Below are 56324 nucleotides of genomic sequence, written 5' to 3'. Positions count from 1 at the left end.
GAATTAGGAATAACACCTGAACAAATTAAAGAAGATGTTATTGATAAGTTAGGACGTTTTTTTGTTAATAAAGATAAACTTATCAAATATTCGACTGCGAACTTAGTAAGTGATTGGATTCATTTCGGTAAGTATCGTAATGATGATTTCTTTATAAGTATACTTATTCAATCTCTAGAAATGTATCGTACTGCTATGAATTGTAATAGCAATGTTTGTGTAGAAATTATAACAAGTCTCCTTAATGAACATGCAGAGTCAGATAATAGACTTTGGAGTTTTCTACTTACACAAAATGATAAGAATGAGTTCGATTTTCATGAATATGTGGAGACTGTGATTAACGACATAGGTCGCATTATTGAAGGGTTATCTAAAAGCGTTTTAATAGAATTTTTATGTATGAATAAATTAGTGAATGGAAAAGTAGTCGAAATTCAAAGTGTAATGAAACAGGACCTAGGAGTAATTAATAGTGAATTATTATTAGATGCAAGTTTTGTCGATATTTTTTCAATAAGAGGACTAAAATTATCTGATTGGAGGAATATAGCTTATCATCATAGCTATAGAATAAAAGGAGAAAATGTTTGGTGCGAGTATGGATCAAAACAAAATAGAAAGACAATAATTTTGGCAAAAGAAGAGCTGTGGGAAACTCTTCAAAGTGTTGTTAAAACATTAGATTTATTAAATTTAACCCACAAATTGTTTCTTTGCGATAATGAAGATTCTATATTACTAACAAATTGTGATTTTGAGTTAGTTGATAGTGAAATCAGACCGGAAATATGGTTTATTACACTTGCATCTAGCATATCAGCTCAAGGCTTTAAAATTATAGATTTTATTACAAATAAAGAATGTACAAAGTTAGTGCTTCGTGAATTAATTATTGAAAGCGACGCTGAAACTAGAGCCTTCCATTCTTCACAGTTCACATATAATTTATGGTATTATTCCCTCTCTGAAAAGCTTGAGGTTGAATATAGACTGCCTAACAATCAAGTGTATTTAATATCAAGTACCACAAGCGAAGTTTGTGAAAAAGTTGAGGACGAGGAAAAGGGCATCGAATATTTAGCTGAACATATCGAATTAAATTTTATTGAATATTGATTAGAATATACAAGATAGTAACTTCAGCTAACATAATATTCACGCTGCGGACATTCGTCCTTGGCCCGGCATTCGCCGGACACCCAACATTCGTTGGGTCGTGAATACAGTAACGTTATCGGACAGACTTAAGGCTGATTGAAAGTACATAAAGCGATAAAGTTAAAAATAGATATATATACTTATATTTTAGTAGGAATTGGAGATTAAAAAATGACTTCTGAAATCTCGTTTGGGATAGGATGTTTCAATTTTGGAATGAAAGCAGGAACTGCTACTACTGTAGGTGGATATTTTAATGAACTTCAAAAAACATTCGAAGCTATATCAAATATAAGTGAAATAAAAATTGAATTAGATGAAGAAGATTATGATTTTCCAAAAGAAATTAGTAGTTCTATTTATGACAATATGTCTTTAGGAGGAAGAATTAAACCTGATGTAAGAAATGTGAGAATTTCATTTGATATATTTATACCCAAAAGAATTCAAGAAGACTTAAAGCATAATCCTGAACTTTTTAAAACGGAAAAATTCAGGGTTGTAATTAATTATACTTATTATTTTCCAGTCGCAATCGTGCAACTTCTTGAGCCATATGGAGGAGATGTAGATCCTTCCAGTGCTGTTGTTCTAGTACGTGAATTTCTCAGAAAAGAATTTTCGAAAATAAAATCATTTATTGATTTTCAAGTTCTTGGACCAAGTCCATTTCATGGAGATTTTTTTATCAAGGAAAATAATCAGATAAAAGATAAGTTCCAAATTTCAATTTTAGAAACGAAATCTTATGATGAAATTAACATAATGTATAACGGATATACTAGTGTTGATGAGGCGTTTGAAGATATAGCGCTTGAAATCCTCGATGAGTTTGGATTCTTTTATGAATTGATGCATACAAATTTGTCATCAAGCAGGGAATGGAGTTCAATTGAAGAGAAGTTTGACATTCTAATAAGCTTAAAGCAAGAAAGGAGAAAAATTAAAAATTTATTTTTAATTAATAGAATTCTTAATGATCTCTTTATTAGTATTAGTTATTTTGAAAAAGACCAAATTTTTTATCAATCTTACATCCAAAAAAACAAAAGAAATATTATTCACTTTTCTTCATATATAGATAGAGAGATCAATGAACGAGTAAATTATCCTACCAGTCAAGTAACTGAACTCATTAAACTATATGAAAATCAAAAACTTAATGTGAATGTTGTGTCGGCAACAGTAATAGCAGCTATTTCTGGTGGGGTAATGGGCGCAGTTATTACTGCATTATTTACTTGATTTTAGACATGATAGCTAACTCAAAAAAGGCAAGTCCATCCCATAACATAATATTCACGCTGCGAACATTCGTCCTGGGTCCGGCATACGCCGGACACCCGACATGCGTCGGGTCGTGAATACAGGAACGTTAGGCGAAATTGCTTTAATAACTAAATAAAAAAGGATTGACACAAATGTATAATGAAATCTCCAGTGATGAGATACGATCTATTTGCAGACAACAGTTAGAAATGTTTGAATTTTGGTCTAAACGACTTATTCATGATAAGTTCAGTACTACATACGGTAGCGAATACATTACACATCGATTCTCAGATGACAATTATTTATTTAACAAATCAATTCGTGAAGGCGTAATTAAAAGATTTGAAAGTAAGCCTGGAAGATATTCAAGATTTGTAGATGCACTCTTAATCGATGATATAGTAACAATTTTGAGTAATCCCAAGTTCTATAAAGATTTATTTTATGAGCCTTTAAATGAAGCATATCCTGATGGAAATGTAGTAGTTCGAACATTCTTGGGTAGATTAATTCCAATTCGAAACAATCTTTCTCACGCTAATCCAATATCGATCAGAAGCGCTGAACAAGTAATTTGCTATACCAATGACTTTATTGATTCCTTGAAGAACTATTATGTAAGGGAGAATATTGCCATGCAATATAATGTACCATTAATCACAAGAGCAGTTGATTCTAAAGGAAATGAATTGTATAGATACAATCATAACGATCCTGGAAGCGGTATGCGATGGGATCTTACCAAAGACACTAGAAACTATTTAAGACCGGGTGATTCTTTTCAAGTAGAAGTTGAGGTAGATCCATCATTTGATATTAATGAATACTCTATTATATGGAAAATTAATCACATTGAAATGAAGAGATTTAAAAACAAAAATATTTTTAATCTAAGGATACTAGATGAGCATGTTAGTATTAATCTTCCAATTGAATGCGAAATAGTTTCAAATAAAAAATGGCATAAATATAACCATTATGATGATTGTTTAAACATATATTTGAGGGTTTTACCACCGTTATAGTAATTGACTTCCAAAGAAATTTTGATGGACTATAAGAGATGTCAGCAACATCGCCTAACAAAATATTCACACATCGGGCACACGCCCTTGACCCGCCAGGAGATTTTAGCAAGGAATCTGTTGCAACCGGACACATCCGACATTGGTCGGACTTCGTGAATACAGAAACGTTAGCTGAAAGTACAAATAGCAGATATTACTTGAAATAATTTATTCTTTATGGCAAGATTTATAAAATATAAGGTGATTTTATGAAGGATGGGCAATTAAATGAATGATCAGAATCAGGCAACAGCACCAACAGCACCAACAGCACCAACAGCACCAACAATTACATATCAATCTGCTGAACTATTGTTAACTGTTGTCCAAAAAGAATATGACTCTGAAGACGAACGTTCAAAAATACTTGATACAAGGGTAAATATTTTTTTGCCAGTCTCGGTTGCCCTCTTGGCATTTATTGCTTCATTTTTGAAATTGACAGATATAACAAAAAAGAAAGTAAATAATGTTATGGATGCTCTACCCCAGACATTGTTTATTGTATTTGCAATTTTATCGATTGTAATATTATTGATTGCTATTATTATTTTTATAAAAGTAATTTCAATACAAAAATACAAGAGACTTAACGTAGATGATATCACTGATGATATGCTAAGGTATGAGTCTGATAAAACTGCAGTAGGATTGGTTCGATTGTATAAAGAAAATACTAAATTCAATACTGAAATAAATAATAAAAAAGTACGATTATATCAACTGGGAATTTATTTAATTAGTGTATCAATAACATTGGCTGTTATTATGTATATATTTTATATAAATTTATAGGAGGGTAACATGGGAGATAATAAGTTGGATGACTTAATTCCAAAAGACGACAATTCAAATAGTGCTTCTTCTCAAGACGTACCTATGTTTAAACCGAGAACAAGCAATGAGGGTTCAAATCCTAATGTTGTGGAGAGAGAACACATCCCAAATTTTAAAAGTGAAATGAAATTTTATCAAATGACTGCCGAAATGGCGAACGAATTAATGAAAAAGAAGCCTAGAAATAAAAAGTAATAAATTCAGAGACCCTACGGGGTCTTTTCTAGTATTTCATGCAGGTGTACCTTCAGCTAACATCATATCCACGTTCGGGTCTGACGGCTCACGGTTCGCGAGAAGCGATCGGCAGGGAAGCGGAAACAGGCGGACACATCCGCACCGACTAACTACGCAAGCGCAGCCGGCTCCTGGCGGAGCCTTAAGTCGGTGGGGCGTCGTGGATACAGGAACGTTAGATGAAATTCTTGCAACCATCAGATATCTTCAAAATCATTTTTTAATTTATTAATAATATCGGAAGTGCTTGAAGAAATTCCTTTCTTAATGAGCCGGATGATGGTATCTTCTAAATTGTTTGAGTGTTCTATCCTGTTGATTAAATTGATTTTTTCTAGCAGATTTTGTGGAATCTTGATTGTTATTTTTGTTGAAGTATCTTGAGTTTGATTACTTTCAAAACCAATAGAATCAATTTCTGGCAAGGTTATTTTTCGGCCTTCGTTAGTCTGAATGAATGCTAGACGTGGGCTGTTCCCAGAATCCATTCTTATATTTCTTTCAAGTGTTTGAGCAAATGATGATACAGGGTCTTTAGCCGAACTTGATACTAATTTTCGATCGAGAATTAGCGTAGCTAATTCTTTTGAAGATAATGGTTGTTTAATTTCATCAAGCAAATTCTTTGCTGCTTCCTGTACGGTAATCATAATAATCACCCTCTTTTATAATATAATCTGATTATAAAACAAAAAAAACAATTAGTATAGATTTATTTTCAATGATTATTCTGTAGGTATTCTCTGAGAAGACTTGAACTTCATCTAACATAATATTCACGCTGCGGGCATACGCCCTTGGCCCGGCAATCGCCGGACACTCGACATGCGTCGAGTCGTGAATACAGGAACGTTATAAGAAATCCCCGCATAATTAATAATTGAAGGTGAATCTTAATGTCTGATTTCAGTACAATAATTAAAACGATTGATATGGCGGCAGTTCAAAAGAAATATAAAGAAATTGAAAAGCAAATTAACTTAATGGACATCAGCGACCAACATGAAATACATAGCTTATTGCATGAATCAACTATTGAATTAATTACTGAAAATAAGGACGAAATCAATATTGCTTCAAGTGTAAAGGAGCATATTATTTGGTTTCATTTTTACAACTTAACTTGGTCGGACGATATGCTAGATCAACTTATAAAAATTTATAAAGAGGAACGTTACCTAGCATTAGAAAGTAGAGTAATAGGTGCAATTAAATCAGATGAAATAGAATATATTCAAATTCAAAAACTAGAAAGCATATTTAGTTCCAAAGAGTTTCAAAGGCAAATTGAAAGATGGAAAGAGAGAAATGGTATAGCATAAGCTTCGAAGGCAGGGATATCTTATAACATCATATCCACGCTTCGGAGCCTTTCGGCTCCTCGGTCCGCCCGAAGGGGATTGGCAGGGGCGAGGAACTTGGCGGACACATCCCCACCGACTAAGGCTCCTAGTGAGCCTTAGTCGGTGGGGCGTCGTGGATACAGGAACGTTATACGACAGAATCAGCATATAAATTGTTTCAACTCTCTTATTTGTTATGACAAATTAAAATGGCGATATTAAATACTATTAGGTAGGTGTTTATATGATAGAGAATAAAGATTTTATATTCTATTATTTCATTGTTTACGATGAAGAAAAGGAAAGAGTATTTAAAGATTCAAAACATCTTCATAATCCTTTACTTGGGGACATAGTTGCTGCCTTAACTTATTGTTTACATTTACCTAGAGCTTTTTTTGATGTTATAGAGGCACCAGAGAAACTATTCCTTGAAGGCGGATTATATTTCCAACATGAGATTCACTTGATTCCTTCCAAATTGACTCAACAAGAAAAAGATAAAATGAGCAAAATACGACCAACACTTTACATTACAGAATCCTCCTGTTACGAATCTGCTTGTAAGATCCATCATGAATACTCATCTATTCTGGGTTGCGTAAGCATTGAAGATTTATGTGAAGATCTACTTTCTGTCCATTGGGAAATACTTAGTAGTGAAGTGATTAAGTATCTTAATAATGCAACTAAGCTTAATTTCATAACAAGACTTTTTGAAAAGAAACATATTTCTGCACTACCTAATCTCTATTTAACTAATCAACTATCTAGTTCAGAGAAGTTGATCGAAGTTCTAATTAATGAAGATTATTCGTTTGAAGCTAGGAGCTATATTTTGCGATATGAAAAAGCAAAATTAATGCTCTATTATGATTTGGGAAAAAATTTAGGTGGCTTGTCGGATAAACAACTTCATGAAGAGTTTCCTAAAATAGTTGCTAGTATTGGAGTTCCTTTGATAATAACTTTACCGGGAGGGCCTAACAAGCGTCAAAGTTATGGATCAATAGCAAGAGATATATCTGAGCAAGAAGAAGACATTATAAACTTTTTTGGAGTACAAAATGCAATTTCTGAACAAGGAGTATGGCTTAAAGCAAAGTCGATGACAGAACATAGTTTTAGGCTTTTATCTCTACTTGAGAAGCGTTTCCATGCTAGAAAACAAAACCATAGGTTTATTATAAGAGCTATGAAACGCTTTGGAAAAGATCTAATCGAGGCAGTGGGGACTGAGAAGATAAAAGAGTATATCGCCGATAGTTCTAAAGTAATTGCATTTACCGACTTTCCGATAGGACTAGCTATTCTTCCAGGATATAGTGATCCTCTTTGCTGTATGGTACCCATATCATACCGACCGTTAACTCCACTTTCTGTTACATTTCAGCGGAGTCTTGCTCGTATAAATGACTATTACATTGGAGCTGAAAATGGATTAAATGTAATGATAGTTGAATGTTTATCAAGGGAAGATAAAATTCGTCCTATAGCTGATTTAGGTTGGAATGTAGTTTGCCGTGAATTAGAAACAAATCCATTAATACAAGTACAGTATAGAGAATGTGAATCCATCAAACGATTAGATGAGGTTTTAGAAGAATCATCACACATAGATATTATGGTTATCTCTGCACATGGCACATATGATGCAAAAGGAGTTGCTGGCTTATCGATTGGAGATGAGTTTTGGTTGCCTAAAAATGGCCAAAAGGTGCCTCCTATTATAATTCTTAGTGCGTGCCATGTGGCTCCAAAAGGACAAGGTGAGTATACGATTAGTGATGCTCTTCTGCGAGAAGGTGCACTCGCAGTATTAGGAACCTTGATCCCAGTTAGTGTAAAACATAATGCAATACTGACGCAGAGATTTTTCCAATTTATATTTGAAATATTGGAAGGACGACATCAATGTTTTAACCTTGCCGATGCTTGGAAAAGAGTGATAGCAATGAATGCCATGACTGAGGTTGTATGTGCCTCTAAGGAACTAGAAGCATGGGCATTGAGGAGAAGAAAATCTGGAGGAACTGTATTTGATGAATATTTTTTGAGAATTCAGAAAAAACCAATATTCCCTGGTCATATTTATGATAATACTATAGAAATACTTAAAGATATTGCTTCAGAAGATGGAATGTCGGACTATATAGATCATCTTTTAAACTCACAAGGTTATGTTTCGGAATCTTTTTTCTATGTTTTCAGTGGGTTCGCTGAAGATTTTATAGAGTATACTGAAAAACTTTAACAACAAGAAATCTATTAGTTACTCAGAGAAGGGGATTCCATCGTATAACATAATATTCACGTTGCGGACATTCGTCCTTGGTCCGGCAGTCGCCGGACACCCGACATACGTCGGGTCGTGAATACAGGAACGTTAAGTGAAATAAGTGTAGAAATAAAAGAACTAAGGAGCTAATAATGAGTAATTTATTTTGGCCGATCTATAAGAAACTCGAAAGTGAATTCATGGAAATCAGTTACTATATTTCAATTGATAAAAGACAATTAAAAACATATTCGATTAAAATTGCTGATTTAATATTACGCACTGTTTCTGAGTGTGAGAATATCTCGAAAGAGCTTTGTAAGAAAGAGAAAGTTAAGTATAAAGATAAAAAAGGTAAGATAAGATCTCATGTGAATTTCCATGAATATATCAGCGAACTTGATCGGATTTATGATCTGAAATCTAAGCATGTATCTTGTATATTTGAGAATTTAAAGGAAAATACCTTTGATAGTAAACACATGCCTTTTAGAAGAGAAACGATTAAAATCAAAGGACAAGAGAAAGAAATTTGGAAGTGGTATCATTCATACAACTTGATTAAGCATGATAGAATCAAGTATTTCAAAGAAGCAAATATAGAGAATCTAATAAATGGATTAGCGGCTTTGTTTTTGTTGAATTTATATTACCAGGATAAGAACTTTCATATAGAAGATGAATACGATTATGAATTAATTATTTCAAAGATTGAAGGGTTTTCGAAAGTATTTCGAGTTGATTATGCATTAATTCCTTCTGACAAAGAACAACGAATTCAAAGAGATACTTTCTTTGATCCAATTTCTTTTTTCGAGATTGCTAAACCATATTCTACTTATATTATAGAGATTGATAAAGAATTTAAAACAGTACTAGACAAAGGAGCAGATTTAATAGATAAACTTGAGTCAAAAGTTATGTATTTTAAGGATGGTTCACTAACAAAAAAATATGAAGCATATGAATTAACAGATCATAAAACTAGATGTGCCCTTGTAGCATCGCTTAATAAAAAAGAATCGTAATGATTTGTTTGATATTTCAGAGATGACAATTACATCACTAACAAGGTATTCCTACTGCGGGCATTCGCCCTTGATCGCTAAGAAGGATATCAGAGAAGTGAAGTCAGGCGATACATTTAACCAGCTAATTCTGACGACCCGTTCCCTATGGTCGCTTAAGTTGCTTGAACGTCAGGAATGCCGAAAATTATTTGAAATCTACTAAAGGAGAAGATATGAAAAAAACTTATAATTTATATCTAGTCTTGTCGCTGTCGTTCATCTTAATTATTTTTATTTCGCTTTTTGTTGGTATAAGACCAGAAATTGTTTTTGGCTATTCAATAGCTACTCTGATTTTTGCAGTCATTGATTTTATAAGCGTACTGCAAGATGGTAAAAATAAGATAAACAAAATAAAGAAGGATGGGGCGAATGATGCTATAAACGATTATGTAAGTGTAATTGATTCAATGGTTGAAGATGCAATGGAAAGTATACAGGATGGAAAGCGAGAATTAGTTAACACTCGTAGAAAGTTTTACGGGAAGCTGGTAGATCAGCAACCTATTTTTAATTTGAAAAAGAGGAACGTAAAAAAAGCAATGAAGCCTGCTGAAAACATAAAGGAAATAAGTAAAGACATTCAAATATCAAGCGACTTTATTAATAATCTCACAAAGGATCTGAAGTCTCTTGATCCTTCAAGTGAAGGCAAAAGGGCAAATCGTTTAGAATGGATTTTTTCACTTGTTGGTTTATTGCTTGTGTTAGTTTCTCCATTCATACCTGAGAATGTGTATATTTCAATTCTTGGTGACCAATATAGCTCCGCAGGAACTTATCTTGTCTTATTAAGTTTATCGTTAATCTTTTTAACAAGTTTTTTTAGACATAAATATGCAGAACAAGTTTTAGAATTACAAAAAAAACAATACGCTGTTATGTTTAATCAATTTGAAAAAGTGAAATTTCAAATGGAATTTGGAATGAAGGATTTAAATGCAGCTTTTGAGGAATCGTCTGAAGAGTTTGGAGAAGTTTTAGAATTAATCGCTTCGAGTTTTGAAAAAGCCATAGAGGCAAAAGAGGGCAAGAAGTAGATTTCGCATAACATAATATTCACGCTACGGACATTCGTCCTTGGACCGGCATTCGCCGGACACCCGATATGCGTCGGGTCGTGAATACAGAATCGTTATTTGAAATGCCAAAATAAATATTAAGGAGAAATCTTATGTCTTTTAATTGGACTAATGCATATAATAGGTTACTCGAAATACTAGAGATAGGGAATCAGGAACATATTATAGCGGATCACAGTTTCTAAATGTTTGTAGGGAGTTTTCTTATGACCTTTTAAGTTATAAAGATTTTATTGAGGACAGACAAAGAAGTGGAAAGAGCACAACAAGGAGGGATTTCTATAAAGATATTCTTAATGATTTTGATGAAGTTACTAGAACGAAAGCATATAGACGTTTCATAGCACTTTTCAAAGAGATCGATCCAAGTAACCTTAAGGTAAAAGAGCTAGAGAACTTTATGGATGCTAATTTAGATTTACATATAATTGTTCCTAGCCCTACAGTGAATGTGGAGATGTGGAATTCAAAAAAACTTCAAGATTATCTTGAGAAAATTGATAAATCTGTAGAAGAAGAGAATTATAATTATGCAATTACACTTTGTTATACATGTCTTGAAGGCTTTTTTAAAGCTTTCGTTAGACTGAATATTACGAGTAAAACGAAAATAGATGAACTAAATCCACTAGCAAAAGAAGTGAAGGCATATATACTACAAAACTTAAAATCTAATAATGAAAATGTCCCAGAACAATTAATTAATTTAATAACAACGATAACAAATTCTCTATCTAATTATCGTAACCAGCACAGTGACTCTCACTTTGATTCTGATGCTGAGAAAAATTTAGCAAAATTTTCGAGAGATTTAGTTAACAGTGTTGTTAGATATATTTTAAGTTTTTGTAAGTAAAAAAAAGTAGTAGGCACATCAAATTCAATTATCAGAGCTGAACATCACCCTTCGGGGTTTTTTTTTGTTTCTGTTTGCTCTAGTCTAGGACCAGGGAGAAGTAATGTCTATTTGGAAACGAATAAATCAATGTAGCGATATTGTAAATTGTATATAAAGGCGATGGTCAAGGCGCTATATTAATATTCCAACAACCATCAAAAGCGTAAGTAATCTGGCGACGTTAAAAGGTGGCATTAGTCTAGTTTCTCACTGTTCAGTTTCTTCCACAAGCAAATACCCCACAGAAACCTCCAAAGCTTTTGCAATTACAACCACTTCATAGTCTTGAACCAGACGATACTGCCCCTCCAGACGCGAAAGACTGGTTTGACTGATGTCCAAACCCAATGTTTGCAATCTGGCGAGGAATTCTCGTTGTTTGATGCCCTTACTTTTACGAATAGCTACGACTCGGGAGCCGATGATGTTTTTGTCCCCGGGTGGTTCTTGTCTATGCTTCATTATGTACACCCCTCATTTCAACCAAATTGTATGAGAAATAATGGTTGTTTTAATGCGAATATCGAATTAAAATAAAATAAACCGATAATCGCATTAAAAATGACTGCTCATGTCTAGCATTAACAGAACTTGATGCAGTTTAGACCCATCAGAGAGGTGGATGTATGAGCCGGTTGCTTGACTTATTGGAAGAGGAACGGCGCAAGCTTAATCAGCTTGGGGTGGCATCCTTGAAGCAAGCGATTCCGTTGTGGGACAATCCTGAGGTTCAGGAACAGAGCCGAAAGGTGGATGAACTGGTGGCACGAATTAGCAAAATAAAGGCGAGACATGACCGAGTGGTCCGATGATGAGTGAGGTACATAATGTGTAGGGGAGGAGAAACAATGAATTTTCCATCGTGGTTGGAACAAGCGATTCAGGCGAGGTTAGATGAGGTATCTGCCCTAATCGAACATGATCCTGAACTGAGTCGTGTACGTGGGGAAACAGACGAAGCGTTCGAAGCTTTGTTTACAGGTGATGATGTCGAGAATACACCTGAATTTACCGAGTGGGAGAATCGTTACTTTGTCACCAAAGGAATAGAGAATGAGCGGTTGTACATGCAGGGGCTACGGGATGGTATCCAGCTGACAGTTTCCTTGCTTGGTCAGTCGATGCCGGAGGAGACCGATACGAAGGCTTAATCCACTAACGCGAACCCATAAGTCAGGGGAAGCGACCCCGATCTTCACTTAAAAACCCGAGCCGAAGCGTGAACAACTCGCTTCGGCTCGGGTTTTAATGCTCTACTTTTCCCAAATCCTATTCCTTACTTCCCACTTACCGATTTAAACCAATCATTCACTTCTTGGGTGATCTGATCTCCGCCATTGGATTTCCAGTTGGCGACGAATTGGTCAAAGGCATCAACCGGCAGTTGGCCATAGATGATTTTGTTGAAGGTTTCCATTTCGGACTGGCGGAGCAGGTTCCATTTGGATACCATGGTTGGTGTTGCAGCACCAGTAAAGTAGTTTTGTTTACGGATGTCGATCTGGGACATAACGACTTTACCTGCATACCAGTTTTCCGGTTTACGGAATTCGGCCATTTGTTTCTCGTAAGGTGTTTCAGGCTTCTCGCCGTTGGCCAGCTTCACGAGTGTTTTCATGTACAGATCCGGGATACGTGCTGGACCGGTCAGGAACGGGAATTCGTTGGAGAAGTCTTTGATCTTCTCTTTGTCACTGGTCGGTTGTCCGTCAATGATATCCCAGTCGTAACCTTTGGCGAAGCCGTATTCATACTCACTGCCCGCAGCCGGGTTAGCCAGGTTATCGAGCAGGTAGTTGTAGTACAGGAAGATGGCTTCTGGATGCTTCGCATCCTTGTTGATCATGATACTTGCGTTGACACCAGAGTTCTGCCACTTCGTACCAATCTTGCCGTCTGGGCCAGCCGGAACAGGGTAAGCTTTATATTTTGATCCAGGTACGTTCTTCAGCAGGTCAGGTGCAGGCCAGTCGGGTACCCAGTTTGCGCCAGGCAGAATGCCCGCTTTGCCAGCCGTCCAGCTTTCAGCGGATTTACCTTCGTCCCACAGGGCGGAGTCGGCGTGGATATAACCTTTGTTCATCCATTCAGCCAGCTTAGCAAGTGCTTGTTTCGCACCCGGGTTAATGGAGCCGTACTCCAGATTGCCGTTTGCGTCTTTGTTCCATTGCTCCTGGACTGTGCCGTATGCACCGAACAACCAGTCGAGCTGACCCATCCAGGTGTTAGTGTTATTTTTCAGCGAGATCGCCAGCGGGAATACTTTGTCTGGAGACAGACCGTCCGGGTTTTCGTTCTTGAATTTGTCCATGATGTTCTCAAGGTCTGCAATGGTTTTCGGAGCTTCCAGGTTCAGCTTCTCCATCCAGTCCTCGCGGAGCCAGAGCAGCGTATCGTCGTTATCGGTGTACTCCATGATCGGCATGTTGTATTTCTTGCCGTCCTTGGTGAACGGATACCACAGCTCAGGATGTGCTGCTGCGTGATCTTTCAGGGTCTGACTCGCGTACTTGTCGAACAACTCATCGATGGCGATGAATTGACCGGAGTCGATCAACTGATTGGTCAATACCGCATTGGTCGGTACGGACACGAAATCAGGCAGCTTCTCGCCAGAGGCGATGGCCAGTTGTAGCTTCTGTCTGTATTGATCGTCATTCGCCGGATACCAGGTATCTTTATGCTTCATACCCAGCGTTTCCAGCATCCAGCGATCGTGAACGTTATTTTCTTTGGTATCCCCTTGAACGTATTTCTTCGGCATCAATACCGAACTGAATTCGATGGGTGGGTCGTATTTTCCTTTGGCAAAAGCAGCTTCTGCTTCAGCTGAACCGACGGTCGCCGGTGTATCATCTTTGGTACCATTGTCACTGGCTGTATCGGCACTGCCGCACGCAGTGATCGTGATGAGCGCGATAACCATGAGCAGTGACCACCATGTTTTGAATTTGATCATTGTTCAATCCCCCTACGATGTATGATCTTTACAAGTGTAACTGTACCAATTTGGGCGGGAGGGCATCTATATGAGTTTGTTAGTTTCGATAGGACTCTATTATGTTATTTATGCTGGTCTCGGTACTCTTGCGGCGTTACGCCGAATTGACGCTTGAACACTTTGATAAAATAAGCCGGGTCCATATATCCAATCTCCATGCTAATTTCATATACTTTTTTGGTGGTCGTTACCAGCTTGTGACAGGCCCGATCCATGCGCAGGCGCGAGATATAATCACTGATGCCTTCACCCGTTTCAATCTTATAGATCTTGGACAAATGGGTCGGATGCAGATTGACATGGTCGGCGAGTACACGCAAGGAGACATCCAGATGCAGGTTTTTATCCGTAAAATCCTGAATCTTCTTCACATACTCGGAACGGATGTCCTTGATCTCGTTAGACGTGCCTTCCTTGAGTTTGCCAAGTACACTAAGCGCCCATTTGCGCAGTTTACTGATGGTGGAGAAAGCTTCCCCGCTCTGCAACCACTCGATATCGTCACCCATTAAATTAGCCAAAGTCAGCTTGTTCCGGTGTGCGAGATTGGTGAAGGAAGCCGTAATTAAAAAACCAGCCTCCATACAATGCTCCCATGATTCCGACCATTTCTCATCCAACTCCGCACAGACAGCCAGTATTTTTTCTTCTGCCGCATCCCATTGACCACTCTCTAACAGATGAATGAACGTGGGTGGGGTATACAGGACATCCAGCGGACCTTGTGCCGACGGAGTCTCTACGTCACTGACCCGCATGACGAACTCGCGCTCATCTCCCACAATTTGCCGGAAATAAGCGGAGGCTTGCCGAAAACGATCATATAGCTGATCGGGAAACGCGAACCACTCAGTGATGACGATAGAGAGGGAACCCTTCAGAAACTGCTTAACTTTGGACTGAAGTTGTACCGAAAGCTTCTCCAGTATGGTTTCTTTGCCAATGTCGGTGTTGTCCACTTTCAGTTGAAGCAAAAACACCAGATACCCATGCTCCTCCTTCACGCCCCACACTTCCATAAACTCTCCCATAATCTCTTCCGCCATATTGATGACCGCATATTCCAGCAAGGTTTGATCGTTGTTGTCATATTGCCCGAATTCTTCTTCCATACGTACAAGCATTAATGCGCAATCCCCGGCGTGGAAGGGCAAATCGTAATTCGCAAGTTTCCGTGCCCATTCGCTGGAGGCAATTCGATGTCCCTGCAAAGCCTCAAGGAGCAGTCGACCCCGCAAATGCGGTAGGTTCTCCCGCAGGGTAAACTGAGTTCGTTTTAGTGAGCTGACGAGTTCCCATTCGGTATTTAATTGATCAATAGCCTTCTGAACGGCACCCATTAACTCATCGTCCGTGGGTGGTTTCAGCAAGTAATCGACGGCCTCGAACTGGATGGCTTTTTTAGCGTAATCGAATTCAGAATGTCCGGATAAAAGAATACACTTTATTTTTTTGTCACGGACTCTGATCCGTTCGATCAGTTCAATGCCTGTCATTTCGGGCATCTGAATATCCGAGATTACAATATCTATAGGGTGCGTATCAATCAGCTGAAGTGCTTCGTGCGCCGAGTATGCTTTGTGCACCTGTTCGATCCCCAGCGTATGCCAGGGTTTGGTCATGGACAGGTTATCTACCCAGTGTGCTTCATCGTCTACGATGATCATTTGCATGTTTTATTGTCTCCTTAGTGGTTGAACGCAGACATCTGTACACTTGCCACTCCGATGACAGAACAACCTTCCGATCGCTGTTACCCCCAGATTTTTTGATTTACTTTTACAAAGGTAAAAATATGGGGATAAAGGCGACCACTTCGCTTCTTCAGGTTTTTTCTGTCCTCTGCGTTTTCGTGTACATGATCTTGTTCAAAATTAAATCGTCAATTTATTGTTTGTATTAACTTTAACTATTAGAAACATTCCCTCGCTCAGTATCCTCTTTGGGTATTTCCCAGACCATCTCGGTTCGGAATCCGCCTAGAGGGGATGGGCCGAATAGAAGGTAGGATTGATTGCCGAATAAGTGCATGATCCGCTGATTCGTGTTCCATAGGCCACAGCCCATTTCCTCCTGCAGCGGCTGCTGCATTTTCAGATTCAACGCTTCCAACTGATCCGGGCTCAAGCCGGGTCCATCGTCATCGATGTAAATTTTGCAGAACCCGTCTGAGATCTCACCCGTAATTCGAATTTCCCCGGATGAATATGACTTCGATACACCGTGAATGACGGAATTCTCCACAATCGGTTGCAGCATTAATCGTGGTACGGACTGGGCTAGCATATCCTCAGGGATGTCGATGTGGTATTCAATTCTGCCATTACGCAGCTTCTGGATGTCCAAATAGTTGACGAGCAGATTGATTTCTTCTTTTAGAGAAGATGTCTCCCGCTCCACTCGTGTCGTATAACGATAGTAGGCACTTAGATTATGCGCCATGGAGACGACGGCTTGCTCGTCCTTCATCTGGGCCATGTTGATGATATAACCAAGACAATTATACAGAAAATGAGGATTGATCTGGGCCTGTAACTGTTTCAGCGTAGCTTCCTTGGCCCTGATTTTTTCCTGGAACACATTCTCGATCAGGTCTTGAATCTGATGTGACATATCATTGAATCGATGGAACAAAAACGAGAATTCATTCTGATCCTTGCTATGCAGACGTACGGAATAATCTCCGCGCTGCACGCGGCGTAAGCCCTGGATCAGCTTTTTAATCGGATATTGAATGTTTCTATATAACAGAATCGAAGCGGAAATGCCCACCACAAACAGCAGAATCATAAAGAGATAGAATAAGTTCCGACTGAGCGAGATCGGTTGCAGAATCTGATAGAGGGGTACCACATCGACCAAATGCCAATCCAGATAGGAGGATTTCACCGAGCTAACCAGATACTTTTTCCCGTTCAGCTTGACGACATCTTGTGTGGTATCCTCGGTCGAGTGTTCATCCAAATAACGAATGAGTTCTTCGGACAGCTGCTTGTCTGCACTGCGGTTCAGAATGGGCGAATTTCCTTTGTGATAGAAGAATGGATCACCTTGCCCACCTTCCTTATACGTATCCAGCATGTTCTGAATATTTTCATAACTGAAACTGGCTTCAATCACCAGATTGCTTCCCGTCAACATGCCCGGCTGGGCCAAGGAATCCGTAAAGAACCAGTAAAAGGATTTCATATCCTCTTTGGACTCAGCACCATCACCGTATGTCCATTGTCCGCTCATATTTCTTTTCAGGTAATCCTCATCATACCCGGTTGTTCTATTATAGTTGGCAATGACATCTTGATTCTGTTGTGAATGCACAGCGTATCGAGTAGGCCATATATCGGTAACACCAGATTGAAGCATCAGCTTTTCCTGAATGACATATCGGGTCTGCATCTTGTCATAACGATCATTCCATATGTTCAAGCCATTAAATGCTCTGACATTGGGATCTCTTGAGAGAATAAGACTGAAGTCCATCATCTGATTAATACGGGAATCGATCTGACTGGATAAAAACGTGAGCTGCTTCGTATTGGAGACCTGTAGCTCTTTGCTTACAACATCATAAGTGACGTTGTTCGAGTAGGTATACATGATAATAATGGGGATGAACAGGACCACAATTAAACAGTTTATTTTGGCAAACAGACTAAACCGGGATCTGGACGTTCTTCCAAATGATATAAAGCGCTTCCATGTATTCATAAAGTGTCTCCTTCAAATTCGTGTGTAAACAACCTCTTCAGATGATATTCCTAACAAAACACTATCAAGCCTAACAATGTTATATAGTCAGACCTGAGAAATGCCTGATACTATTTATATCAGAGATCCCCATTACACACAAAAACTTTTTTTTGGGAACAGGAGCGCGCTATGGAGGCTAATATGGAAGCTAACCGGGTACCTCAGGCGGACATTGGGAGTAAGCCGAATCGAAAAACAAAAAAACGCTATAAACAACCATGGATTCTGCACTTGATGGTGTTGCCGGCGGCCATTATGGTCTTTATTTTTTCATACATTCCGATGTCCGGGATTTTGATGGCATTTCAAGACTATAAACCTGCACTGGGTTTTTTCGATTCCGAATGGGTCGGACTGAAGCATTTCAGATATATGTGGGAAAATGATTATTTCCTGCAAATTACGTGGAATACGCTGTTTTTTGCCTGTTCCAAGATCGTTATGAACCTCATTATTCCGTTTGTCTTCGCCTTATTGCTCAACGAGGTACGGAAGATGGCGCTGAAAAGAACGATTCAAACACTCGTATATTTGCCGCACTTTTTGTCTTGGGTTACGTTATCAGGTATTCTGATCGACATTCTGGCCCAGACGGGTATTGTCAATCAGTTCCTTGTCTCGGTATTCGGCATTAAGCCAATATTCTTCCTGGGGGATGGCAGCTGGTTCCGATTCACGATTATTGCGAGTGATGTCTGGAAAGAGTTTGGATTCAACATAATTATCTTCCTCGCGGCATTGTCCGGTATTAACCCGTCACTCTACGAGGCGGCTGAAGTGGATGGGGCGGGACGCTGGAAGCAAACGATGTATATTACCATCCCGGCACTTATTCCGATTGGGATCGTCATTGCAACCCTGGCACTGGGTAATGTGCTCAACGCCAACTTTGACCAGATCTTTAACTTATATAGTCCATTGATTTACCAGCAAGGGGATATTATTGATACGTTTGTGTATAGAGAAGGTCTGCTAAGTGGGCAGTTCAGTTTCGCTACCGCTGTGAATCTGTTCAAATCGGTCATTAGTTTGATCCTGATTGTGATCTCCTACCGACTGGCTTACCGATTCGCCGGATACCGAATTTTCTAGAAAGGATGACGAACTCATGTATCATAAAACGATGCCTTACCGCATATTCAGCATAATCAACAATGTGTTACTGACCATCCTTTCACTGCTCTGCTTGCTGCCATTGTATCACTTACTCATGGTATCGCTTAGCTCAACTGCACCTGCTAATGCTGGACTCGTTACGTTCTGGCCGATTGGTTTTACACTGGAGGCATATGCCAAAACGTTTGCTAATAGCAATTTCCTTTCCTCCCTGTGGGTGTCCGTAGAGCGGACGGTGCTGGGAACGGGGCTTGCATTAATCGTCAATACGATTGCAGCCTATGCGCTTTCCAAAGAGACGCGGGTGTTCCGTGCACGTAACATCTATCTGTGGTATTTTGTCATCACGATGCTGTTCAGCGGTGGTCTCATTCCGGGGTATATCCTGATTCTGAAGCTGGGACTGATGAATACATTGCTGGCCTTGATCCTGCCGGGATTGGTTGCGGTGTTCAACATTATCCTGCTGCTGAATTTCTTCCGTACCGTTCCCAAGGATCTGGAGGAAGCTGCATTTATTGATGGGGCAGGGCATTTGCAGACGTTTATCAAAATCTATCTGCCCGTCTCCGTACCCGTCATTGCAACCGTTTCTCTCTTCATGATGGTCGGACATTGGAACTCGTACTTTGACGGGATCATCTACATCCGTGATGCGGAAAAGCTGCCACTGGCGACATTCATGCAGACGATCATCGTGCAGGCCGACATGTCGAAGCTTGATCCGGAAGCTGTTGCAAATCTGTCCCAGCGGACCATTCGGGCTTCACAGATCTTCATCAGTGCGCTGCCGATTCTGCTCGTGTATCCGTTCCTGCAACGTTATTTTGTAACCGGGATCGTGGTTGGAGCTGTGAAGGAGTAGCTGCGTGTGGCGAATTGAATAGGTTGTGAAAAGGGAGTTGCTGAACTGGTGGAAGGCCAGGGAGGTGGCTTCTTTTTTTGATGAAAAAAGAACAATAAATGGGTGTTTTTACCCATCCCCTCAGAATGGTGGAATAAGAAACCTTCAAAACTCCATGCTCATATCCTACAATGCAAAACGAGCGCTTTTCTCTTATTCAAGAAAAGCGCTCGTTGATTGAAGACTTGATTTAACGCCTACCGCTGAAACGTTTGATCGCTTCCTCAGTCACCGGCTCGAAGAGGTTAACGAGGTTGCCGTCGGGATCACGGAACAGCACAGAACGGTTCCCCCACGGCATCGTGGTTGGTTCCTGTACCCAATCAGCGACAAACGGCTTCAAGCGCGCGTATTCGGCTTCGACATCGTCGACGCGGAACTCGATGATGACAGTATGATTGTTGGCTGCCACTACGGAACCAGCGCCGAATAGTTGGGCTGTCTGGGAGTGGCCGATTGCCAGGGTGCATGATGGCACAACGAGTTCGGCAAAAACGGGTGCGGGGCGCTCAGCAGTAACACCCATGACTTTCTCATAGAACTCGACGAGACGATCCACGTCGTCGGTAATGATGCGTACAGAAGCGAAATTCACAAAATATCATCCTTCCCATAATAAATAATACAATACATCATTTTGGACCAGAACCAGCGAAGCTTCCGTAAGGGGCAAAGTAGCTGTAGTAAATAGCCAAGCATCAAACAGCCCATTAGAAGGCCTAATTTGCGGGTTGACCGATGTTCGCTAGTTCTACCCCGTGTTGGTCCAATGACCATCCTTCCACGCCTAGTTGCGGCTCACTTGATCCATAGAATGTCCCCAGCCGATGCAAGACATACTTCGCATTTATCTCTCGCTCCTTTACGTTTACTTACTCCGATTATATTAAAACGCTACTGACAACAGTATGTCAGTAGCGTTTTAATATCTTTTTGGCTGGGAATCTGCAACCGCTTATTCATCGTGTACTCTTACGAAGGCAATATTGAGGGACGGATTACATCGACGAACAAGAAAGGGTACTGCATGTTCTGTCATCGCCATCAGGAGCTCGGATTCTTCAACGTGAAGACCAAGAGCTATTCGCCGGATAACTTTTCTTCCATTGGCCAGTATGTATGCATGGATAACAATGCTTGTAACCATAGCATCATCGATATCACCATGCTGGAGAAGTTTCTTCTCTCGACAGTAAAATAATGCAATGTACACGAAAGGGTCGCTCTTCGGAGCGACCTTTTTGCCGTGTTAAAGCATAGTTGTTCTCTTACTGTAAACGCGAGAGGTAATTCAGTCCCAATTGATGCGCCTGCTTCAGCAGATTTTCATAATGCTCAGGCTTGGCATCCAACGTCTCATATAAAAATTCAACGCTCGACCGGGACACGCCGCAGTAATCGGCAATACCCACATTGAGCAGATTCGTGATTGATTCATCATAGTTACGCTTTTGCATCTGTTCTTCCGTCACGCCCGCAAGAGCAAGCCACAAGATCTGCTGATGATGAAGCTTGTTCGAGCCGTAGGCAAAACCGTTGTTCATGACACGATCCACATACCCTTTCAGCATGGCTGGCAGATGCCACCACCAGAGAGGAAACACAAAAGCCACAGCATCGTGCTTCTTCAATCGCTCCATCTCCGTTTCAATCTCAGGCGAGAACACCTGATGCTCCTGAGTATAGTCCGGTTCATCCATGTCTCGGAGAATCGGGTCGAACCCAATCCCATGCAAATCCAATATCTCATAACCGTGACCAGCCTCGGCAAGACCTTGTACAAAACGATCGGCAACCTGGAAGGTCAGGGAATCTTTTCGCGGGTGGGATACTACAACTAGTACGTTCATAACTGAATGTCACTACCTTTCTCCATTGCTGTCTTGTAGCCATGAATCGATGGCTGATGCTATTATAAACAGGTATGAAATAATCTGGAAGTACGCACTTTGATGTTCTATAGGAAGAATGAAGTGCCATAGGAACATCAACGTACCCTGAATGGATGCCTCAAAATGGGCTTAAATAACGGATAAAGAGAAGAAAGAAAGTAAGAGTATAAGTTAGAGGAAAGAGGTATGAAGGTAATGTTTTTATATTAGCCATAACTTGATTAAGGAGGGATGAACGTTGACGGAACATGGAAAAACGGGTGCTCCCAAAAAATATAAGGTCGGTGTAGAGGCAGCCTTGGAAGTGATGGGCGGCAAGTGGAAGCCTTTGATTATTTATCATTTGTTTACAGGTCGCAAACGGACCTCGGAACTGCGGCGGCTGATCCCTGACATTACGCAGAAGATGCTGACCACGCAGCTCAGAGGTCTCGAAAAGGACGAGATTGTACAGCGAAAAGTGTATTCCGAGGTTCCCCCGAAGGTGGAATATGAGTTGACTGAATACGGATGGGGACTCAAGCCCGCTCTGGATCACCTTTGTTATTGGGGGGAAGAGCATCTGGACAAGGTTTACGGGGATCGGTCGAAGGTTCTGGAGGACTTTGATTCCTTCGAAACTTGAAGAGAGAGGGAGTGGGACGGTGGATGGTGTTAAGATCACTAAACAAGTAATCCCTATCCGTTGTGAAGGTGTCGCTGTAATTCTGTTGAAAAAGAATCTGGATCAATACCATGTGCTGATGCTCAAGCGGGCGAGTCGTATGCTTCATAATGAGTGGTGTTATATTGGTGGCGGGATAGAAAAGGGCGAGAAAGCATGGGAAGCGGCATTAAGAGAAATTTACGAGGAAACAGGCATTACGGAGGTGTGTCTGTACTCTGCCAACCAATTTGAACAGTATTATTCGCCCATGGAGGATTATATCTATACCGCTCCTGTATTCGTAGGCTATGTCGATGAAAGCCAGCCTGTCCAGTTGAATCATGAACATAGTGATTACCAATGGATGACGTTTGACGAAGCGAAAGAAAATGCGGCATTGCCCGGGATCGATCATATTTTGGATTTTGTTGAAAAGCATTTTGCCAAGAAGGCTCCTTCTAAATGGCTGCGGATTAACGCGAATAATAAATAGGAGGTGTAACTCATTACATATTCAACAACTTATCCAAGAGCAGTATTGAATTTAATATGTATGCTGCTCCTTGAATTTATTTTATTCAGAGATGTTGTTCTCGACGAAAATGGTATTCTTAAGTACTCCCTGATATGTATATTGACCTTTATTCTCGGTTATATCATTTTCCTGATCCGGCGTTTGTTTTTTACCAAACCCAGCATTACGCTGAAAAGCGATCATGTGATCTCTACGAAACATCGGAAATACGATGCATCCCAGATTGAGTGCATTTATATAAATTACAAACGGATTGGTATTAAACTCCATGGAAAACGGTTAGTGCCGATGGATTTATGCTTTTATTTTCAAAAAAATCAGGAGACCGCTGGATTACAGGATATCCATGAATGGGCCGAGCGGAACCAAAAAGAAGTGAAATATAAATTTTTTCAAACCTTGGCGTAGACAAGTTCGTTTATTTCATATGAGATAGCTGAGACCGTTATGTTCTGAGGATGATGAGGGCGTAATCACTTTTTCCAAATTAAAATCTGGAAGTTCTGGAGGTTTACAGGTTGAAAACAGTAGAAGAATTCTTAACAGGCGATGGTTATCAAAATGTCGTGGCTGAACTTGTTCAGCTTAAACCTCAGGTCAAATTTGTTGAACATGCCAGCTATGAAGCGGCGTTATTAATGAATTCCTTTAAAGAACGGAAGTATGTTCTGGAAGGCTTTGGCGTCTCGGCTCCAACAGAAGATGAATGTGTTCAGTGGATGATGGAGCAGTTCGCCGAGGACAAGGAGAACATTATGTCTTATGTAGCGGCTCGATTAACGTTCAGTGAACAGTTGAAGGACGATCCGGACGGTGAATTCCCGAAGGGCGAGGAGCCTGATGAGGAGGATCGATCTGAGGTTGTTGAGGTTTTGGGTTTTACGAGATCCGTTATCGCGAACACCGTCATTGAATATGATCTGGTCAAAAATCATCCGAAACAATTAACGGCTTATTACAAACGCACACGAATTCCGGGTGCAGCTAAATTTTCGTCACAAATTAAAAAGGTATATGCTTCAATAACAAAGTAGATTCTAAAATCAGCAGGAGAGATGCCCATGAAATATCTAACGAAAGAATGGTACGAAATTTGCCAGCTGACTGGTCTTCATTTTGGATTGAGAGTACATAGCGGAGCTTACAAATTAGACGATGATCTTTTTCAACGGCTGTATAAAAGAAAGGAAAAAGAACATATAAAGCAGGAGCGCGAGATATATAACATGGACCCCCGTTTCATGCTAGAGCATGATGGTCAGGTGCTCACTCGTGTAGACAAGGCTTTTAGCGGGGAAGAGGTGACGGAAGAGGATCAGATGGTGTACCACATGCCACCGGAAGAGAGAGCGCATATCGAGAAGCTCATTGCAGCGTATGACGCCCGTCCTCCATTTGACGAGAAGAAGTGCAAAGAAGAGTACAAAGAAGCGATGGAGTGGCGTTTCCAAGACCAGATGGAACGTTTACCCCAAGAAATCCATGAGCAAATTGCGGATATCCGTGTGTTTACGCTGGGATATTGCACAAGAGAAATAACGTCAGCTGAAGAAACAAAGTGCAGAACATACGAAAAAGATTGAACGGGTAGGGCAAGAATACAGGGCAGTCATGTTGAAACAAAATATCCCCGATGATATTCTTCGCCGGGTGCAATTTCATGATTGTACAGTGACGGAACTGTTGACGGGGGATGAGGTTGTCATTCGTTTTGACACCCGTGGAGGTTTCACCAATATAAACAAGGTGACGCTGGTTGCACCCGAAATCATTAAGCAAGAGGGAGAGATTGCAGGCAGTTACTGGCTGTATCAAGAGCTGTATCGGATCGATAACGGATATGAGCTGCATGTTCTTTTTGGAGGGGAGCCTACGCCTGAGTTGATTGTTCGCTGTACGGATATTCTTGCAGAGGAAGAGTGAGACAGAGACCCAGAAGCTGAGTTCGATCCTGAACAAGACGGAAATAAAAACACGAAATTTGCTGACATGGGAAAATTATATTCAAGCAATTGAAGCTGCCTACGGTACAGCGGGAATTCAGTAACTCTAAGAAGGAGGTATACTCTACATGGGTATGTCAGACTATTACAAAAACCTGAGGGACAAGATCGGCAACGAGCTTATTTTTATGCCGGGTGTAGCTGGGATTATCCGAAATGAACAAGGAGAGATCCTGTTCGGTCGTAAACATAACGAATCAACCTGGGGGCTGATTGCTGGAGCAATTGAGCTTGGTGAGACCCCGGCGCATGCGATGGTAAGAGAAGCGGTGGAAGAGACAGGTCTAGTTATTGAACCGGAGAGAATTATTGGGGTGTATGGCGGTGAGGAACAACGCTTTACATACAGTAACGGTCATCAGGTCGAATATTTGACTATCGTATTTGAATGCAGGATCAAATCTGGACAACTCACACCCAATAATGAAGAGATGAAAGATCTGCAATTTTTCCCCGAGGGTCAGCTTCCACCGATGGCAAATCAATATCCAGATTATATTTTTAGTTCCAATCAAGAAGAACGAGCCCATTTTGAAAGGTAAGTTACTGTGCAATTTGAATCTAAAACTTAACTTATGTTTATTAAATGAATCAAGATCCTGGTTATATGAGGAGAAGCATATGTTAATTAACCCAACAATTAATGAGATCAATAACTTATTCAAGATGCATCATATCAACGAAGAAATCACTGAAATTCAAAGTTTGTCAGGTACCACCGCTGGACGTGTTTATCGGTTGAGTACGAATCTGAATAAGCATTATATTCTGAAATCGGATGAACCTGAGCAGATTCACATTGCCCAACAGTTTTTGGACTCATATAAAAGTTCTCCGTTATTGCCTGAAGTTTTGTTGACTGATTCGGATAACACTTATTTTATTTATACGTATATGGAAGGCACGACCCATTTCAACCGGGGACAGAAAAGAGAATGGTTAACTCGCCTGGTGAAAGAGCTATTCAATACATATGTGCGTTCTTCTAATACGAAATACTGGGGCAGAATAGTGTTCCCACAGAAGACCTGGAAAGAATTCAATCAGTTGAGTATTCATGAAGCAAAGATGAGTATCGGAAGTGTTTTAACGATAGATGATTATAATCTGGTTCAATCCAAAGTGGATCGCCTGTTTCATGAGGAAGAAGAGAAATTTCTTTTGCATGGCGATACGGGTGTTCATAATTTTGTATATGATCAAAATGAACTCATCGGCGTCATTGACCCATCTCCAATGGTTGGACCTATCCTCTATGATTTCTTGTATGCTTTTTGTTCATCCCCTGATGACATTTATACCGAAACGTTATTTTCCACGATTGAAATTCTTGAAAATGTAGATATGGACAAATCAAGATTAATAGAGGAAGTTCTTATCCATCTATATTGCCGGATCGGGCTGAGTAAAAAGCATCATCCTGATGATCTGCCTGAATATTTGGAGGCATGGAATGAATGGAAACGACTATGCGAGGAACTTTAAAATAGCAAAAAACGCAACAATGGCAACTGGAATACTTCCTGGAAGTACCTGTTATTGAACCAGTGAACTGTGATCATGCCAGGATACTTTATGGCAACATTCAAAAGTGAAAGAAAAAAATCTGATAATAAGTAATGGGATATTGGTGAGGCAAGAATATGAGATGGAATATTGAATTAGATATAATGAAAAAGAAAGGTAATCACCTATGGAAAAGACAATTAGCAGTAAAATAATAGGTCCATTTATGTATAATGAGGAATTTAACTCATATGAACATACGGAAGGGAAAGTATATTACAGTTTAAAGCTTGAAAATGAAAACACTAATGTAGATGAATTGATGAGTAGAGCAGAAAAGATATTCTGTCAGTTTGAGGAGTTTGAAAAAAAGGCCAAGACACAAATAGCACATCATTTAATTGATTACAAAAATGATTTTTGGCCCGAATTTGATGAAGACGATGAGAATTTAAATTGGGATGATGTAGATGGGGGGAAATATGACGTATCCACAGAAGACTTTGAAAGAGTCATAACGTTGCTTGATATCGAATTTCGAGTGAACCATATATACTGTGAATGTTCAGATGGAGATTTATTCGGTGGACATCGGATTCATGCAGAATTTGATCACGATTATAATTTGATACATGCAGATGTTTAGGTGCTGTATTACATAATTATTATAGCGATGATTAACTTGGAATTTATGTTGGAAAGAGGAGGGAAGCAAGATGCATTTCTATTGTAACTGTGGCAATCGAATATCAGATATAACAGATTATTTATCGTATAAGGGATATGTTATTGCAGATGAGGATCAGTTTGATTTTCTGGAAGAAATCGATCGAGCCATTGAGGAATCCGGACCGTCGCCGAAAGAAAAAGAGGATGCGTTGATGAAAGTCCGAAGGCTGTGGGGGGATCTAACTCGAAGTGTGTACCAATGTCCAGAGTGTGGGACGGTTTACTTTGATAATCATAAGAATGAATTAAAAGGATTTACAAGGGGGGATGAGAATACAGATAAGACCTTATTACGTTCGGCAAAAGGGGATGCATGGCCAGGTTTCATATATGGAGATTGGGTTGATGAGAAGCCTGAATGGAGAGAGAAAGGGTACATAGATGCTACTAGTTTGTCTGAGATGAAGATTTACGAAGATTGGGATAGCCTGAAATCGGACTATTATGTGTTATTTCATGAATTGAAGGAAAAGAATCTTTTGCGTTCAGGCATATTGAAGAAGAATGGTGAATGGATTCATTCATGGTCAGGGCGGGATTAGAACATTACATAGAAGACTGGAGTGAACCTTATGCATTCTATAGATATTACGAATCATTACATGCTGGTGAGGATTAATAGACCTGAGTCAAAAGATGAGTTTAAACAAATGTTACTAGCACTCAAGCAATATGTGAAAGAAGATCCACATGTGGTGATATATACGTTAGATACTCTTAAGCAGACGATAATTATGGGTACAGGTGAGCAGCATTTAAATGAGATCTTAGACCGACTCGTTCACAAGTTTGACTTAAACATTGATGCTCAGCGTCCTGAAGTTCTGTATAAAGAAACGTTTGGAGAAGCGGTCAACTCAGAGGGATCGTTTATAAGACAAGCATCAAGCATTGGAAGGTATGGGCGTTGTCATCTCCGGATCGAACCGCAAGCAAGGAATGCCGGTTACGAGTTTATCAATCACATTCATAGTGAAGGTATACTGCCGTACGAGTATATCCCGTCTATCGATGATGGAGTACAATGCTCAATGTTAGATTATATTGTAAGTTGTTTTCCAATCGTAGATGTAAAAGTAACACTATTTGATGGTTCGCATCATCCGATGGATTCGAGCCAGATGTCCTATAAGATTGCAGCATCAATCGCATTTCGAAATGGGTTGAAGCAGAGCGGTTTTGTCATTCTGGAACCCATAGTCAGTGTAACGTTTAACGGAGTTGCCGATGATGTAGTGATATTGGAACAATGTCTGCATTCCATGAAGTGGAGAACAGAACGGTTCCAACGTGAAACTGGACTTATAGATGTAATCACGGAGATATCGATGAGAGAATGGCTGAGCGCTAAGGAAGAAATTCAGTCGATCATTGGTCAGAAATATGAATGTCATGTGGAGCTACGTTATTATGATGCCATTCCAGAACATCTGAAAGAACAAATTGTGAAAGAATCCAGCTTGCGTAGTGCTTCACATACCGATTTATTATATTGGGAGAGACAGAGCAAGGAAAATGAAGAGTGGTATATGAATGAGTTTATCGACGAGTTCTGGGAGGAAACGTAGGATGTGGCAGTGGTGATCTCTGCTGTTAAAGATAAGTGGATGTGGTGAGAGAATCTTTGGAAACAGGTCATTGTTGAAAAGGTATAACTACATTTACTAAAGGAGCGATTCCTGTAATGAAGTATGATTCAGATTCATATCCATATCCAGTATGATATAGAGAACAATAATGTCTGCGTTGCCGTGGAGAATGCGCCATGGGTGGGAAGTTTCCCGGGAAATACCCCGTATCCATGCGTTTTGCCTGCTTATTTCAGATCGCCATTTTGGCATTCATGGGTATCATTGTTCTGAGTAAATCAGGAATGCTCTTGCCTGGATGGTCAACGTTTGCAGATATAGCGAGCCAGTTTATCGTCGCGTATTTGGTGCTTGGGACGATTTTGAATCTGATCACGAGAGGTGTATGGGAACGAAGAATCTGGGCGCCCGTAACGTTGTTGATGCTTATATCGAGTATAATTATAGCTATGTCATAACAATATGCAGAAAATGAGATGATCAACTTACAGCCCTGGCATGTTGTCAAAGGGCTTTTTCATAGTAGACAGTCGTCATGTATACTATTGGGAGTTTCGTCCATATACTTCTGGATTAAACAGGGGTATCCACAGGGAAAAGACAGCCTATAGGGATTCCTCAAACAGCGGTTGCACGAGCATTTCCAGCTGTTCCTCTTGTGGCAGTTGTGGGGATTAACTGAAGGAGGTAAGGTATGACTGGGAATTTTTATTTGAAACGTGTTGGCGCAGAAGACCCTGCAGATGAGAATCGGATGTCCGGATTTGGTTTGCTTGATTTGTTTCAATGCGAGGTTGAGTATCACTTTAGTGCACAAGATATGAGTTTGGAAGAAGCGGAGTTATATATCCAGAACGTGCTGAATTGCTTGCCGGATAAAACAATTAATGAAATATGCAAACGATCATATGAATGGAAAACAGAGAAAATGTCGTGTGATACGGCGGAATATCCTTCTGGTTTGGCTGAAGCTGAAGGTAAGGACATTCTGGCATTCATGTCGGTTGCTGACGTTGAACTTTATCGGAATCCATACGATTCGAATGATAAGAGATTGGGAGCGATTCTGGGTGGAGGCACCGAATGGGACACTGAAAATGGCATGGAAATCGTGGTGCGTGGCGATAAGGTACTGGAGGTGCGTGAGTATTTGGGCTACGGTGAATTTGCAATCTGGACTGAAACGGATGAAAACGAATAGGATCAGAAAAGGGAATCGGGAGAGAGAAATGACGATTTGGCTGGCACAGCGGGATCAGTCTGTCGTGGGGATCGGGACGGTTGGTTTCGACATTGATGAGATACCATGGACTATAGACACCTTTGATGAAGAAAAGAGTTTATGCTGTGCATGATTACTACTGCAATCACCGACAGTGGTCTGAGATTGAAGAGGATGATGATCGGCCAACTATTCCGAGAGGGTACCCGAAATGTGGAAAACATGAAATTTACTTGTCATGCCATGGCTGTATTTTATGTATCAATGAAAGTTGTGAGGAGGATAAGCAATGAGGGCATATATTCAGACAGATAAGAGTGGGGACTTCTACAATGTAAATGCGTTTATTGCTAATGAAGGCTTCAGTTCATTGGGTTGGGAGACCATTAAATTTTTTAATTTACAAGAGATCCAGGATAATAGCCCCGAAAGCCTACTGGTGGGAGGCATTGGCAATGTAAGAAAGCGTCTAGAACAATTAGGATTGGGAAGAAAACAAGGAGAAATAGATTATCCAAATGCTTTAGCAGGTTATCTGGGTAGAAAAGTGTGGAGTACAACGATGCATGAACTTTTTCAAGATAAAGAGAGTTGGAACGTGTTCATTAAACCGAAAGACATCACCAAAAAGTTTGCTGGAAAAGTGGTGAGAGATTACATCGATTTTATTGGACTTGTGGAGGAGAAGGAGGATACTAGCATATGGTGTTCCGAGATTGTCGATTTTAAGACAGAGTGGCGTTGTTTTATACGTTACGGAGAAATTCTGGATATCAGGCGCTATAAAGGGGCATGGGATTCAACGTTGGATGCTAGCGTTATCGAGAAAGCAATTAGCGATTTTAAGGATGCACCGGCTGCATATGGAATGGATTTTGGCGTGGATCAAGAAGGAAATATGAAACTGGTAGAGATCAATGATGGTCATTCTCTAGGAACCTATGGGATCAGTCCTGTAAACTATGCGAAATTCCTCTCAGCCAGATGGTCCGAATTAACGGAGACCACAGATTATCTAAGAACCTTATAGACTAAAGGAGATTGGATTGAGATTGACCAGCAGAATAACCCTCTCTCAGACTACATTTTTTAATCTAATTGAGGATTGTCGGAAAGGAAGAGCACACATGCGAAGCTCCAAATTCACACCGTATTTAAGTTTAATAGGTTTTGGTTTAGTGGTTTTGACCTTGAGTGTGCATGTAAGTTTCAAATTAGGAATTGAGAAAGGGTTGGATGAAGGCTCACTGATGCTGTTGTCAGTTGCTAATGCAGTGTTACTGATATATCCATTGGCATGGGGAATATTTGCTGTAATTGAGTTCTACATGATATGGAAGGAAAAACAAAAGATCAAGTCCAGGCTGGAACGCGGAAAAATGAACAAAGAAGAATACTCGGAACAGATCAAGAAACTCAAGACCAGCTTTGGAATCAACATCAGTTATATTGTCATCCTGCTGTTTCAGCTTGGCTATGTCATTATAAACTGGGACGAGGTTGATATTTAGCCTTCTGACCTGCCTTTCCTGATTTTGAATAGAAATATACATAACATTTAGGAGGAATATTCATTGAAAGCATTATCAATCATCAGCCTTATTTGGTTCGTACTTAATTTTTTATTAATAGCAGTTTTTTTTCTAGATAGTTCGCAAGAAAGTTCGGATGCCGCAGCAGGAATGGGAATTCTGGGTGTCCTGTATGGTCTGCTTTTCTCAATCCTAGCCTTGATCATATCTAGCAAGAGAAAAAAGGCACCTGTGAATGTGCATGAACAACTGCTACAGTTGGGTGAATTAAAAGAAAAGAATATCATTTCGGAATATGAATTCGATCAAAAGAAAGAGAAGCTGCTTTCTAAATACAGATAGACCACTAGTCAGTTCTTTAAAACGATTGAGGCCGACCTAAGATAAGCAATATCAAGGTTGGCGTCATTTTTTTCTAACTTACGTTCATCAACCTTACTCATTCGTAATATTTATCGTTTCATCGGTAATGGTCTTACCATCACTCCCCAATGCCTGCACAATCATGTGGTGATGCAAAGACTTACGGGTAATATTCCACGTTATCTTCCAACCATCGTTCCCATTAGTATCATAGCCAATCAGTTCTCGTTCTCCCCAAGTCTCTGTCCCTGTTGGAACAGCCCAGAAAAGAAGTGTTTCCGCGTTGGTCACCTCTACTGTGACATCTAACTTTGTGCTATCTGTAGGAATTACAATCCAACCTTCTTTTTCGGGAAAGTTAGTCTCAACATTTGTTATTATGGGCGTAGCCTCATTTTTGGGGATAGCATCAGTGTCATGATTTTCAGCAGGATCTTTTGAAGTACAGGCCGTGAGAAGAAAGAAGAAGAGAAGAATCGAAATAAACGCTTTGTTTGTCATAATGGTAGCCTCTTTCGATTGTTTAGTATAAATAAGGAGTTGTAAATCTAAATGGATCTCTTTGGAGCCTTAATATTAATAATTATATGTTTTATTGTATTTCTTATCGTTGTAGCAGTTGTACGTTATGCCATAGATTCGTCAAAAACATCAAAAAGACTTGAGTATCTGATCAAAGAAGTGCATGAGTTGAAAAATGTTAGTTGTACAATCCTTCAATGATGATGTTTTGTAGTCTATTGTTTTCCCTTAACTCCAGGTAATTAAGAAATAGAAGGAGCGTTATCAGTACAAGGATCACTGACATGAACTTATGGAAGTATCCCATGGTAAATTTAACCTCCTCGTTATCTTAAGAGAATCACGGTGTAGTACAAGTTAATTGAAAAATATCATCTGTATTACATAACACCCGGAAGAAATTAAAGTTACGTTGAAATGAAAAACAGGACTATTCCACTACGGGAATAATCCTGTTTCCATTTACAGCTACTCATCTCAATGATGATGATGCGCATGGGCATCCGGTGCGTCGCCTTTGACGGTACATAATACCGAGGTATCGTGCAAATGTTTTTCAGACTCGACTTGGAGCGTAACATGTTTGATTTCTTTATGCTCGAGCAGATGTTCAATCTTCTGAACAAGCATCTCGGATGCGTATACATCCATCGTTCCGTCTACCACGATATGAGCGGTCAGCGCATTCAGGTTGCTGGTGATAGACCAGACATGCACATCGTGCACGCCTTTGACGCCATCTACTTTCTGAATGGTTTGCACAAGGTCATTTACATCGACATTCGCGGGCGTTCCCTCCATCAAGATATGCAAGGATGATTTGGTAACAAAGAATCCACTGCGCAGGACCAGTACAGCAACAATGACACTTGCGAGTGGATCGGCCCATCCCCAACCGAAGAACATCATGAGCAAAGCCGCAGCAATGGCACCAACCGATCCCAACATATCACTGATGACGTGAAGATAAGCGCCGCGCATATTCAGGTTTTTCTCCGTATCGCTACCGCGCATCATAATCCAGGCAACCAAAATATTGATGAGCAGTCCAATGGTACTGATGATCAGCATGCCTACGGTTGCGACTTCTGGCGGATTAATGAAGCGACCAATCGCTTCGTAGAAGATGTAAAGAGAGATGGCGATTAAGGTGACCCCATTTAACGTGGCTGCCAAAATCTCAAAGCGTCTATACCCGTACGTTTTGCCTGTGTTCACCGCTTTTTCGCCAAAGGTGAACGCCAGCAAAGCGATACCCAAAGCTATGGAGTCAGACAACATATGACCTGCATCGGAGATGAGGGCCAAGCTGTTCGTCATGAATCCGCCAACGGCTTCAACGATCATATAAACGGTAATAATGATAAAGGAAAACAAAAGTACTTTCTTGTTATTGGTACTAGCATGATTGTGTCCATGGTCGTGATTGTGGTGGTGTCCGGACATACAATATCCTCTCCTTTAGAGCCGTGCTCCGTTATGTAAGTTGTTTTCTTTTGTGACTAAAGGTGATCCTCGGCGATGATAAAGTTATTAAAATGAATATATGAGCACTTGTTCATATGTTATGGTTTTATTATAGGTGCGGCTCATAATAGTGTCAACCAGATTCGAGAAAATATAAACATGCCGGGTGGGCTTCATTGCATGTGCGCTGGCGGTTTACGTTGCTTTTGTGCTACCATCTGTGCAGGATCAATGTTGCGGAGTATATCTCATTTTAACTTACAGAAAAGGGGCGGACAACAATATGAAGAATCTGCTTCTGGCCGACGACGATGCCAATATTAGAGCACTCCTCCGGCATGTCATGACCAAGGAAGGGTATCGGGTGCATGAAGCACAGGATGGAGTGGAAGCGGTCAAGGTGATGCAAGAAACGCCGATCGATCTGGCGATCCTGGATGTGATGATGCCAGGTATGGACGGACTGGAGTTATGTGATTTCATTCGGCAACATTATGACATTCCGATTATGCTACTGACAGCACGGGATCAGCTATCCGACAAGCGAGACGGGTATTTGAGAGGTACGGATGAATATGTGACGAAGCCTTTTGAGCCCGAGGAACTGGTTTACCGGGTTAAGGCATTATTTCGCCGGTACCATCGCACGTCCAGTGATATCATTCGCATGAATCGCATCGTGATTGACCGGAACAACGTGGAGGTCTCCGATGGGCAATCCATTCTCTTTTTGCCAATGAAGGAGTTCGAGCTGCTCTCTCAACTTGCCCAGTTTCCAGGTCGGCTGTTCTCGCGTGATGAACTGATTCGGTTGGTCTGGGGAGCGGACTATGAAGGAGATGATCGAACCGTGGATGTACATATCAAGCGGCTGCGTGATCGTTTTGCCGATTATGCGGATGATTTTGTCATTCAGACGGTACGGGGGATTGGTTATAAGATTGAGGTGAAAGCGCATTGAGATCACTGTACTTTCGGGTATTCCTGATTACAATCGCCGTGATTCTGGTCAGCGCCATGCTGGGTTTTCTTTTATCGAATATTTATTATCATGCGAAGCTGAAGTCATTCAATGACGAGAAGTTGGTGGGCATCGCGACGCAAATGAAGCAGTTTGTGGAGCAGGAACCCGCTACGGTAGAGCATTACCTGAACAATGCCGCAGCGCTCGGTTACGAAATTTATGTGACGGATGGAAAAGGGAATGACCAATTCTATGGCCGAGAATTCCGCCAGAAGGATCTGGACAAGCAGGCTGTAGATCGGGTATTAAGTGGTGAGATATACCACGGTGTTGCCGAGTTTCCCAGCAAACCTTTTATTACCGGATTCTTCGATAATCAATTGAGCAATACAGTCGGTGTTCATCTACAGATGGGCAATGCAAGTTATGCGTTGTTTATGCGCCCGGATGTCATTTTGCAATTCGGTGAACTACGTATCTTTTTTGCGTTGATTGGAGCGTTTACGGTTGCCATTAGCATTCTGCTCTTTATAATCAGTACCCGCTATCTGGTGAATCCGATTGAACGTCTGTCCGAGGCGACCAAGCGCATTGCCCAAGGAAACTATAATTTGAAATTGTCCACCACACGGCGTGATGAGATTGGGCAGCTGGCCCAGCATTTCATGACCATGAGTCGTGAGTTGGAACGGGTAGATCAGGCGCGTCAGCAGTTTGTGTCCAACGTATCACATGAGATTCAATCACCGCTGACCTCGATTCAGGGGTTTGCCCAATTGGTGGCGGATCGGGATCTGCCTGAACAAGAACGGGAGCACTATGCCTCCATTATCGAGGAGGAGAGTCGTCATCTGTCTTTGTTGAGTAAACAACTGCTGCTTCTGTCCTCCCTTGAACAAGGCCATGAGGATCTGACCAAAGTGAAGTTCTCTCTGCGGGATCAATTCCGGCAAGCTGTTCAGGTACTGCAATGGCAGCTGGAAGAAAAGGAGTTGCTGCTTCGGATTTCGGTACCCGAATCCATCCAGCTATATGGCAATGAAGTGCTGCTCATGCAAGTATGGATGAACCTGCTGGGTAATGCCGTGAATCATCTTCCTCAGGGGAGAAGTATTGATATTCGTGCCGAGCAGACAAATTCCCAATGTGTGATCCATATTCGGGATACAGGGGATGGGATTGCTGCGGAGCATCTGCCGTTCCTGTTCGACCGCTTCTACCGGGTGGACCGTGCACGTGAGCGTTCTTCCGGCCGAACCGGGCTTGGACTGGCCATTGTGCAGAAAATTATCCGAATCCATGAGGGTACGATTGAGGTTGCCAGTTCAGCTGAAGGAACAGTCTTTACGGTGACGCTTCCCCAAATGTAATCTGTTATTCATTTTCCGTTCATTTTCGCCTCCTATACTTGGGTTATCAAGAGGGAGGTCAGAAAACATGTATTTGGCTATTAGAGAAATGAGGTTTGCCAAAGGGCGGTATGCGTTAATTGCTACAATTATGGTGCTTGTTTCATTTCTGGTTTTATTTGTCACAGGTCTGGCACAGGGGCTCGCGTATGACAACGCGGCTTCCATTAAAAATATGGCAGCAACCCATTTTGTTCTGGAACAGGATTCGAATCATCGTTTTACCCGGTCCCAGGTGGGGCAGGATGAGCTTGAACAGACGCGCTCCGTGGTAGGTCAAGAGAACGCTGAGCCGCTGGGTGTAAAAATGACAACCGTCAGTCCAGCTGGCGACACGAAGAAGCTTGATGTAACGCTGTTCATGGTGAACCCGGAAGGCTGGCTAGCTCCAACTGTAACCGAAGGATCACCAATCACGGATCTGGAGAATGGACAGGTTGTGGTGGATCACAAGCTGTCTGAAGACGGCGTGAAGATTGGAACAGTCCTGGTGGATAAAGCTTCGGGCAGGGAGTGGACGGTGGCCGGATTTGTGCAAAATGAGTCTTTCAGTCACTCTCCCGTGGTGTTCCTGAACGAGCAGGAATGGCTTGCTATTCAAGCCGGGTCACGTGCTTCTCAAGGAACAGCGGACTCGCATGCTCCGATTTACAATACCATTGCCATTAAGGATGCAGGCGAGAAGGTGGACAGCCTTGGTGCGGCATTACCTAAGACGGAAGTGATTACGAAGTCCGATGCGGTATCGGCCATTCCTGGTTACAAAGAAGAGCAGGGCTCGCTGCTCATGATGATTGCCTTTTTATATGTGATCTCGGCGTTTGTGCTTGCGGTATTCTTTTACGTCATCACGATTCAGAAAACGAGTCAATTTGGCATATTGAAAGCCATTGGAACGCGAAATGCGTATTTGGCCGGCAGTGTATCATTACAAGTATTGGTTCTGTCCGTCGGCAGTCTGGTGATTAGTGTTCTGCTGGTTCAGCTGTTTGCGTCCATCTTGCCAGCTTCGATGCCGTTTCAATTAGGTTTGTCCACATTGGCCCTGACCTGCGTGTTATTTGTGATCATGTCTATGGCGGGTTCGTTATTCTCGGTGTGGAAGGTTACCAAAATTGATGCGCTTGATGCGATTGGGAGGACAGCAGCATGAGAAACCGATTGGTATTGCAGGGAATTACTCAGACCTTTGAAGATGGCGGGGTCAGACGGACGATATTGGATAAGCTGGACCTTGAGGTTGCCGAAGGGGAACTCGTCGCAGTGATGGGGCCTTCCGGCTCGGGTAAAAGCACATTTCTGTCCATTGCAGGTGCACTCCTTGAACCGACGAAGGGACAGGTTCTGCTGGATGGAGCATCGATCATGGGCAAAAACAAGCAGGACATTTCCGATGTGCGGCTTCAGCAGCTCGGGTTTATTTTTCAAAGCGCCAATCTGATTCCTTATCTGAAAGTGGAAGAACAATTGGCACTGGTCGCGAGGCTTGCCGGAACGGACAAGAACAAGATCACGAAGCGAGTCGATGAGCTGCTGGATACGGTAGGCTTATCGCATCGGCGTAAGGCATATGCCGAGAAGCTTTCCGGCGGGGAACGCCAGCGGGTTGCCATTGCGAGAGCTTTGATGAATGATCCGGCCGTCCTGCTCGCGGATGAACCGACAGCCAGTCTGGATGCGGAACGCGGACTGGATATTGTGGGCATGATTGCACGGCTCGTGAAGGAGCAGGGCAAGAGTGCGGTGATGGTTACGCATGATGAGCGGATTTTGCCGCTATGTGATCGGGTTCTCTTTTTGGAAAAGGGGAAACTGGTACACCATTAGCGCTCAGAGTGAGCGTAAGGTTGTTCTGTCATCGTTGTGGCAATTATAAGCTTCTTTAATTCAACTGATATAACCTTAGAAGGTCCATGGATTCCCGATGGGAAAAGTGGCCTTCTTTTTTCTTTTTTGATCTATAATGAGAGATAGGACTTAAACTGGAAGATTTATTCTTACATATGAGAGGATCGGATAGAAAAATGAAGACTTTGGATCGGGAACAATTCCCGGCGCTCAGTACATCAATTCATTGGGGGATTGTTAGAGCGGAGTTTAGACTGAATGACATCGTGGATGAAACGCTGGTAAGCAATGTGAGCATCATCCCGTTTGTCGGGGATAAAGTAGTTGTTTTTCAGATCGATAACGGGAAATGGGAACTGCCGGGAGGAACGTTGGAGGTAGGAGAGAAGTATATGGATGGACTCCAACGTGAAGTGATGGAGGAGCTCGGAGCCAAGTTGATCACGTATCGGGTGTTTGGACAATTTCATTGCATGTCGAGTGCACCTGAGCCGTATAGACCGCATATTCCACATCCTCATTTTGTGAGACTCATTGGCTATGGGGAGGTTGAACTTGTGGGCCAACCGTTGAATCCGGCAGATGGGGAGCAGGTGATTGCCGTAGAGGTTGTGGAGATTGGTGAAGCGATCAAGAGATTTGAAGAACAGAATAGATATGACATTGCGGAAATGTACCGATTGGCCTATTTGATGCGGGAAGAAGGCAAACGGTAAGTAGCATGAATGCTAGTTTATTCTAAATCCTTAAATCTTAAATACTATAAACTTCGGAGGTTATGATGATTAGAGATGAAATTAATGAGTTGCTGGATGCTCTACCGGACGATGAACTGAATGTGGTGTACTCGCGAATCGAGCTTGTGCACCGCAAATATATGTATAACAAAAATTTGGAGGACAAGGGGGTCCTTGTGACTGAATTGTGCGAGGAATCCGAAGAAATTATACAGAAGTGGGACAATGCATTTGCCAAGAACGTCAGTGAGGAGGTAAGAGAGGCCATCTATTATAGCCAGTACAAGTGGCATCTGTTCAGTTATGAGAAACAGGATTGCCTAACAGACAATGCGGCACGAGATGCTTTCAATGTTGAAAATAAAAACGAGTTGTACGTGATGTACCAACACACGCCATTCATACAGGTATTTCAGAATGCGAATAATGTCATTGCAGAAGATTTTGATTCAGAACAGGACATCTATATCTTTGACCAAGAGTTCACGTGGACGTATGTACATACCCATGAATCCAGATGCGGACCGTATTTTTATAAAGTGAAGTAACAAGGAGGAGTAAGGAGTAACAGTTGAGGAGTTTGGAGTCAGCGTTTTAAACAAACGAATAATCTGCCGGAGGAGCCATCTCATGCGTAAGAGGTCGATTAAAATATTCAGACGCGCCATGTTTAGTATCCTTTTAATCGTAATACTCGCTCTGGTCTTTCCCACATGGACCCCTGGGATCAAAGGAGAGAATAGTATCAGCACGTTAGGACAGGTCGAGATCAATGGCTCAGGTTATGAGGTTATGATTCGCGGAACGGATCGTAACAATCCTATCCTTCTTTTCGTGCATGGTGGTCCAGGTTGCTCCGAGATCCCTTATGTAAGGAAGTATCAGCAGGAACTTGAGCAACATTTTACCATTGTGCATTATGATCAACGTGGAAGTGGAAAGTCATATCATTTTATGGAGGAATATTCAGATGTGACTTCGGATGTGCTTGTAGATGATTTGCTCTCTTTAACGGATTACGTCACTGCCGAGCTGGGACAAGAGAAGGTTGTGTTAGTCGGTCATTCATTTGGTACATACATAGGAACAAAAGCGGCGGCCAAAGCACCGGACAAATTCATGGCTTATATAGGTATTGGACAAATGGCGGATACTCCTCAGAGTGAGCTGGATAGTTTGGAATATACGATCACACAAGCGAAACAAGCAGGCAATACAGAAGATGTGGAAAGTCTGGAGCTTCTTCGCGATTCAATCGAGCGAGGAGAAAAGTACACGCCAAGAGATCTGGTTCGCAAGTATGGCGGTGCAGCCAGGCTGATTGACGACAACAGGGATTATACGCTTGGCTTTCTACTGGGAACCGAATATAATGCGCTTGATGTAATTAGGTATTCCATGGGTGTGCAGGCTACACAGGAAATTCTCATGAAGGAAGAGTCCGCCAACCATTTGCCAGACATTGTAGAACAACTGGAGCTTCCGACTTATTTTGTTATGGGGAAATATGATTATATGACATCTGTGAAAGCGGCACGGGAGTATTTCGAAGTACTTGGAGCACCCGAAAAAGATTTTGTTGTATTTGAAGAGTCGGCCCATTATCCACAGTTCGAGGAGAAAGAACGATTTGCAGCGTGGTTGATGGGGATAGTAGACCGTTTGAAATAAAGTGTTTCATTCGAAGGGAAAAGAATTTGAAGCTCGTAAGTGTATAAAAAGGGGGATTATTCATGCTTTTATCCTATCATCCAATGAAAATAGCTGATGCAGAAAAAATCGTTACCTGGAAGTATGAAAATGAATACGCGATGTACAGTTTCTCTGAATCCAATGAAGATATTCAAGAATTGATGAATGGGGAGTACTTTTCAGTCCTGGATGAACTTGAGAGGGTAGTGGGATTTATTTGTTGTGGGGAATCAGCTCGAGTTCCGGGAGGAACCTCAATCGGACTGTATCAAGAAGAAGGATATCTGGATATAGGCCTTGGATTAGATCCAGATCTGACAGGACAAAAGATAGGATCTGTATTCCTTAAACAAAGTTTAGTATTCTTGCAAAACCATTTCAAAAGTTCTCAGTTTCGGCTGGTTGTTGCCACATTCAACGAACGAGCAATTAAAGTGTATGAGCGGACAGGCTTTAAAAGAGATAAGGAGTTTTATAGCAAAGTGAATGGCGAAGACATGTTATTTATCAGTATGAAAATGGAAATGCCTATCTACTCTTTTGAAGAAATAACGGAGCAGGATTTGAATGAAGTCAGGGAATTATATAATTACTATGTCTCCAACACGACTATCTCATTTCATACTGAAGAATTGACCCTGGAAGAAATCAAAGCATCTGTCATGAACAAAAATCCGCGTTTTAAATCGTTTGTCATTAAAGAAGAGAACGAAATTAAAGGGTATGTGCTAATTACCCAATACAAGAGCAAACAAGCCTACGACTTCTCGGGAGAAGTAACCATTTACTTGAAACCGGATATTGTAGGGAAGGGCATTGGTGGAACGGCACTGCGATTTATAGAAAATGTTGCACGCGAGCAAGGATTTTACACCTTGATTGCTACGGTATGCATGGAAAACACACGTAGCAAGTCCCTGTTCGAAAAGCATGGATATGAGCAATGTGCGATGTTTAAAGGAGTGGGATATAAATTTGATCGCAGATTGGATATTGGTAGTTTTCAAAAGGTGTTATAACGTATGAATCTCGTTATCCGATAAACAGAAAGGGTGACTAACATGGCAAACACTAAAGGAACACTAAGAACATGCGAACAAGGGCATTCCTATTACAAAAGTAGCGATTGTCCGACCTGTCCGGTCTGTGAGATGGAACGAAAACCGAAAGAGGGATTTTTTGCATTGCTATCGGCACCCGCCAGACGCGCGTTAGAGAATCAGGGAATTACGACGTTACGACTACTCTCGCAATACGCAGAAAAAGAGATTTTGAAGCTGCACGGGATCGGGCCTTCTGCGATGCCAAAACTTAAACAAGCACTTGAAGAAGAGGGATTATCTTTTAAAGAGTAACCTTCTTTTGTTGGTTAATCGATTGATTTGGTTAAATTGGTATCTTATCGCTTCCTATGGCGGTAGAACTTGAGGATGGAAGTTTGTTAGAGGAATAGTTCAGACAGTACTCACCTGTGCCATATGGATCCCTTACCTTATAAAGTCAGATCGAGTTCATAATACGTTTGTCAGATAAAAACATAAGCCCCGACCTAAGATGGAAGATCTAAGGCCGGGATTTGTTATAAGAGGATTCAAATAGAGGAGGAGATATCTTGAAAATTTTCTTAGTAAGGCATGGAATGGATGAGGAGGGCTACAGAGGTGGCTGGAGTCAGCGAGGGCTCATTGAAGAAGGTGTTACTCAATCTGAGGGACTCGGAGATTACCTGTACCATCATTCAGAAAAATATAAGATAAACACGGTGATTAGCAGTGATCTTCCGCGTGCAGTACAGACTACAAAAGAGCTTGAAAAAAGGTTGAACATCAAAGGGCATTACCTGAAAGACTGGAGAGAAATGAACAATGGAGATTTGGCTGGAATGCCAAATAAGGAAGCAGAAGTGAAATATGAAGGAGTATATTTTAACACTCTTGGAATGGATACCCCGTTCCCAGGAGGAGAAAGTCCTCGAAATTTTTATAACAGAATATGTACATCCTTTCGGGATTTATGCCGAAGTATAGAGGAGCAACAGATCAAATCCAATGTTCTACTGGTCACGCACGGTGGAGTAATCAATATCCTTTATTATCTCTTAGGAAACCAAAAGTGGACCAATACATCGGAGTTTTATTCTATTGGGAATACCAGCGTTCATACGGTTGAAAAAGGAGTAGATGGTTGGGAGTTTAGCAGCACGAATATGATGAGTCATCTAGGTTAGAAAAGGTTGTATATAAAAACAATTTTCACAACAGTTAATTCTTTTTAGTCATAATAAAGACTGCCGACAGGTGCCGTCAGTCTTTATATATATTATTTAATTGATCTTAAGCAGACGTACTATTTCACCATCTATTACTTCTTCACTAGTTTTTATAAACCCTAAAGATTCATACAACATTCCCGCAATTCGATTGTCTGGTCGGTGTCCAATCATTATTCTTGTGCAATTTGAAATACTCATAAGCTGAATCAAAGTTTTCATTGCTGCCTTGCCATAACCTTTTCCTTGATGCTTCTCGTCAATCATTATGGCAGGAATCCAATAGTTATCATCCTTGTCTGGATTCGCACAGAATACGATAAAACCGACTAAAACCTCTTCCGAGTAAATAGCACGTAATTCAAAATCATCAACATATTTAGATTCAGCAATCCAATAAACGACAGGTGCAGGAAAGATATTATGCTGCTCTGGCTTAACTTTAAGCTGGGTACATTCATACCAATTTTCATTAGACACTGGCTTTAATACAACTACCATACAAAATTCCTCCCAAATTTTACTTCGCAGAGGAATTTATCCTCTGCGGTTACTTCGTATCCTTCCTAAAAACCATTGCAACATGGTTATTCTTCATACCACATCACTCCTTTCGAAATGAAAAAACTCTAATGTAGCTTATTTGCTTTTTTGCTTAGTATATCCTTCTTTTATCAGAGAAAATAGATTGAACATATCAATCATTTCAAAACAAATATTTGAGAAAATGGCCTACTACGCTACAATGGAATGAAATGGAAGTCTAAGGGGGTTGCCGATATGAGTGATAAACCGAGTGATTTGTTGCGTGGGTTGAAGTCCTTGTCTGGATCTTTTCCGACTTGGGATACCGAACAGTTACCGGATCAACCAGGGGAGCTTTTTCTGGAATGGCTGAGACTGGCCATTGATCATGAGGTGAAAGAACCCCAGGCGATGACGATCTCGACAGTGGACTCGAATGGTTTTCCAGATGCACGAGTATTGATTTTGAAAGACGTAGTTGACGAAGCTTTTTATTTTGCATCTGGCTCGGAGAGTCGAAAAGGACAGCAACTGGAGAGCAATCCGCATGTGGCACTGACCTTTTACTGGCCTACATTGGGCAGGCAGATCCGCATAAGGGGAGAAGCCGTGGATATGGGCGAGGAAGCAGGTGCGGCGGATTTTCGGAAAAGATCGGCAGGGGCACGCGCAGTTGCGATGACAGGACGACAGAGTCAGGAGCTGGAGAGCGAGGAAGAATTGGAACACGCCATTGCCGCTCAGAAGGAACGAATCAGCCGAGATCCTGATGTTGTGACACCGAATTGGAGACTATACGCCGTGAACGCAAAGGAAGTTGAGTTCTGGCAGGGAGACTCGGAACGAAAGCATGTGCGAATTCAATATATTCTGCATCAAGGGCAATGGAAGCACCAGAGGTTATGGCCGTGATTTTATAAAGGGGGAATATGTGTGAGTCGTAGAACTACAGGGACACTTCTGCTGGTCATAGCGGCATTTCTGTACGGTGTTCGATATTTGAGTGCTGCCATTTTTGGTTCTGGTATAGCTTCGTGGAATTCGGAATTGTTTCAGGAGATGCTGAATTATGTTGGAACCGCTCCGCAAAGTTGGAGTATAGCTGCTTTAATCCTGGGCCTGTTCTATTTAATATGGGCGGAATATGAAACAATCAGCTCCAAAACCAGAGAAAGTCTCAAGCGATTTGTGAGTAATGGAATTGTAGATCAAGAAGCGGAAAGCCGGAACAAAACAGAATAACGGGACAGAGTGATTCCTTATCAGCAACGGTTGCTAAACTAATTTGAATAAGCCGGGGAGGCATACATATGAAGTCTATTGAAAGTTATTTTGACCCATTTCCGATATTGGAAACAGAACGAATTCTCCTTAGGCCCATTACCTATTTTGCATATTTTCCTGAGTTTAGAAGGACTGAAACTCAATAAAATGGCTGGGGGTTACTCTGTACTTCACATCCCAGCGTACATAATGTCATATCGTGTATCGACCGAGATCCGCTATAATCTCCAAGTTGAAAAAACATGGATAAGGAATCGGGAGGTACATTGATTTGACAGCGAAAAACAGATATAAATCACTTGAGCTTGAAACACCCGGCGTATATGAACTGGAAGGACTGGAGGTTGGCGTGACCTCCAATTGCAATTACAAATGCGACTATTGCTGTGCCTACAATCGGGACGATGGGCAGTGCATAAGCGGTCAGGAGGTTATCCGAATTATCCGTGAGCTTCCGCGACTAAAGCGGGTGCGTTTGTCCGGGGGAGAGGTGACTCTGAAATATAAGGATTGTCTGGAGATTGTGACGTACTGCGGGGCACATGGCATCGACACGCAATTAAATACCAATGCTAGCCTGCTGACAGAAGAACGGATTCATGCTTTACGTGATGCAGGCTTGTCCAATATTCATATTTCGTTCAACTATACAGATCGGGATGCATACGCTGCCTATTACCGTGTACATCCCCGCATGTATGAGCGATTGGAGCACAACATCCGTCTATGTACTGAAGCGGGGCTGGAGACTGTGCTAGAAACGCTGCTATTTGAAGGCACCCAAGCGAACATGCAGGCCATTAGCGATAAAGTCTATGAACTGGGTGTGCGCATCCATGAAATCCAGAACAGCATTGTGATGCCACATAGTCAATGGAGCCAGATTGCCTCCAAGGAATCGCTCATTCACTCCGTAAACGAGTTAATCAAGTACAAGAAGGAAGATACAACGTTATATTTCACCTGTATGGATCGTTTTGCTGAACAACTGGGTTTGCGTGAACAGCCCGGTGTCTACTTCTCCAATTGTGTGGATGGGACCAAACAGCTGCATTTGCACGGCAATGGGGATATTCTCATATGTGAGTTATGCCACCCAGTCGTGATCGGTAATATCTACGAGGGTACGTCTTTGAAGGATATTTATACCAAGCAGCCTCAAGCGTTAACGGATTATCTAGAAAAGCAGCCCTGTCCTGCATACGATGCTCTTTTTGCTGGTTAACAGTCACGTTTATAAAAAGCTGTAAGGATCGTACTTGTCCCTATTAGGGGTACATATATGGATTGAGATCAATCATTATCACTTATATGGAAGGTTGTCTTATCTCCTCATGGGGGAAAAGATGACCTTCTTTCTTTGCGTTCAGCCTGTTTCAGATTCATTTAAGCTAGCCCGCCTATGATGAGCCTTAAGAACTTAGATGAAGAGGTGAACTTCACATGATGAAGATCTATCCAAAAACCAACGAGAACGATCCATATAAAAATGCAAAGCCAAGGCGCAAATGGCTGATGATCACCCTTGTTATTGTTCTGGGCATTGGTACCGTGATATACAGTCTGGCAGATCGCTACTTAATCCGGCATGTACAGGTTGTTGTAGCGGGTGACAATACATCAGCAACCAGCGCCTCCAGCGATACTTCAACTCCGGAGACTGAAGTGAATGCAACGTCAGATGACTGGAACTATTCCAGCGATGATATGCAGGTCAAGATCGACAAGGTGCAGACGGGCTCCGGCTCAGATCAGATTACGTATTACGTCGCAGATGTACAGCTGACAGATGCGAGCAGCCTGCGCTCGGCTCTGGCAGATAACAGCTTTGGTACGAATATTACCGAAAACACTTCAGAGATTGCAGCGGCCAACAATGCCATCTTTGCGATCAATGGTGACTATTACGGCTTCCGTGATGATGGTGTAATTATCCGCAATGGTACGGTATATCGGGATGATCCGGTGCGTGATGCGATGGCGTTGTTCAGTGATGGCACGATGAAGACGTACAACGAGACGGAAGTTTCCTCATCGGAACTGCTGGCGGAAGGCGCGACCAATACGTTATCTTTTGGGCCTATTCTAATTCAGGACGGTGAGATCGTAAGTGATTTTAGCAGTGTGAAAATCGATAACAACTTCGGTAACCGATCGATTCAGGATGCGAATCCAAGAACGGCGATCGGCATGATTGCCCCAAATCATTATGTATTCGTTGTGGTGGACGGACGGCAGGATGACAGCCGTGGTATGACGCTGGCAGAGCTCGCTGATGTCATGAAAGGTCTGGGAGCAACGGAAGCCTACAATCTGGACGGCGGCGGTTCATCTACGATGTACTTCATGGGTCGGGTTGTTAATAATCCGCTGGGGAGAAACCAGGAACGCGGCGTAAGTGACATCCTTTATCTGAAGGAGGGGCAATGATCATGACCATATTAATTCCATCATACGAACCGGATGTTCGTTTATTGAATCTGGTGTTACAGTTGCAGACGTTTCAGTTAGGACCCATTGTCATTGTAGATGATGGCAGCAGTCCGGGTTACCGGGGGATCTTCGAGACGGCAGAAGCCTATGGATGTGCGGTCCTGACACATACGGTTAATCTGGGCAAGGGACGTGCACTCAAGACAGGATTCCAACATATCAAGGAACATGGCCCACAGGGCGGTATTGTGTGCGCAGACAGTGACGGACAACATCTGCCGCATGATATCAAACGCATCTTTGATGTACTATTGGAGCAGACTACGCCGGGTATTGTACTGGGTAGCCGTCGGTTCAGTGGAACCATTCCAGCACGCAGTCGTTTTGGCAACACGGTCACACGAGGCGTCTTTTCTCTCACGACAGGTACGAAAGTATATGATACACAGACAGGCCTGCGAGGTTTTCCGTACTCGATGCTGGACTGGCTGTGCCAGATACCGGGGGAACGATTTGAATACGAGATGAACATGCTGCTAACAGCGCATAAAGAAGGGTATGAGATCACGGAGGAGTTTATTGATACGGTCTATCTGGATCATAACAAATCCTCTCATTTTCGCCCATTAGTAGATTCATTCCGCATTTATATGCCGATTCTGATGTTCAGTACGTCTTCGGTGTTATCGGCGCTGATCGATTTTGGCTTACTGTTCGTGATCCAGTACTTCACACATAATCTGTTCCTATCGGTTGTTGCAGCGAGGCTGTGCAGCTCCATCTTCAACTATACGATCAATCGGAAGTATGTATTCTCAGCCGGAAAAACGTCCAGAGTCCGTCAGTCTTTACCGAAATACTTCTCACTGGTCATTCTGGTGCTGCTATTAAATTACGGATTGTTGTACTTCTACAATGAAAAATTGATTATACCGCTGATTGCAGCCAAGCTGTTAACGGAGGTGTCAATCTTTGTGTTCAGCTATTGGGCGCAGCGCAGATTTGTATATTAAACACAGATAGAGTGAGCATACCGCTTGCTCTCTTTTTTTTATTCAAAACCGTTTCATGTTTACTGCGTTATGGGGTACGATGGAGGTAGTCATTTTGTGTAATGAACTGGAAGCTTATATGGATGAATTCGTACCATTATCAGTACAGTGTCTTTGAAACGACAGGCCTATTGTTATCGTTATATCCCATTCAGGAGCTTGAGAAAGATACGGGTATGACATTCAGTGCAGAAGTCACTTGGAATCCAACCGCCGTATTCGATGAAAAAGGTGCCATGATCACATTTTAAGGTGAAATGAGTGTGACTGGATGTTGAAACGTGTTCGCAAAGATTTGCGTTATTATCTTCAGGAACATCAGGATCAGAACAATCTCAGCTTGCATTATTTCGCATTTTTATCGGCGTTTGTGGCCTGGATTTTCTTGTTCATTAATATCAAAGTCATGCTGGTTCTGGCTCTTATCCATTACGCCCTGTCCTGGATTGGGCACTTCTATTACGAAGGCAACAAACCGGCGGCATTCCATTATCCGCATATCGGTTTTTATGCCGGGTTCACCTGGTTTTTTATCAAGACCATTGAGATCATCACCCGCAAAGAAATCATCCATCCGTGGATTAATAAACAGGACTGAAACCAGCAGAAGTCCAACTTTATAAAAATAGGAGTGTGTCTATGTATCTTCGAAGTGTGGAGTTACTGTCTGCTAAAGTCGAAAATCCGGATCAATATCCGTTTCATATACCGTCCATACAGTCATTGGAGCGATTGGAATTCAACAATAACATTACTTTCTTTGTTGGTGAAAATGGATCGGGCAAATCCACATTGCTGGAAGGCATCGCTCATCAATGTGGATTCAATACAGCCGGGGGCGGGAGGAATAATGCATTTGAGATTGATGCTGCAGAATCGTCGCTCGGGAATTATCTAAGACTGGCCTGGTTGCCCAAAATTACGAATGGTTTCTTCATGCGCTCGGAGTCCTTCTATCAATTTGCATCGCATGTCGATGAGATGGGGCCGCAGTCGCTTAAGTATTATGGTGGGCGTTCGTTGCATGAACAATCCCATGGGGAGTCTTTTCTCAATCTATTTGTGAACCGATTCAATTCCAAAGGCATCTATCTGCTCGATGAGCCTGAAGCCGCCTTATCTCCAGCCCGCCAACTCTCCTTGTTGCGCATTCTTCACGATCTATCAGACAATTCCCAATTCATTATCGCGACGCATTCGCCGATTCTATTGGGATATCCGGGAGCATGCATTCTGAGTTTTGACGATGGTGGGATTCAGGAAGTGGAGTATGAGGATACAGAGCATTATCAGATCACCCGCAGTTTCCTGGAAAACCGCGACCGGATGCTGAACGAATTGTTCAGGGACTAATTGGTTTTTATTTTGAAAGGAGGAAGGGAGCCGAACATGAGTATCAAATTAGTATTGTTAGACCAACTGGCTGCCTGTCATCATGACAAGAGCTGGTTTATACCACTGGACGAGATGTTACGTGATGTAACTGCAGAGCAGGCCTTATTGCTGAATGATGAGGGGCAATCGATCTGGAGGCTGGTGAATCATCTGATATTCTGGAATGAAACGTGGTTGGATCGATTTATCAAGGGTGAAGTAAATTCGGATAATAACTTGAACAATGATGAAACATTCTATGTTAACCCATCCCATGTAAGTGAAGAAGATTGGCAGAAAAGCATTGAACACATTGGAGCAACATTTAGTCGCTGGATACAGGCTGTAGAGGATAGTGATGATGTAAAACTGGGGATGACCATCCCCTCGTACTTCAATGCCCCATGGTGGAATGTCATATCCAATCTGTGTATTCATAATGCGTATCATATTGGACAGATCATGATGCTGAGAAAGAAAGTAAGAGGAGAGATGATATGAAAATAGGTTTTCTGATCGTGGATATGCAAGAGAGTATTGTACGAGATAAGATAGATCAAAAAGCAATAGACCGCGCTTGTGAATATATCAATCATGTTGCAGACGTGCTTCGTTCGAGCGGCCATGTGGTAGTTCATGTACAAGACGTGGAAGGGATGGAGGATTCAAATTCTGAGGCGTATCGTATTATTTCTGAGGTTGATGTGAATGAGAAGGATCTGACGGTTACGAAGGAGAGCTCCAATGCATTCTGGCAGACAGACTTGGAGCAGATTCTGAAGAGTAACGGTGTTGAGTTGTTGATCATATCGGGTTTTGCCGCCGAGGAATGCGTTCTGTTTACCTATAATGGCGCGATGGAGCGAGGATTTAAACCTGTCATGTTGCAAAATGGGATTCTCAGTACACATCACGAAGCGGTGATTTCAACCTATAGAGACCGGAACGTGATTTCTTATCCTGTAGTTAATTATCTAATCAAATAAGTGAGATTACTCATGGACGCGACGATGTCGTGTCCGTTTTTGGTTACACATAACCTTTTATGATGGAAAGGATTCTTCATCGTTTAAATTAAACTTTACCTATCTTTACTGGAGTTGAAGCGATACATTTAAGTGGTAAGCAGGGGCGTGATATGCAACTAAAGATGGGGAAGTGTGGTTCATTAATAAAGTGAGGTGTAATGACATGAATGTACAGATCACAAGAATCGATAAAAGTCAGAAAGAATTATTTTTAAACTTGTATAACCTTTATCTGTATGATCTTTCCGAATTCTCGGGTGAGGATTTGCTAGAAGAGGGGAAATTCGATCCAACGAATACCTATCTCTATCTGGAACGGGCTGAATTACATCCGTTTTTTATTCTATTTGAAGGAAAGGTAATTGGATTCGTGTTGGTTTGCTCTCCTCCATATGTAGATGATGATGTCGACTTTACAGTTCAAGAGCTATTTCTGGTTAAAAAGTATCGCGGACAAGGATTGGCTGCTCAAGCGGTTGATCTGGTGTTTGCACAATTTCAGGGAAGATTCCAAGTGGAGCAACTGGCTAATAACCAATCAGCTGTTTCATTCTGGAAAAAATACTATGAACAACATCACATTGAATATGTAGAGTCTGAGTATAAAATTGAAATTGAAAACATCGCTGGCAGCCATCGGATTCTGTCTCAAACCTTTGTACGTGCAAGAACGGACTAGATTTATGTAAATCGTGATAGGAAGGATGATTAATTTGTTTGTTATAGTAGCTTCAAAAGGCAGGCTTAAGTGGATTTCAGGAATATTTCAAGCAGAAGAGGTAGCGTTACATTACATGGAACAAATCCCCGAAGAGCTGAAAGAATACCAAAATTTAATTCACGTAGAGGACATGAAATATCCTTTTTATATTATTGAGAGTCAAGAGGATTTTCAGTTTCTAACTAAAGATGAAATGATTGTACTTTTCAATCATACGGACGTGTCAGAAGACGAAGATGAGGTGCACTTCAATATCTATACGGTTGATTCCGATTACAGACCGAAGAAGCCGGGCACAGACTATATGGGCATACTTCATCATGATCATGTGACCAATGAATTTATTGAGAAGTACAAAGAAGAAGGAACTGAGATTCTGGTCAAAAGAAGGATTTTTTAGATATTCGCATTTACCAATACATGGGTTATGATGAATGAAAAGGTTTACTGAGGGGAAGCGAGCTATTAGAGAGGAGCATGATTAATGACAAGTCGCATTGTCGTTACTGGCGGAGCTATTATTCGTGATCATAGGGTAGAATACTGCTGCAAAAAAGATCAGATTATGGCGATTGGGGATTACCTGGTGGTGGTATGGAGCCCGGTGAGAGTATTGAAGAAACTATGATTAGAGAAGTAAAAGAAGAAACGGGGCTTGACGTGAGTTCATATGAACTGGCATCCATCTACACAGGTGAGAAAATGAAATATACATATCCGGATGGCAACGAGGTTGTATTTGTAATGTTTCTGTTCAACGTCACCGCGGAGTTGGGTGGGAAACTTGATCATGATAAAACAACCCTTTTATTTAAAGATGAACAGAATGAATCGCTAGAGCTTGTTTTTAAAAGTCTGGATGAAATTGATATTTCCACAATCAACAAGGTACAGAAGCCTGTATTGGTAGATTTGATGCAAGGGGAACTCACAATTCTGCGTTAAGCCCTAGAGGATATAAAGAAGATTTTGAGAGGGAATAGGGAAAATATAGTTTGTGAGTAAATTAAAATCCCTGATTTTAATAGAGATAGGAGCATTTATTATGCCTTGGCCCATGGTTCATTTTGCAATCGCATCTGAATTATTATCTGATCCAAGCCCTGAATTTATAGTGGGAAGTCTTGCACCTGACTCCATTCATGTGAGAACGAATGAAAGAGTAGAAAAGGCAAAAACTCATCTCATGCCAGAGGCAGGACGGTTCGCAACAGACGAAGATCTCGGGGCATTTTTCAATTCCAACAAAGAACGTGCGCATAATGATCTTAAGTTCATGCAATATTTGTGCGGGTACATCGCCCATGTCTATACGGATCGTGTATGGACTTTCGAGATTTATCCTGCATATGAAGTTCATCCCAATGGACGAAGTATTTATACGGAGGATGTTACGAAGCTAGAATTTATAATCTTGACAAAAGGGTCTGATGGTCATAATTTATTGAATAAGCTGGAAGCAGGTAAGGCTTTTGACTTAGGCGGATTGCTGGAGCAAGAGGTGTATCAGTATAGAAAAGAAAAAGTAGACTTTTTAAATAACCTCGCAAATGAGCCCTTAGGTGATTTGAATATTTTATCTATGGAAGCTATAGAAGAGTTTATTCACACAACAGCCGAGAGACTCAGACAATTGTTTACAAAGTGGGATGTGTTTGAAGATTTATGCTGCATTGCTTGAGCAAGGGAGTGATATTTATGAAGGTATACAAGAAACAAGTCCGTAAAATGGTGATAAAAGATATTTTGTTCCTGTACGTTGTAGACGAGCAAGCACAAGACATTATAATCCGTATATTTTCGAATACGTATAAATCTACATTCGTGGAGTTTGTTGTCCCTTGGGAAGATACGTGGGATATATTTGTCTATGAGCCCAAGCTGATTTCTGATCTCATTCAACATGCATTAGAACAAGGATGGGACTGCCACCAGAAAAATAATCGGATGAAATTCGTCAACGCTACAAGTATCATAAGGGTGTTAATGGCAAAGAAAGAAGCTTGATGATGGGCATGGTTATACCATCTGATTCACTAAAGACTTTAACAAGGAAAGTAGAGGTATTCTAAATGAAAAAACGGATTAGCCTCGCCCCATATCATGAGAAGTACAATCAAGAGTTGGCTAATTTTTCATTAAGTGATGAACAGGTCCAGTTTACTGCAATGCCTGCGGAAGTGATGGAGGAGGCATTCCAAAATCCGAACAAATATCCGGTAGTGATTTTAAATGAAGAGACTCCAGTTGGGTTCTTCATATTACATAAAAATTCTGAATACGTAGAGGAAAGAGATGCTTACCGTAAGATACTGGTACGTGCGTTATCCATTACGATAGAACATCAAGGGAATGGGTATGCATTGGCTGCCATGAGGGAACTGCCTGAATTGGTTAAGCAGCTCGATCCAAAGATCAATGAAATTATTTTAGCAGTGAATGAGGGGAATATCGCGGTACAAAAGCTGTATCTGAAAGCAGGTTTTCTGGATATGGGCGAGCGGAAAATGGGCATTCATGGTCTTCAACTGATTTTGCAATATAGAATGATATAGGGATTGAATTACGGCAAACAAGACGACATATTTGATGAAAAGGGGGAGTAATGTGGCGAACATACACAAGGGAAGATATTCAGCTGAGATCGATGGCGAGTTTGTTGTTTTTATTATTGGAATGAGAATTAATCGCCTGTGGGCGATACATAAGTGGTTACCTGTTTTTAGATCCATGGGCCCGATGATTAAAGAACTGTACATGAACCCGGATACCGGGTTTATGGGGACGGAATATTTTATGAGCTGGCGTGGAGTGACTCTGCTGCAATATTGGAGATCTTATGATGAGCTGGAGAAATACGCACGGGGTGGCCTACATCTGGAGGCATGGAAGCGATTTAACAAATCTGTTGGATCGGATGGAATTGTAGGGATTTATCATGAAACGTACAAAGCTCAGTCCGGTTCATATGAGACTATATATGCGAATATGCCCAAATTCGGATTGGCTAAAGTGTCTAACCATGTTCCAGCGACAGGCAGGAAAGAAACATCCAGACGTAGAATGGGTGGAGAGAATGATCCCGCAGTAGAAACACCAGAGAATCCTTAGCATATGACTAGTGAAGTTCGAATTTACAATCATGCAAGTAGAGAGGAGCATGTTATTGAAAGTTAAAGTCAAACCAGAAGCTTTGGGTTCTGAGCAGCTTAGCTGGCTGTGTGTTGAGCCGATGTTGATCTCTGTTCGTGGTAAAGATGTGGCAGCAAAAGTAGAGGTATACCGGCAATTACATGAAGGACAACAAGCGATATTTTTGTTCTATTCCTATCATAACCACACCAAGAGCTTGGCGGAGTTTTATTGGTTTTCGGCGTACAACATTATCGACATGAAGAGCTGGAATGGAATTAAGAACGGGATGCGCTATTTTATTCATAATGAGATGGTAACTCTGCTGGATGACATTGAGCGCTTGATTACAGATAAAAATAAAGTTGGAGACACGTGGCGTGAGGTTCTGCCCACGGATTTGGAGAAAGACCCGATCCTGCTTCAAAGAACGGAAGAACTATACGCTAAATATCGAGCCACGGCTCAGGAAGTTATTTTACACATGAATGAAATAATTCGGCAAAATCAGGAGATGTATCTGGAGATTACGGAGATCAACGCCTAAAGTAATCTGAAAATATAAGGAGTGATCATTTCATGGAATCTCCAGATGATCTGATCTAGCAGCAGGTGTGGGTGAAAGTCAATAAGAGAACTACTCTTCCTGGAGTAGTTCTTTTTGTCATATTTTTTAAGGTGAAACTATGCTACAATTCAAAATTCTTCTAACATAACGAGTACTGAACACAATTCAATTCTACTTCTATGCTAGAATGGATAGCAGGAAAAAAGCGGAAGAATGAAACAACATTCTGAAGTAGGTAAGGGGTACGAAGATGAACGAATAAGAGATTCTGGAGTTGTACGGTTTAGATCCAGATACCAGGCACAGGCAGCGAATCCGGGCAGTTATATTGATGTGCAGCTTCTATGTGGTGCCGGTTATGAGAAGACAGTGACTTATCTGGAAAAGCTGGTCGGGAAAAGACCCAACGTGAGAACAGTTGAACTATCTTATACAGTGTGAGTCATATGACTTTGTTGATTTTTCCTAAGAGGAATGGGTCTCTAACTATAAACAATATTATGAACTGCCTTAGTCATATCCAACACGTGAGAAATGAGATGATCAATGATGACAAATGCTGCTTCCATCCAGGAACAGATGCAGATGTGCCAGAAATATAGCGCCGACTATGTGGCAAGTGAATTGCACCATAAGATCGGAATCGCCTGGAACGTCAAAGAGAAGTTGGAACCGATCCACGGTATGCGTATAGAGCCCGAAGGAGATACAACCGGATGGTATATTTGGGCAGAAAAGTACTCGGATGCAGATGACTTTTTTGTGCCTTTACATGTAATTCACATCGATGACTGGGATCCGAAAATCAAGAAGTACCTCGGACTTGCGCCGGGATGGCGGTTTGTGATTGCAGAAGATTATGAGGATGTATGGTTTGACGAGCAGTTGCTGAGAAGGTCTTAAGCAGAGCACCTAATGAGCTAAATGAACATTGAAAGGGGTCATACAATGCCGAGTGTGCATGATAACATCATATTAAGTTACGAAGTCGATTTGGAGAATGAACGCATTAGGATGCGTACCCGTTCGTATCACTCTGAGTTGTTGTCTGATGATACGGATATCCTTTTCTCGGATGTATTGGCACATTCGTTTGATACACCGTTGCAAGGCAGCATTATCTTCGATATTGACGACGTTGGTTTGGATTGTTTTATCAGTTACAATCGCGAGTTGTTGGAGAAGGGGAAAGGTCAGGGCTGGCCTATCATATATGAAACCGATGAAGAGCTGGAAACCAAGTTGATCGAGGGAAAATATCTGTAC

Annotated in this window: 73 protein-coding genes and 1 pseudogene (2 of these 74 running past the window's edge); 64 read left to right on the top strand and 10 right to left on the bottom strand. The window is 41.5% G+C overall.

The window, feature by feature from the left end:
• From ACFVQB_RS27800 to ACFVQB_RS27780, 5 genes are all read left to right on the top strand, one after another.
• Positions 1-1119, top strand: partial view of a hypothetical protein gene (locus ACFVQB_RS27800; protein ID WP_379447120.1) — the 3' portion only. 63 nt of this gene lie to the left of the window's left edge; 1119 of the gene's 1182 nt are visible here — the last part of the coding sequence; its start codon lies beyond the left edge, outside the window; its stop codon occupies positions 1117-1119.
• Positions 1120-1332: 213 nt separating this feature from the next.
• On the top strand, positions 1333-2406 hold the full coding sequence (locus ACFVQB_RS27795; RefSeq protein WP_379447119.1) for a hypothetical protein: 1074 nt from the start codon (positions 1333-1335) through the stop codon (positions 2404-2406).
• 176 nt (positions 2407-2582) lie between these two features.
• Positions 2583-3458, top strand: a complete 876-nt coding sequence (locus ACFVQB_RS27790) for a hypothetical protein (protein ID WP_379447118.1) — start codon at positions 2583-2585, stop codon at positions 3456-3458.
• Positions 3459-3728: 270 nt separating this feature from the next.
• Positions 3729-4295 (top strand): hypothetical protein, encoded by a 567-nt coding sequence (locus ACFVQB_RS27785; RefSeq protein WP_379447117.1) that lies wholly within the window; start codon positions 3729-3731, stop codon positions 4293-4295.
• 9 nt (positions 4296-4304) lie between these two features.
• On the top strand, positions 4305-4532 hold the full coding sequence (locus ACFVQB_RS27780; protein ID WP_379447116.1) for a hypothetical protein: 228 nt from the start codon (positions 4305-4307) through the stop codon (positions 4530-4532).
• 239 nt (positions 4533-4771) lie between these two features.
• Here ACFVQB_RS27780 and ACFVQB_RS27775 read toward each other — a convergent pair whose 3' ends face one another.
• Positions 4772-5224: a hypothetical protein gene (locus tag ACFVQB_RS27775; RefSeq protein ID WP_379447115.1), complete on the bottom strand. Its 453-nt coding sequence runs from the start codon at positions 5222-5224 to the stop codon at positions 4772-4774.
• A 246-nt stretch (positions 5225-5470) separates the two neighbouring features.
• On the opposite strand from ACFVQB_RS27775, the gene ACFVQB_RS27770 reads away from it, so the two are divergent.
• From ACFVQB_RS27770 to ACFVQB_RS27750, 5 genes are all read left to right on the top strand, one after another.
• Complete coding sequence (locus ACFVQB_RS27770) at positions 5471-5896, top strand: hypothetical protein (RefSeq protein ID WP_379447114.1); 426 nt, start codon at positions 5471-5473, stop codon at positions 5894-5896.
• 265 nt (positions 5897-6161) lie between these two features.
• On the top strand, positions 6162-8171 hold the full coding sequence (locus ACFVQB_RS27765) for a hypothetical protein (protein ID WP_379447113.1): 2010 nt from the start codon (positions 6162-6164) through the stop codon (positions 8169-8171).
• A gap of 176 nt (positions 8172-8347) precedes the next feature.
• A complete protein-coding gene (locus ACFVQB_RS27760; protein WP_379447112.1) occupies positions 8348-9223 on the top strand; it encodes a hypothetical protein in 876 nt (291 codons plus the stop codon).
• Positions 9224-9438: 215 nt separating this feature from the next.
• Positions 9439-10305 (top strand): hypothetical protein, encoded by an 867-nt coding sequence (locus ACFVQB_RS27755; protein ID WP_379447111.1) that lies wholly within the window; start codon positions 9439-9441, stop codon positions 10303-10305.
• A gap of 442 nt (positions 10306-10747) precedes the next feature.
• Entirely contained in the window at positions 10748-11203 is a 456-nt protein-coding gene (locus ACFVQB_RS27750; protein ID WP_379447110.1) for a HEPN domain-containing protein, read from the top strand.
• 249 nt (positions 11204-11452) lie between these two features.
• On the opposite strand, the gene ACFVQB_RS27745 is transcribed toward ACFVQB_RS27750, so the two are convergent.
• On the bottom strand, positions 11453-11707 hold the full coding sequence (locus ACFVQB_RS27745) for a helix-turn-helix domain-containing protein (protein WP_340936551.1): 255 nt from the start codon (positions 11705-11707) through the stop codon (positions 11453-11455).
• A 164-nt stretch (positions 11708-11871) separates the two neighbouring features.
• Here ACFVQB_RS27745 and ACFVQB_RS27740 point away from each other — a divergent pair, with 164 nt between their 5' ends.
• Together ACFVQB_RS27740 and ACFVQB_RS27735 are read left to right on the top strand one after the other, a co-directional pair.
• Entirely contained in the window at positions 11872-12057 is a 186-nt protein-coding gene (locus ACFVQB_RS27740; RefSeq protein ID WP_379447109.1) for a restriction endonuclease subunit S domain-containing protein, read from the top strand.
• 36 nt (positions 12058-12093) lie between these two features.
• Positions 12094-12396 carry a hypothetical protein gene (locus tag ACFVQB_RS27735; protein WP_379447108.1) on the top strand — a complete coding sequence of 101 codons (303 nt, stop codon included), beginning with the start codon at positions 12094-12096 and terminating at the stop codon, positions 12394-12396.
• A gap of 125 nt (positions 12397-12521) precedes the next feature.
• Here ACFVQB_RS27735 and ACFVQB_RS27730 read toward each other — a convergent pair whose 3' ends face one another.
• The 3 genes from ACFVQB_RS27730 to ACFVQB_RS27720 all read right to left on the bottom strand — a co-directional run bounded on the left by ACFVQB_RS27730 (position 12522) and on the right by ACFVQB_RS27720 (position 17954).
• Positions 12522-14204: a type 2 periplasmic-binding domain-containing protein gene (locus ACFVQB_RS27730; protein ID WP_379447107.1), complete on the bottom strand. Its 1683-nt coding sequence runs from the start codon at positions 14202-14204 to the stop codon at positions 12522-12524.
• Positions 14205-14308: 104 nt separating this feature from the next.
• A complete protein-coding gene (locus tag ACFVQB_RS27725) occupies positions 14309-15919 on the bottom strand; it encodes a response regulator transcription factor (protein ID WP_379447106.1) in 1611 nt (536 codons plus the stop codon).
• Between the two features lie 232 nt (positions 15920-16151).
• Positions 16152-17954: a sensor histidine kinase gene (locus tag ACFVQB_RS27720; protein ID WP_379447105.1), complete on the bottom strand. Its 1803-nt coding sequence runs from the start codon at positions 17952-17954 to the stop codon at positions 16152-16154.
• A gap of 276 nt (positions 17955-18230) precedes the next feature.
• On the opposite strand from ACFVQB_RS27720, the gene ACFVQB_RS27715 reads away from it, so the two are divergent.
• Together ACFVQB_RS27715 and ACFVQB_RS27710 are read left to right on the top strand one after the other, a co-directional pair.
• Positions 18231-19088 carry an ABC transporter permease gene (locus ACFVQB_RS27715; protein ID WP_379447146.1) on the top strand — a complete coding sequence of 286 codons (858 nt, stop codon included), beginning with the start codon at positions 18231-18233 and terminating at the stop codon, positions 19086-19088.
• Between the two features lie 16 nt (positions 19089-19104).
• Positions 19105-19977 carry a carbohydrate ABC transporter permease gene (locus ACFVQB_RS27710; RefSeq protein WP_079346542.1) on the top strand — a complete coding sequence of 291 codons (873 nt, stop codon included), beginning with the start codon at positions 19105-19107 and terminating at the stop codon, positions 19975-19977.
• 229 nt (positions 19978-20206) lie between these two features.
• On the opposite strand, the gene ACFVQB_RS27705 is transcribed toward ACFVQB_RS27710, so the two are convergent.
• Positions 20207-20611, bottom strand: coding sequence for a VOC family protein (locus ACFVQB_RS27705; RefSeq protein ID WP_053780275.1), 405 nt, complete (start codon positions 20609-20611; stop codon positions 20207-20209).
• 339 nt (positions 20612-20950) lie between these two features.
• On the opposite strand from ACFVQB_RS27705, the pseudogene ACFVQB_RS27700 reads away from it, so the two are divergent.
• Positions 20951-21217: pseudogene (locus tag ACFVQB_RS27700) on the top strand (FusB/FusC family EF-G-binding protein); the annotation flags it as partial.
• A 67-nt stretch (positions 21218-21284) separates the two neighbouring features.
• On the opposite strand, the gene ACFVQB_RS27695 reads toward ACFVQB_RS27700, so the two are convergent.
• Positions 21285-21866 carry an NAD(P)H oxidoreductase gene (locus ACFVQB_RS27695; protein ID WP_379447104.1) on the bottom strand — a complete coding sequence of 194 codons (582 nt, stop codon included), beginning with the start codon at positions 21864-21866 and terminating at the stop codon, positions 21285-21287.
• A gap of 349 nt (positions 21867-22215) precedes the next feature.
• Here ACFVQB_RS27695 and ACFVQB_RS27690 point away from each other — a divergent pair, with 349 nt between their 5' ends.
• From ACFVQB_RS27690 to ACFVQB_RS27615, 16 genes are all read left to right on the top strand, one after another.
• The gene (locus ACFVQB_RS27690; protein ID WP_157283965.1) at positions 22216-22533 is read left to right on the top strand and encodes a winged helix-turn-helix transcriptional regulator; all 318 of its coding nucleotides are present in this window, start codon (positions 22216-22218) and stop codon (positions 22531-22533) included.
• Positions 22534-22552: 19 nt separating this feature from the next.
• Positions 22553-23047: an NUDIX hydrolase gene (locus ACFVQB_RS27685; RefSeq protein ID WP_379447103.1), complete on the top strand. Its 495-nt coding sequence runs from the start codon at positions 22553-22555 to the stop codon at positions 23045-23047.
• A 560-nt stretch (positions 23048-23607) separates the two neighbouring features.
• Positions 23608-24123 carry a hypothetical protein gene (locus tag ACFVQB_RS27680; protein ID WP_379447102.1) on the top strand — a complete coding sequence of 172 codons (516 nt, stop codon included), beginning with the start codon at positions 23608-23610 and terminating at the stop codon, positions 24121-24123.
• Between the two features lie 27 nt (positions 24124-24150).
• Positions 24151-24672, top strand: coding sequence for a hypothetical protein (locus ACFVQB_RS27675; RefSeq protein ID WP_379447101.1), 522 nt, complete (start codon positions 24151-24153; stop codon positions 24670-24672).
• A 28-nt stretch (positions 24673-24700) separates the two neighbouring features.
• Positions 24701-25012 (top strand): DUF4085 family protein, encoded by a 312-nt coding sequence (locus ACFVQB_RS27670; protein WP_483874965.1) that lies wholly within the window; start codon positions 24701-24703, stop codon positions 25010-25012.
• Positions 25013-25160: 148 nt separating this feature from the next.
• Entirely contained in the window at positions 25161-25634 is a 474-nt protein-coding gene (locus tag ACFVQB_RS27665) for an NUDIX domain-containing protein (protein WP_379447100.1), read from the top strand.
• Positions 25635-25713: 79 nt separating this feature from the next.
• Complete coding sequence (locus ACFVQB_RS27660; protein ID WP_379447099.1) at positions 25714-26577, top strand: phosphotransferase; 864 nt, start codon at positions 25714-25716, stop codon at positions 26575-26577.
• Between the two features lie 208 nt (positions 26578-26785).
• Complete coding sequence (locus ACFVQB_RS27655; protein ID WP_379447098.1) at positions 26786-27244, top strand: DUF2262 domain-containing protein; 459 nt, start codon at positions 26786-26788, stop codon at positions 27242-27244.
• A 70-nt stretch (positions 27245-27314) separates the two neighbouring features.
• Positions 27315-27869: a hypothetical protein gene (locus ACFVQB_RS27650; protein WP_379447097.1), complete on the top strand. Its 555-nt coding sequence runs from the start codon at positions 27315-27317 to the stop codon at positions 27867-27869.
• A gap of 30 nt (positions 27870-27899) precedes the next feature.
• The gene (locus ACFVQB_RS27645) at positions 27900-28895 is read left to right on the top strand and encodes a translation factor GTPase family protein (protein ID WP_379447096.1); all 996 of its coding nucleotides are present in this window, start codon (positions 27900-27902) and stop codon (positions 28893-28895) included.
• Positions 28896-29092: 197 nt separating this feature from the next.
• Positions 29093-29374, top strand: coding sequence for a hypothetical protein (locus tag ACFVQB_RS27640; RefSeq protein WP_379447095.1), 282 nt, complete (start codon positions 29093-29095; stop codon positions 29372-29374).
• A gap of 236 nt (positions 29375-29610) precedes the next feature.
• The gene (locus ACFVQB_RS27635) at positions 29611-30117 is read left to right on the top strand and encodes a DUF6985 domain-containing protein (protein ID WP_379447094.1); all 507 of its coding nucleotides are present in this window, start codon (positions 29611-29613) and stop codon (positions 30115-30117) included.
• Positions 30118-30145: 28 nt separating this feature from the next.
• The gene (locus ACFVQB_RS27630; protein ID WP_379447093.1) at positions 30146-30271 is read left to right on the top strand and encodes a hypothetical protein; all 126 of its coding nucleotides are present in this window, start codon (positions 30146-30148) and stop codon (positions 30269-30271) included.
• Between the two features lie 156 nt (positions 30272-30427).
• The gene (locus tag ACFVQB_RS27625; protein ID WP_379447092.1) at positions 30428-31168 is read left to right on the top strand and encodes an ATP-grasp domain-containing protein; all 741 of its coding nucleotides are present in this window, start codon (positions 30428-30430) and stop codon (positions 31166-31168) included.
• 97 nt (positions 31169-31265) lie between these two features.
• Positions 31266-31649 (top strand): hypothetical protein, encoded by a 384-nt coding sequence (locus ACFVQB_RS27620; RefSeq protein WP_379447091.1) that lies wholly within the window; start codon positions 31266-31268, stop codon positions 31647-31649.
• A 63-nt stretch (positions 31650-31712) separates the two neighbouring features.
• Positions 31713-32012 carry an SHOCT domain-containing protein gene (locus ACFVQB_RS27615; protein WP_379447090.1) on the top strand — a complete coding sequence of 100 codons (300 nt, stop codon included), beginning with the start codon at positions 31713-31715 and terminating at the stop codon, positions 32010-32012.
• Positions 32013-32105: 93 nt separating this feature from the next.
• Here ACFVQB_RS27615 and ACFVQB_RS27610 read toward each other — a convergent pair whose 3' ends face one another.
• Positions 32106-32534, bottom strand: a complete 429-nt coding sequence (locus tag ACFVQB_RS27610) for a hypothetical protein (protein ID WP_379447089.1) — start codon at positions 32532-32534, stop codon at positions 32106-32108.
• Positions 32535-33032: 498 nt separating this feature from the next.
• Positions 33033-34001, bottom strand: a complete 969-nt coding sequence (locus ACFVQB_RS27605; RefSeq protein WP_379447088.1) for a cation diffusion facilitator family transporter — start codon at positions 33999-34001, stop codon at positions 33033-33035.
• Between the two features lie 304 nt (positions 34002-34305).
• Between ACFVQB_RS27605 and ACFVQB_RS27600 the strand changes: the two genes are divergently transcribed.
• The 11 genes from ACFVQB_RS27600 to ACFVQB_RS27550 all read left to right on the top strand — a co-directional run bounded on the left by ACFVQB_RS27600 (position 34306) and on the right by ACFVQB_RS27550 (position 42899).
• The gene (locus ACFVQB_RS27600; protein ID WP_079346508.1) at positions 34306-34983 is read left to right on the top strand and encodes a response regulator transcription factor; all 678 of its coding nucleotides are present in this window, start codon (positions 34306-34308) and stop codon (positions 34981-34983) included.
• Complete coding sequence (locus ACFVQB_RS27595) at positions 34980-36356, top strand: sensor histidine kinase (protein WP_379447087.1); 1377 nt, start codon at positions 34980-34982, stop codon at positions 36354-36356. Before ACFVQB_RS27600 ends, ACFVQB_RS27595 begins: the two co-directional genes overlap by 4 nt.
• Before the next feature lie 67 nt (positions 36357-36423).
• Entirely contained in the window at positions 36424-37548 is a 1125-nt protein-coding gene (locus tag ACFVQB_RS27590) for an ABC transporter permease (RefSeq protein ID WP_379447086.1), read from the top strand.
• Entirely contained in the window at positions 37545-38222 is a 678-nt protein-coding gene (locus tag ACFVQB_RS27585; RefSeq protein ID WP_379447085.1) for an ABC transporter ATP-binding protein, read from the top strand. Before ACFVQB_RS27590 ends, ACFVQB_RS27585 begins: the two co-directional genes overlap by 4 nt.
• A 197-nt stretch (positions 38223-38419) precedes the next feature.
• Positions 38420-38959, top strand: coding sequence for an NUDIX hydrolase (locus ACFVQB_RS27580; protein ID WP_379447084.1), 540 nt, complete (start codon positions 38420-38422; stop codon positions 38957-38959).
• Positions 38960-39021: 62 nt separating this feature from the next.
• Entirely contained in the window at positions 39022-39528 is a 507-nt protein-coding gene (locus ACFVQB_RS27575; protein ID WP_379447083.1) for a DUF4275 family protein, read from the top strand.
• Positions 39529-39610: 82 nt separating this feature from the next.
• Positions 39611-40651, top strand: a complete 1041-nt coding sequence (locus tag ACFVQB_RS27570) for an alpha/beta fold hydrolase (RefSeq protein ID WP_379447082.1) — start codon at positions 39611-39613, stop codon at positions 40649-40651.
• A gap of 62 nt (positions 40652-40713) precedes the next feature.
• Positions 40714-41691 carry a GNAT family N-acetyltransferase gene (locus ACFVQB_RS27565; protein WP_379447081.1) on the top strand — a complete coding sequence of 326 codons (978 nt, stop codon included), beginning with the start codon at positions 40714-40716 and terminating at the stop codon, positions 41689-41691.
• A gap of 42 nt (positions 41692-41733) precedes the next feature.
• Positions 41734-42027: an RNA polymerase alpha subunit C-terminal domain-containing protein gene (locus ACFVQB_RS27560; protein WP_379447080.1), complete on the top strand. Its 294-nt coding sequence runs from the start codon at positions 41734-41736 to the stop codon at positions 42025-42027.
• 94 nt (positions 42028-42121) lie between these two features.
• The gene (locus ACFVQB_RS27555) at positions 42122-42205 is read left to right on the top strand and encodes a DUF2569 family protein (RefSeq protein WP_379447144.1); all 84 of its coding nucleotides are present in this window, start codon (positions 42122-42124) and stop codon (positions 42203-42205) included.
• 79 nt (positions 42206-42284) lie between these two features.
• A complete protein-coding gene (locus ACFVQB_RS27550; RefSeq protein ID WP_379447079.1) occupies positions 42285-42899 on the top strand; it encodes a histidine phosphatase family protein in 615 nt (204 codons plus the stop codon).
• A gap of 96 nt (positions 42900-42995) precedes the next feature.
• On the opposite strand, the gene ACFVQB_RS27545 is transcribed toward ACFVQB_RS27550, so the two are convergent.
• Positions 42996-43442 carry a GNAT family N-acetyltransferase gene (locus tag ACFVQB_RS27545; protein WP_379447078.1) on the bottom strand — a complete coding sequence of 149 codons (447 nt, stop codon included), beginning with the start codon at positions 43440-43442 and terminating at the stop codon, positions 42996-42998.
• Between the two features lie 279 nt (positions 43443-43721).
• On the opposite strand from ACFVQB_RS27545, the gene ACFVQB_RS27540 reads away from it, so the two are divergent.
• The 22 genes from ACFVQB_RS27540 to ACFVQB_RS27435 form a co-directional block, all read left to right on the top strand.
• Positions 43722-44378 (top strand): pyridoxine/pyridoxamine 5'-phosphate oxidase, encoded by a 657-nt coding sequence (locus tag ACFVQB_RS27540; protein ID WP_379447077.1) that lies wholly within the window; start codon positions 43722-43724, stop codon positions 44376-44378.
• 21 nt (positions 44379-44399) lie between these two features.
• The gene (locus tag ACFVQB_RS27535) at positions 44400-44708 is read left to right on the top strand and encodes a hypothetical protein (RefSeq protein ID WP_379447076.1); all 309 of its coding nucleotides are present in this window, start codon (positions 44400-44402) and stop codon (positions 44706-44708) included.
• Positions 44709-45021: 313 nt separating this feature from the next.
• Positions 45022-45975 (top strand): radical SAM protein, encoded by a 954-nt coding sequence (locus ACFVQB_RS27530; protein WP_379447075.1) that lies wholly within the window; start codon positions 45022-45024, stop codon positions 45973-45975.
• Between the two features lie 218 nt (positions 45976-46193).
• Positions 46194-47180 carry a phosphodiester glycosidase family protein gene (locus tag ACFVQB_RS27525; protein ID WP_379447074.1) on the top strand — a complete coding sequence of 329 codons (987 nt, stop codon included), beginning with the start codon at positions 46194-46196 and terminating at the stop codon, positions 47178-47180.
• 2 nt (positions 47181-47182) lie between these two features.
• Positions 47183-48196, top strand: coding sequence for a GtrA family protein (locus ACFVQB_RS27520; protein ID WP_379447073.1), 1014 nt, complete (start codon positions 47183-47185; stop codon positions 48194-48196).
• A gap of 122 nt (positions 48197-48318) precedes the next feature.
• Positions 48319-48486 carry a hypothetical protein gene (locus tag ACFVQB_RS27515; RefSeq protein WP_379447072.1) on the top strand — a complete coding sequence of 56 codons (168 nt, stop codon included), beginning with the start codon at positions 48319-48321 and terminating at the stop codon, positions 48484-48486.
• Positions 48487-48506: 20 nt separating this feature from the next.
• Entirely contained in the window at positions 48507-48833 is a 327-nt protein-coding gene (locus ACFVQB_RS27510) for an Mpo1-like protein (protein WP_379447071.1), read from the top strand.
• A gap of 41 nt (positions 48834-48874) precedes the next feature.
• Positions 48875-49588, top strand: coding sequence for an AAA family ATPase (locus tag ACFVQB_RS27505; RefSeq protein WP_379447070.1), 714 nt, complete (start codon positions 48875-48877; stop codon positions 49586-49588).
• Between the two features lie 36 nt (positions 49589-49624).
• Complete coding sequence (locus tag ACFVQB_RS27500) at positions 49625-50110, top strand: DinB family protein (protein ID WP_379447069.1); 486 nt, start codon at positions 49625-49627, stop codon at positions 50108-50110.
• On the top strand, positions 50107-50595 hold the full coding sequence (locus ACFVQB_RS27495; protein ID WP_379447068.1) for a cysteine hydrolase family protein: 489 nt from the start codon (positions 50107-50109) through the stop codon (positions 50593-50595). The genes ACFVQB_RS27500 and ACFVQB_RS27495 overlap by 4 nt, the downstream gene beginning before the upstream one ends.
• A 205-nt stretch (positions 50596-50800) precedes the next feature.
• On the top strand, positions 50801-51316 hold the full coding sequence (locus ACFVQB_RS27490) for a GNAT family N-acetyltransferase (protein ID WP_379447067.1): 516 nt from the start codon (positions 50801-50803) through the stop codon (positions 51314-51316).
• A gap of 34 nt (positions 51317-51350) precedes the next feature.
• Positions 51351-51758: a hypothetical protein gene (locus tag ACFVQB_RS27485; RefSeq protein WP_379447066.1), complete on the top strand. Its 408-nt coding sequence runs from the start codon at positions 51351-51353 to the stop codon at positions 51756-51758.
• 84 nt (positions 51759-51842) lie between these two features.
• Entirely contained in the window at positions 51843-51986 is a 144-nt protein-coding gene (locus tag ACFVQB_RS27480) for a hypothetical protein (protein WP_379447065.1), read from the top strand.
• Positions 51953-52303 carry an NUDIX domain-containing protein gene (locus ACFVQB_RS27475; RefSeq protein WP_379447064.1) on the top strand — a complete coding sequence of 117 codons (351 nt, stop codon included), beginning with the start codon at positions 51953-51955 and terminating at the stop codon, positions 52301-52303. Before ACFVQB_RS27480 ends, ACFVQB_RS27475 begins: the two co-directional genes overlap by 34 nt.
• A 52-nt stretch (positions 52304-52355) precedes the next feature.
• Positions 52356-53039 (top strand): hypothetical protein, encoded by a 684-nt coding sequence (locus ACFVQB_RS27470; protein ID WP_379447063.1) that lies wholly within the window; start codon positions 52356-52358, stop codon positions 53037-53039.
• 17 nt (positions 53040-53056) lie between these two features.
• Positions 53057-53365 (top strand): hypothetical protein, encoded by a 309-nt coding sequence (locus tag ACFVQB_RS27465; protein ID WP_379447062.1) that lies wholly within the window; start codon positions 53057-53059, stop codon positions 53363-53365.
• Between the two features lie 65 nt (positions 53366-53430).
• Positions 53431-53913: a GNAT family N-acetyltransferase gene (locus ACFVQB_RS27460; RefSeq protein WP_379447061.1), complete on the top strand. Its 483-nt coding sequence runs from the start codon at positions 53431-53433 to the stop codon at positions 53911-53913.
• Positions 53914-53965: 52 nt separating this feature from the next.
• The gene (locus ACFVQB_RS27455) at positions 53966-54469 is read left to right on the top strand and encodes a DUF4188 domain-containing protein (protein WP_379447060.1); all 504 of its coding nucleotides are present in this window, start codon (positions 53966-53968) and stop codon (positions 54467-54469) included.
• 55 nt (positions 54470-54524) lie between these two features.
• Complete coding sequence (locus tag ACFVQB_RS27450; RefSeq protein WP_379447059.1) at positions 54525-55037, top strand: hypothetical protein; 513 nt, start codon at positions 54525-54527, stop codon at positions 55035-55037.
• A 234-nt stretch (positions 55038-55271) separates the two neighbouring features.
• Entirely contained in the window at positions 55272-55499 is a 228-nt protein-coding gene (locus tag ACFVQB_RS27445) for a hypothetical protein (RefSeq protein ID WP_379447058.1), read from the top strand.
• Positions 55500-55604: 105 nt separating this feature from the next.
• Entirely contained in the window at positions 55605-55961 is a 357-nt protein-coding gene (locus ACFVQB_RS27440; protein ID WP_483874964.1) for an immunity protein Imm33 domain-containing protein, read from the top strand.
• Between the two features lie 45 nt (positions 55962-56006).
• A protein-coding gene (locus ACFVQB_RS27435; RefSeq protein WP_379447057.1) for a hypothetical protein crosses the window boundary here: on the top strand, positions 56007-56324 show its 5' portion. The gene runs 96 nt beyond the window's last position; only the first 318 of its 414 coding nucleotides appear in the window; it begins with the start codon at positions 56007-56009; its stop codon lies beyond the right edge, outside the window.

Origin of the sequence: Paenibacillus sp. NPDC057886 (genome assembly GCF_042796655.1) — a bacterium.
In the GTDB taxonomy this organism is placed as follows: domain Bacteria; phylum Bacillota; class Bacilli; order Paenibacillales; family Paenibacillaceae; genus Paenibacillus.
This window is presented reverse-complemented; position numbering and strand designations above follow the sequence as displayed.

Coding starts and splice junctions, on each gene's coding strand:
- ACFVQB_RS27795 (WP_379447119.1), top strand. CDS start 1,333: ATGACTTCTGAAATCTCGTTTGGGATAGGATGTTTCAATTTTGGAATG.
- ACFVQB_RS27790 (WP_379447118.1), top strand. CDS start 2,583: ATGTATAATGAAATCTCCAGTGATGAGATACGATCTATTTGCAGACAA.
- ACFVQB_RS27785 (WP_379447117.1), top strand. CDS start 3,729: ATGAATGATCAGAATCAGGCAACAGCACCAACAGCACCAACAGCACCA.
- ACFVQB_RS27780 (WP_379447116.1), top strand. CDS start 4,305: ATGGGAGATAATAAGTTGGATGACTTAATTCCAAAAGACGACAATTCA.
- ACFVQB_RS27775 (WP_379447115.1), bottom strand. CDS start 5,224: ATGATTACCGTACAGGAAGCAGCAAAGAATTTGCTTGATGAAATTAAA.
- ACFVQB_RS27770 (WP_379447114.1), top strand. CDS start 5,471: ATGTCTGATTTCAGTACAATAATTAAAACGATTGATATGGCGGCAGTT.
- ACFVQB_RS27765 (WP_379447113.1), top strand. CDS start 6,162: ATGATAGAGAATAAAGATTTTATATTCTATTATTTCATTGTTTACGAT.
- ACFVQB_RS27760 (WP_379447112.1), top strand. CDS start 8,348: ATGAGTAATTTATTTTGGCCGATCTATAAGAAACTCGAAAGTGAATTC.
- ACFVQB_RS27755 (WP_379447111.1), top strand. CDS start 9,439: ATGAAAAAAACTTATAATTTATATCTAGTCTTGTCGCTGTCGTTCATC.
- ACFVQB_RS27750 (WP_379447110.1), top strand. CDS start 10,748: ATGGATGCTAATTTAGATTTACATATAATTGTTCCTAGCCCTACAGTG.
- ACFVQB_RS27745 (WP_340936551.1), bottom strand. CDS start 11,707: ATGAAGCATAGACAAGAACCACCCGGGGACAAAAACATCATCGGCTCC.
- ACFVQB_RS27740 (WP_379447109.1), top strand. CDS start 11,872: ATGAGCCGGTTGCTTGACTTATTGGAAGAGGAACGGCGCAAGCTTAAT.
- ACFVQB_RS27735 (WP_379447108.1), top strand. CDS start 12,094: ATGAATTTTCCATCGTGGTTGGAACAAGCGATTCAGGCGAGGTTAGAT.
- ACFVQB_RS27730 (WP_379447107.1), bottom strand. CDS start 14,204: ATGATCAAATTCAAAACATGGTGGTCACTGCTCATGGTTATCGCGCTC.
- ACFVQB_RS27725 (WP_379447106.1), bottom strand. CDS start 15,919: ATGCAAATGATCATCGTAGACGATGAAGCACACTGGGTAGATAACCTG.
- ACFVQB_RS27720 (WP_379447105.1), bottom strand. CDS start 17,954: ATGAATACATGGAAGCGCTTTATATCATTTGGAAGAACGTCCAGATCC.
- ACFVQB_RS27715 (WP_379447146.1), top strand. CDS start 18,231: ATGGTGTTGCCGGCGGCCATTATGGTCTTTATTTTTTCATACATTCCG.
- ACFVQB_RS27710 (WP_079346542.1), top strand. CDS start 19,105: ATGTATCATAAAACGATGCCTTACCGCATATTCAGCATAATCAACAAT.
- ACFVQB_RS27695 (WP_379447104.1), bottom strand. CDS start 21,866: ATGAACGTACTAGTTGTAGTATCCCACCCGCGAAAAGATTCCCTGACC.
- ACFVQB_RS27690 (WP_157283965.1), top strand. CDS start 22,216: ATGGGCGGCAAGTGGAAGCCTTTGATTATTTATCATTTGTTTACAGGT.
- ACFVQB_RS27675 (WP_379447101.1), top strand. CDS start 24,151: ATGAAATATCTAACGAAAGAATGGTACGAAATTTGCCAGCTGACTGGT.
- ACFVQB_RS27670 (WP_483874965.1), top strand. CDS start 24,701: ATGTTGAAACAAAATATCCCCGATGATATTCTTCGCCGGGTGCAATTT.
- ACFVQB_RS27665 (WP_379447100.1), top strand. CDS start 25,161: ATGGGTATGTCAGACTATTACAAAAACCTGAGGGACAAGATCGGCAAC.
- ACFVQB_RS27660 (WP_379447099.1), top strand. CDS start 25,714: ATGTTAATTAACCCAACAATTAATGAGATCAATAACTTATTCAAGATG.
- ACFVQB_RS27655 (WP_379447098.1), top strand. CDS start 26,786: ATGGAAAAGACAATTAGCAGTAAAATAATAGGTCCATTTATGTATAAT.
- ACFVQB_RS27650 (WP_379447097.1), top strand. CDS start 27,315: ATGCATTTCTATTGTAACTGTGGCAATCGAATATCAGATATAACAGAT.
- ACFVQB_RS27645 (WP_379447096.1), top strand. CDS start 27,900: ATGCATTCTATAGATATTACGAATCATTACATGCTGGTGAGGATTAAT.
- ACFVQB_RS27640 (WP_379447095.1), top strand. CDS start 29,093: ATGGGTGGGAAGTTTCCCGGGAAATACCCCGTATCCATGCGTTTTGCC.
- ACFVQB_RS27635 (WP_379447094.1), top strand. CDS start 29,611: ATGACTGGGAATTTTTATTTGAAACGTGTTGGCGCAGAAGACCCTGCA.
- ACFVQB_RS27630 (WP_379447093.1), top strand. CDS start 30,146: ATGACGATTTGGCTGGCACAGCGGGATCAGTCTGTCGTGGGGATCGGG.
- ACFVQB_RS27625 (WP_379447092.1), top strand. CDS start 30,428: ATGAGGGCATATATTCAGACAGATAAGAGTGGGGACTTCTACAATGTA.
- ACFVQB_RS27620 (WP_379447091.1), top strand. CDS start 31,266: ATGCGAAGCTCCAAATTCACACCGTATTTAAGTTTAATAGGTTTTGGT.
- ACFVQB_RS27610 (WP_379447089.1), bottom strand. CDS start 32,534: ATGACAAACAAAGCGTTTATTTCGATTCTTCTCTTCTTCTTTCTTCTC.
- ACFVQB_RS27605 (WP_379447088.1), bottom strand. CDS start 34,001: ATGTCCGGACACCACCACAATCACGACCATGGACACAATCATGCTAGT.
- ACFVQB_RS27600 (WP_079346508.1), top strand. CDS start 34,306: ATGAAGAATCTGCTTCTGGCCGACGACGATGCCAATATTAGAGCACTC.
- ACFVQB_RS27590 (WP_379447086.1), top strand. CDS start 36,424: ATGTATTTGGCTATTAGAGAAATGAGGTTTGCCAAAGGGCGGTATGCG.
- ACFVQB_RS27585 (WP_379447085.1), top strand. CDS start 37,545: ATGAGAAACCGATTGGTATTGCAGGGAATTACTCAGACCTTTGAAGAT.
- ACFVQB_RS27580 (WP_379447084.1), top strand. CDS start 38,420: ATGAAGACTTTGGATCGGGAACAATTCCCGGCGCTCAGTACATCAATT.
- ACFVQB_RS27575 (WP_379447083.1), top strand. CDS start 39,022: ATGATGATTAGAGATGAAATTAATGAGTTGCTGGATGCTCTACCGGAC.
- ACFVQB_RS27570 (WP_379447082.1), top strand. CDS start 39,611: ATGCGTAAGAGGTCGATTAAAATATTCAGACGCGCCATGTTTAGTATC.
- ACFVQB_RS27565 (WP_379447081.1), top strand. CDS start 40,714: ATGCTTTTATCCTATCATCCAATGAAAATAGCTGATGCAGAAAAAATC.
- ACFVQB_RS27560 (WP_379447080.1), top strand. CDS start 41,734: ATGGCAAACACTAAAGGAACACTAAGAACATGCGAACAAGGGCATTCC.
- ACFVQB_RS27545 (WP_379447078.1), bottom strand. CDS start 43,442: ATGGTAGTTGTATTAAAGCCAGTGTCTAATGAAAATTGGTATGAATGT.
- ACFVQB_RS27540 (WP_379447077.1), top strand. CDS start 43,722: ATGAGTGATAAACCGAGTGATTTGTTGCGTGGGTTGAAGTCCTTGTCT.
- ACFVQB_RS27525 (WP_379447074.1), top strand. CDS start 46,194: ATGATGAAGATCTATCCAAAAACCAACGAGAACGATCCATATAAAAAT.
- ACFVQB_RS27520 (WP_379447073.1), top strand. CDS start 47,183: ATGACCATATTAATTCCATCATACGAACCGGATGTTCGTTTATTGAAT.
- ACFVQB_RS27515 (WP_379447072.1), top strand. CDS start 48,319: ATGAATTCGTACCATTATCAGTACAGTGTCTTTGAAACGACAGGCCTA.
- ACFVQB_RS27510 (WP_379447071.1), top strand. CDS start 48,507: ATGTTGAAACGTGTTCGCAAAGATTTGCGTTATTATCTTCAGGAACAT.
- ACFVQB_RS27505 (WP_379447070.1), top strand. CDS start 48,875: ATGTATCTTCGAAGTGTGGAGTTACTGTCTGCTAAAGTCGAAAATCCG.
- ACFVQB_RS27500 (WP_379447069.1), top strand. CDS start 49,625: ATGAGTATCAAATTAGTATTGTTAGACCAACTGGCTGCCTGTCATCAT.
- ACFVQB_RS27495 (WP_379447068.1), top strand. CDS start 50,107: ATGAAAATAGGTTTTCTGATCGTGGATATGCAAGAGAGTATTGTACGA.
- ACFVQB_RS27490 (WP_379447067.1), top strand. CDS start 50,801: ATGAATGTACAGATCACAAGAATCGATAAAAGTCAGAAAGAATTATTT.
- ACFVQB_RS27480 (WP_379447065.1), top strand. CDS start 51,843: ATGACAAGTCGCATTGTCGTTACTGGCGGAGCTATTATTCGTGATCAT.
- ACFVQB_RS27475 (WP_379447064.1), top strand. CDS start 51,953: ATGGAGCCCGGTGAGAGTATTGAAGAAACTATGATTAGAGAAGTAAAA.
- ACFVQB_RS27465 (WP_379447062.1), top strand. CDS start 53,057: ATGAAGGTATACAAGAAACAAGTCCGTAAAATGGTGATAAAAGATATT.
- ACFVQB_RS27460 (WP_379447061.1), top strand. CDS start 53,431: ATGAAAAAACGGATTAGCCTCGCCCCATATCATGAGAAGTACAATCAA.
- ACFVQB_RS27445 (WP_379447058.1), top strand. CDS start 55,272: ATGAAACAACATTCTGAAGTAGGTAAGGGGTACGAAGATGAACGAATA.
- ACFVQB_RS27440 (WP_483874964.1), top strand. CDS start 55,605: ATGATGACAAATGCTGCTTCCATCCAGGAACAGATGCAGATGTGCCAG.